55 protein-coding genes (2 of these 55 only partly in view) are annotated in these 56626 nt (G+C 71.3%); 31 read left to right on the forward strand and 24 right to left on the reverse strand.

Annotated elements, in window-relative coordinates; translation table 11 throughout:
• The 6 genes from I2501_RS10835 to I2501_RS10860 all read left to right on the forward strand — a co-directional run.
• Positions 1–98, forward strand: partial view of a DEAD/DEAH box helicase gene (locus I2501_RS10835; RefSeq protein WP_196193712.1) — the 3' portion only. Its footprint begins 2824 nt before the window's first position; 98 of the gene's 2922 nt are visible here — the last part of the coding sequence; its start codon lies beyond the left edge, outside the window; its stop codon occupies positions 96–98.
• The gene (locus tag I2501_RS10840; protein WP_328806312.1) at positions 95–796 is read left to right on the forward strand and encodes a lysozyme family protein; all 702 of its coding nucleotides are present in this window, start codon (positions 95–97) and stop codon (positions 794–796) included. The genes I2501_RS10835 and I2501_RS10840 overlap by 4 nt, the downstream gene beginning before the upstream one ends.
• 89 nt (positions 797–885) lie before the next feature.
• Positions 886–1557 carry a PadR family transcriptional regulator gene (locus tag I2501_RS10845; protein WP_328806313.1) on the forward strand — a complete coding sequence of 224 codons (672 nt, stop codon included), beginning with the start codon at positions 886–888 and terminating at the stop codon, positions 1555–1557.
• Between the two features lie 246 nt (positions 1558–1803).
• A complete protein-coding gene (locus I2501_RS10850) occupies positions 1804–2907 on the forward strand; it encodes an ATP-binding cassette domain-containing protein (protein WP_196193714.1) in 1104 nt (367 codons plus the stop codon).
• Positions 2904–3722 (forward strand): ABC transporter permease, encoded by an 819-nt coding sequence (locus I2501_RS10855; RefSeq protein ID WP_196193715.1) that lies wholly within the window; start codon positions 2904–2906, stop codon positions 3720–3722. The genes I2501_RS10850 and I2501_RS10855 overlap by 4 nt, the downstream gene beginning before the upstream one ends.
• 82 nt (positions 3723–3804) lie before the next feature.
• The gene (locus I2501_RS10860) at positions 3805–4434 is read left to right on the forward strand and encodes a TetR/AcrR family transcriptional regulator (protein ID WP_196193716.1); all 630 of its coding nucleotides are present in this window, start codon (positions 3805–3807) and stop codon (positions 4432–4434) included.
• Here the strand turns inward: I2501_RS10860 and I2501_RS10865 are convergent.
• Positions 4424–5689: a multidrug effflux MFS transporter gene (locus I2501_RS10865; protein ID WP_196193717.1), complete on the reverse strand. Its 1266-nt coding sequence runs from the start codon at positions 5687–5689 to the stop codon at positions 4424–4426. The genes I2501_RS10860 and I2501_RS10865 overlap by 11 nt on opposite strands.
• Positions 5690–5982: 293 nt before the next feature.
• Between I2501_RS10865 and I2501_RS10870 the strand changes: the two genes are divergently transcribed.
• Positions 5983–8043, forward strand: a complete 2061-nt coding sequence (locus I2501_RS10870; RefSeq protein WP_196193718.1) for a phosphocholine-specific phospholipase C — start codon at positions 5983–5985, stop codon at positions 8041–8043.
• 79 nt (positions 8044–8122) lie between these two features.
• Here I2501_RS10870 and I2501_RS10875 read toward each other — a convergent pair whose 3' ends face one another.
• Together I2501_RS10875 and I2501_RS10880 are read right to left on the reverse strand one after the other, a co-directional pair.
• Positions 8123–9640 (reverse strand): DHA2 family efflux MFS transporter permease subunit, encoded by a 1518-nt coding sequence (locus I2501_RS10875; protein WP_196193719.1) that lies wholly within the window; start codon positions 9638–9640, stop codon positions 8123–8125.
• Positions 9641–9768: 128 nt separating this feature from the next.
• Positions 9769–11826, reverse strand: a complete 2058-nt coding sequence (locus I2501_RS10880; protein WP_196193720.1) for a phosphocholine-specific phospholipase C — start codon at positions 11824–11826, stop codon at positions 9769–9771.
• Between the two features lie 493 nt (positions 11827–12319).
• On the opposite strand from I2501_RS10880, the gene I2501_RS10885 reads away from it, so the two are divergent.
• Together I2501_RS10885 and I2501_RS10890 are read left to right on the forward strand one after the other, a co-directional pair.
• On the forward strand, positions 12320–12733 hold the full coding sequence (locus I2501_RS10885) for a hypothetical protein (RefSeq protein WP_196193721.1): 414 nt from the start codon (positions 12320–12322) through the stop codon (positions 12731–12733).
• A gap of 221 nt (positions 12734–12954) precedes the next feature.
• Positions 12955–13752 carry a class F sortase gene (locus I2501_RS10890; protein ID WP_196193722.1) on the forward strand — a complete coding sequence of 266 codons (798 nt, stop codon included), beginning with the start codon at positions 12955–12957 and terminating at the stop codon, positions 13750–13752.
• 37 nt (positions 13753–13789) lie between these two features.
• Here I2501_RS10890 and I2501_RS10895 read toward each other — a convergent pair whose 3' ends face one another.
• Positions 13790–14737 carry a MerR family transcriptional regulator gene (locus I2501_RS10895; RefSeq protein ID WP_328806314.1) on the reverse strand — a complete coding sequence of 316 codons (948 nt, stop codon included), beginning with the start codon at positions 14735–14737 and terminating at the stop codon, positions 13790–13792.
• Between the two features lie 147 nt (positions 14738–14884).
• Here I2501_RS10895 and I2501_RS40565 point away from each other — a divergent pair, with 147 nt between their 5' ends.
• The 7 genes from I2501_RS40565 to I2501_RS10930 all read left to right on the forward strand — a co-directional run bounded on the left by I2501_RS40565 (position 14885) and on the right by I2501_RS10930 (position 19248).
• The gene (locus I2501_RS40565) at positions 14885–15097 is read left to right on the forward strand and encodes a hypothetical protein (RefSeq protein WP_328806315.1); all 213 of its coding nucleotides are present in this window, start codon (positions 14885–14887) and stop codon (positions 15095–15097) included.
• A gap of 1 nt (position 15098) precedes the next feature.
• On the forward strand, positions 15099–15623 hold the full coding sequence (locus tag I2501_RS10905) for a DUF6879 family protein (RefSeq protein WP_196193724.1): 525 nt from the start codon (positions 15099–15101) through the stop codon (positions 15621–15623).
• Positions 15620–16462: a helix-turn-helix domain-containing protein gene (locus tag I2501_RS10910; RefSeq protein WP_196193725.1), complete on the forward strand. Its 843-nt coding sequence runs from the start codon at positions 15620–15622 to the stop codon at positions 16460–16462. Before I2501_RS10905 ends, I2501_RS10910 begins: the two co-directional genes overlap by 4 nt.
• A gap of 319 nt (positions 16463–16781) precedes the next feature.
• Positions 16782–16934, forward strand: coding sequence for a hypothetical protein (locus I2501_RS10915; protein WP_196193726.1), 153 nt, complete (start codon positions 16782–16784; stop codon positions 16932–16934).
• Between the two features lie 38 nt (positions 16935–16972).
• Positions 16973–17197 carry a hypothetical protein gene (locus I2501_RS10920; RefSeq protein WP_196193727.1) on the forward strand — a complete coding sequence of 75 codons (225 nt, stop codon included), beginning with the start codon at positions 16973–16975 and terminating at the stop codon, positions 17195–17197.
• A 123-nt stretch (positions 17198–17320) separates the two neighbouring features.
• Positions 17321–18880 carry an alpha/beta fold hydrolase gene (locus I2501_RS10925; RefSeq protein ID WP_196193728.1) on the forward strand — a complete coding sequence of 520 codons (1560 nt, stop codon included), beginning with the start codon at positions 17321–17323 and terminating at the stop codon, positions 18878–18880.
• Positions 18881–18927: 47 nt separating this feature from the next.
• Positions 18928–19248, forward strand: coding sequence for a hypothetical protein (locus I2501_RS10930; protein WP_196193729.1), 321 nt, complete (start codon positions 18928–18930; stop codon positions 19246–19248).
• Between the two features lie 9 nt (positions 19249–19257).
• On the opposite strand, the gene I2501_RS10935 is transcribed toward I2501_RS10930, so the two are convergent.
• The 5 genes from I2501_RS10935 to I2501_RS10955 form a co-directional block, all read right to left on the reverse strand.
• Positions 19258–19512 (reverse strand): hypothetical protein, encoded by a 255-nt coding sequence (locus I2501_RS10935; RefSeq protein ID WP_196193730.1) that lies wholly within the window; start codon positions 19510–19512, stop codon positions 19258–19260.
• Complete coding sequence (locus tag I2501_RS10940) at positions 19509–19766, reverse strand: hypothetical protein (protein WP_196194180.1); 258 nt, start codon at positions 19764–19766, stop codon at positions 19509–19511. Before I2501_RS10940 ends, I2501_RS10935 begins: the two co-directional genes overlap by 4 nt.
• Before the next feature lie 91 nt (positions 19767–19857).
• On the reverse strand, positions 19858–20514 hold the full coding sequence (locus tag I2501_RS10945) for a cysteine dioxygenase family protein (protein WP_196193731.1): 657 nt from the start codon (positions 20512–20514) through the stop codon (positions 19858–19860).
• A 78-nt stretch (positions 20515–20592) separates the two neighbouring features.
• Positions 20593–21510 carry a LysR family transcriptional regulator gene (locus tag I2501_RS10950; protein WP_196193732.1) on the reverse strand — a complete coding sequence of 306 codons (918 nt, stop codon included), beginning with the start codon at positions 21508–21510 and terminating at the stop codon, positions 20593–20595.
• A gap of 130 nt (positions 21511–21640) precedes the next feature.
• Positions 21641–23791 (reverse strand): SpoIIE family protein phosphatase, encoded by a 2151-nt coding sequence (locus tag I2501_RS10955; protein ID WP_196193733.1) that lies wholly within the window; start codon positions 23789–23791, stop codon positions 21641–21643.
• Between the two features lie 158 nt (positions 23792–23949).
• Here I2501_RS10955 and I2501_RS10960 point away from each other — a divergent pair, with 158 nt between their 5' ends.
• From I2501_RS10960 to I2501_RS10975, 4 genes are all read left to right on the forward strand, one after another.
• A complete protein-coding gene (locus I2501_RS10960) occupies positions 23950–25413 on the forward strand; it encodes a DUF2252 domain-containing protein (RefSeq protein WP_196193734.1) in 1464 nt (487 codons plus the stop codon).
• Positions 25414–25713: 300 nt separating this feature from the next.
• A complete protein-coding gene (locus I2501_RS10965) occupies positions 25714–26109 on the forward strand; it encodes an SHOCT domain-containing protein (RefSeq protein ID WP_328806316.1) in 396 nt (131 codons plus the stop codon).
• Positions 26110–26172: 63 nt separating this feature from the next.
• The gene (locus I2501_RS10970) at positions 26173–26676 is read left to right on the forward strand and encodes a DUF7144 family membrane protein (protein WP_196193735.1); all 504 of its coding nucleotides are present in this window, start codon (positions 26173–26175) and stop codon (positions 26674–26676) included.
• Positions 26677–26726: 50 nt separating this feature from the next.
• Complete coding sequence (locus tag I2501_RS10975) at positions 26727–27011, forward strand: amphi-Trp domain-containing protein (RefSeq protein ID WP_196193736.1); 285 nt, start codon at positions 26727–26729, stop codon at positions 27009–27011.
• Between the two features lie 14 nt (positions 27012–27025).
• Here the strand turns inward: I2501_RS10975 and I2501_RS10980 are convergent, their stop codons facing one another.
• Positions 27026–28423, reverse strand: coding sequence for a hypothetical protein (locus I2501_RS10980; protein WP_215909511.1), 1398 nt, complete (start codon positions 28421–28423; stop codon positions 27026–27028).
• A 242-nt stretch (positions 28424–28665) separates the two neighbouring features.
• On the opposite strand from I2501_RS10980, the gene I2501_RS10985 reads away from it, so the two are divergent.
• Positions 28666–29196 carry a hypothetical protein gene (locus I2501_RS10985; protein WP_328806317.1) on the forward strand — a complete coding sequence of 177 codons (531 nt, stop codon included), beginning with the start codon at positions 28666–28668 and terminating at the stop codon, positions 29194–29196.
• Positions 29197–29207: 11 nt separating this feature from the next.
• On the opposite strand, the gene I2501_RS10990 is transcribed toward I2501_RS10985, so the two are convergent.
• The 3 genes from I2501_RS10990 to I2501_RS11000 form a co-directional block, all read right to left on the reverse strand.
• A complete protein-coding gene (locus I2501_RS10990; RefSeq protein WP_196193737.1) occupies positions 29208–30098 on the reverse strand; it encodes a YhjD/YihY/BrkB family envelope integrity protein in 891 nt (296 codons plus the stop codon).
• A gap of 107 nt (positions 30099–30205) precedes the next feature.
• Positions 30206–31957 (reverse strand): alpha/beta hydrolase, encoded by a 1752-nt coding sequence (locus tag I2501_RS10995; protein ID WP_328806318.1) that lies wholly within the window; start codon positions 31955–31957, stop codon positions 30206–30208.
• Positions 31958–32081: 124 nt separating this feature from the next.
• Positions 32082–32798, reverse strand: a complete 717-nt coding sequence (locus I2501_RS11000) for a CPBP family intramembrane glutamic endopeptidase (RefSeq protein ID WP_196193738.1) — start codon at positions 32796–32798, stop codon at positions 32082–32084.
• Between the two features lie 180 nt (positions 32799–32978).
• Between I2501_RS11000 and I2501_RS11005 the strand changes: the two genes are divergently transcribed.
• Genes I2501_RS11005 through I2501_RS11015 form a run of 3 tightly spaced genes read left to right on the forward strand, consistent with a single transcriptional unit; the run spans position 32979 to position 34009 of the window.
• On the forward strand, positions 32979–33443 hold the full coding sequence (locus I2501_RS11005) for a DUF6325 family protein (RefSeq protein WP_196193739.1): 465 nt from the start codon (positions 32979–32981) through the stop codon (positions 33441–33443).
• Positions 33444–33484: 41 nt separating this feature from the next.
• The gene (locus I2501_RS11010; protein WP_196193740.1) at positions 33485–33766 is read left to right on the forward strand and encodes an SHOCT domain-containing protein; all 282 of its coding nucleotides are present in this window, start codon (positions 33485–33487) and stop codon (positions 33764–33766) included.
• Positions 33767–33808: 42 nt separating this feature from the next.
• Entirely contained in the window at positions 33809–34009 is a 201-nt protein-coding gene (locus tag I2501_RS11015; RefSeq protein ID WP_196193741.1) for a hypothetical protein, read from the forward strand.
• 47 nt (positions 34010–34056) lie between these two features.
• On the opposite strand, the gene I2501_RS11020 is transcribed toward I2501_RS11015, so the two are convergent.
• The 4 genes from I2501_RS11020 to I2501_RS11035 form a co-directional block, all read right to left on the reverse strand.
• A complete protein-coding gene (locus I2501_RS11020) occupies positions 34057–36759 on the reverse strand; it encodes a LuxR C-terminal-related transcriptional regulator (RefSeq protein ID WP_196193742.1) in 2703 nt (900 codons plus the stop codon).
• A 185-nt stretch (positions 36760–36944) separates the two neighbouring features.
• Positions 36945–38780, reverse strand: coding sequence for a glycoside hydrolase family 15 protein (locus I2501_RS11025; RefSeq protein WP_196193743.1), 1836 nt, complete (start codon positions 38778–38780; stop codon positions 36945–36947).
• A 132-nt stretch (positions 38781–38912) separates the two neighbouring features.
• Complete coding sequence (locus I2501_RS11030; protein WP_196193744.1) at positions 38913–40346, reverse strand: MFS transporter; 1434 nt, start codon at positions 40344–40346, stop codon at positions 38913–38915.
• Positions 40347–40547: 201 nt separating this feature from the next.
• A complete protein-coding gene (locus I2501_RS11035) occupies positions 40548–41489 on the reverse strand; it encodes a 5'-3' exonuclease (RefSeq protein ID WP_196194119.1) in 942 nt (313 codons plus the stop codon).
• 162 nt (positions 41490–41651) lie between these two features.
• On the opposite strand from I2501_RS11035, the gene I2501_RS11040 reads away from it, so the two are divergent.
• Positions 41652–42569 carry an oxidoreductase gene (locus I2501_RS11040; RefSeq protein WP_328806319.1) on the forward strand — a complete coding sequence of 306 codons (918 nt, stop codon included), beginning with the start codon at positions 41652–41654 and terminating at the stop codon, positions 42567–42569.
• A gap of 16 nt (positions 42570–42585) precedes the next feature.
• On the opposite strand, the gene I2501_RS11045 is transcribed toward I2501_RS11040, so the two are convergent.
• From I2501_RS11045 to I2501_RS11055, 3 genes are all read right to left on the reverse strand, one after another.
• Positions 42586–44643, reverse strand: coding sequence for a S9 family peptidase (locus I2501_RS11045; protein ID WP_196193745.1), 2058 nt, complete (start codon positions 44641–44643; stop codon positions 42586–42588).
• Positions 44644–44723: 80 nt separating this feature from the next.
• Positions 44724–45440 carry a gamma-glutamyl-gamma-aminobutyrate hydrolase family protein gene (locus tag I2501_RS11050; RefSeq protein WP_196193746.1) on the reverse strand — a complete coding sequence of 239 codons (717 nt, stop codon included), beginning with the start codon at positions 45438–45440 and terminating at the stop codon, positions 44724–44726.
• A 111-nt stretch (positions 45441–45551) separates the two neighbouring features.
• Positions 45552–46337 (reverse strand): FadR/GntR family transcriptional regulator, encoded by a 786-nt coding sequence (locus tag I2501_RS11055; protein ID WP_196193747.1) that lies wholly within the window; start codon positions 46335–46337, stop codon positions 45552–45554.
• 90 nt (positions 46338–46427) lie between these two features.
• On the opposite strand from I2501_RS11055, the gene I2501_RS11060 reads away from it, so the two are divergent.
• The 3 genes from I2501_RS11060 to I2501_RS11070 are packed head-to-tail and all read left to right on the forward strand — an operon-like array spanning position 46428 to position 50032.
• Positions 46428–47798 (forward strand): glutamine synthetase family protein, encoded by a 1371-nt coding sequence (locus tag I2501_RS11060; protein ID WP_215909513.1) that lies wholly within the window; start codon positions 46428–46430, stop codon positions 47796–47798.
• A gap of 8 nt (positions 47799–47806) precedes the next feature.
• Positions 47807–49210 (forward strand): aldehyde dehydrogenase family protein, encoded by a 1404-nt coding sequence (locus I2501_RS11065; RefSeq protein ID WP_328806320.1) that lies wholly within the window; start codon positions 47807–47809, stop codon positions 49208–49210.
• Between the two features lie 15 nt (positions 49211–49225).
• Positions 49226–50032, forward strand: a complete 807-nt coding sequence (locus tag I2501_RS11070) for a 3-oxoacyl-ACP reductase (RefSeq protein ID WP_196193749.1) — start codon at positions 49226–49228, stop codon at positions 50030–50032.
• A 63-nt stretch (positions 50033–50095) separates the two neighbouring features.
• Here I2501_RS11070 and I2501_RS11075 read toward each other — a convergent pair whose 3' ends face one another.
• Positions 50096–50647 (reverse strand): hypothetical protein, encoded by a 552-nt coding sequence (locus tag I2501_RS11075; RefSeq protein ID WP_196193750.1) that lies wholly within the window; start codon positions 50645–50647, stop codon positions 50096–50098.
• Positions 50648–50819: 172 nt separating this feature from the next.
• Between I2501_RS11075 and I2501_RS11080 the strand changes: the two genes are divergently transcribed.
• Positions 50820–51821: a DUF2510 domain-containing protein gene (locus I2501_RS11080; RefSeq protein ID WP_196193751.1), complete on the forward strand. Its 1002-nt coding sequence runs from the start codon at positions 50820–50822 to the stop codon at positions 51819–51821.
• A gap of 120 nt (positions 51822–51941) precedes the next feature.
• Here I2501_RS11080 and I2501_RS11085 read toward each other — a convergent pair whose 3' ends face one another.
• Positions 51942–53156: an amino acid deaminase/aldolase gene (locus tag I2501_RS11085; protein WP_196193752.1), complete on the reverse strand. Its 1215-nt coding sequence runs from the start codon at positions 53154–53156 to the stop codon at positions 51942–51944.
• Between the two features lie 121 nt (positions 53157–53277).
• Positions 53278–54069: a serine hydrolase gene (locus I2501_RS11090; protein ID WP_328806321.1), complete on the reverse strand. Its 792-nt coding sequence runs from the start codon at positions 54067–54069 to the stop codon at positions 53278–53280.
• Positions 54070–54308: 239 nt separating this feature from the next.
• Here I2501_RS11090 and I2501_RS11095 point away from each other — a divergent pair, with 239 nt between their 5' ends.
• Positions 54309–55046, forward strand: coding sequence for an SseB family protein (locus I2501_RS11095; RefSeq protein ID WP_196193754.1), 738 nt, complete (start codon positions 54309–54311; stop codon positions 55044–55046).
• 171 nt (positions 55047–55217) lie between these two features.
• On the opposite strand, the gene I2501_RS11100 is transcribed toward I2501_RS11095, so the two are convergent.
• The gene (locus I2501_RS11100; RefSeq protein ID WP_196193755.1) at positions 55218–55565 is read right to left on the reverse strand and encodes a DUF1844 domain-containing protein; all 348 of its coding nucleotides are present in this window, start codon (positions 55563–55565) and stop codon (positions 55218–55220) included.
• 465 nt (positions 55566–56030) lie between these two features.
• On the opposite strand from I2501_RS11100, the gene infC reads away from it, so the two are divergent.
• On the forward strand, positions 56031–56626 hold the 5' portion of the coding sequence (gene infC, locus I2501_RS11105; protein WP_196194122.1) for a translation initiation factor IF-3. The gene runs 136 nt beyond the window's last position; only the first 596 of its 732 coding nucleotides appear in the window; its start codon is at positions 56031–56033; the stop codon falls past the right edge of the window.

Raw genomic sequence — 56626 nt, forward strand, 5'->3', positions numbered from 1 at the left:
CGAACGCGGCCCCGGACGACGGCGCGGTGCGCACGGCCGCGCGCAAGGCCGTCGACCAGATCCGGCGCGGCATCATCGCGTACTCGTCGGTGGGGTGAGCAGGGGCGTGGCCGGTGGGCGTTCGTCGCGGCTGTGGTGGATCGTGCTGCCGGTGGCGGCGCTGCTGCTCTGGGGGGTGACGCACGGTCAGAAGGGGGCGACCGATGCCTCGTCGACCCCCTCCGGCTCCGCGTCCGGGCACGGCGGGGGGTCGGGTGCGGGTGGCGCGTCGCCGAGTCCTTCGGGGACGGGCGGCAGCTGGTACACGGGCAGCTACGACCCGTCCCAGTTCGCCGCCCAGGTGCGGCAGCGGGCCAAGGAGGCGGGTGTCGACCCGCAGTTGGTGATGGCGATCCTCTACAACGAGGACTACAAGCCGCACGACCCGGCTTTCGAACGCGCCTGGCTGAAGATCAAGCCGACCGCCGCGCTCGGCATCGCCAACATGCACGAGGCCACCTACGACCAGGTCAAGCAGGGCCACTCCTTCGCCGACCGGCCGTGGACGAGCCTGCCGGACGACCCGGACCTCGCCATCGAGGCGGAGGCCTGGTGCCTGCACGACCTGGCCACCGACCTGCCCGCGCAGCGCACCGGCTCCCTGACCGAGGATCAGCTGCTGGCCCTCGGCTACAACACCGGTCCCGGCAACATGCTGGCTTTCGCGCACGGCGTCACGGTCGGGCCACAGGCGCAGCAGTATCTCGACACGCTGAACTCCAACTGGGCCAAGGCCGGGAAGGCTATCGCGATATAGCGTATTGACACGCGCTATACCCGTGCTCATATACTCGTAGACGAGTAAGTGAGCATCTCGGTGCTGCGCTGTCGATGGGAGGTGGCCCGGTGGCCAAGCGCAAGCTCAGCAACCCGCTCGCCCTGGCCGTGCTCTCGGCCTGTGCCGAGCAGCCGCGTCACCCCTATGAGATCGCCCAGGTGCTGAAGCAGCGTGGCAAGCACTTCAGCATCAAGATCAACTTCGGCTCGCTCTACACCGTGGTCCAGAACCTGGAGCGCCACGGCTTCATCGAGGCCGTGGGCAGCGAGCGCGACGGCCGCAGGCCCGAGCGCACGGTCTACGGCGTCACCGAGGCCGGCCGCGCCGAGTTGCGCGACTGGCTGTCGGAGCTGCTCAGCGTCCCGGCCAAGGAGTACCCGCAGTTCGAGGCGGGCCTGTCGCTTGCCGGCAGCCTGCCCCCGGACGAGGTCCTCGCGCTGCTGCGCAAGCGGCTCGACGCGCTGGACGAGGGCATCGCCGCGCAGGAGCAGATGTATGCCACCTGCGTGGCGCTGCTGCCCAGGATCTTCCTGGTCGAGGCCGAGTACGCGCTCGCGATGCGGCGCGCGGAGGCGGCCTGGCTGCGCGGCCTGGTGGCCGAGATGGAGGACGGCACGCTGAGCGGCATGGACGGCTGGCGCGAGTTCTACGCCACCGGACGCCCGCCGCAGCAGTGGATCGACGTCGAGGAGCGCGCCCGCGCGCTGTGGGAGGAGGATCCCGGCTTCGGCTCCGCCTGAACAGGCGTCAGCAGGACGCCGGGGGTCAGCGACCACCGACACCACCGAACAACCGACAGCACCGAACGACCACATGAAAGCGCCCCCGCACGGTGCGGCAACACCGGGCGGGGGCAGGGACCTCGCGACCGGCCTGCGGCAACAGGTGATCCGGACCATACGAGGAACACGCAGCTCCATCGTAGCCCGGATCCCCCGTCGTAGATCGGCAGCAGTCCGCCGTCACGACCGGAGGGAATCCCCGTCATGAACACCCAACCCCGGACGACGCTCGGCGTCGTCCCCGGGGCGGCCGCGGCAACGGCCGTCCCGGGCACCGGCAGCGCGGGCGGCGGTTACGCCGTCCACGCCACCGACCTCGTCAAGACCTACCACCCCAAGGGCCGCGGCAAGGCCGTGCCCGGGGGAGTACGCGCGCTCGACGGGCTCGGCATCAGCGTCGAGCCCGGCATCGTCTTCGGCCTGCTCGGGCCGAACGGCGCCGGAAAGTCCACCACCGTCAAGATCCTGACCACGCTGGCCTCCGCCGACTCCGGCAGCGCCGTCGTCGCCGGGTTCGACGTGGCCCGTGAGCCGGGCCGGGTGCGGCGCGCGATCGGCGTGGTCGCCCAGCGGTCCGGCGCCGACCCGGTCGCCACCGGCCGCGACAACCTGCTGCTCCAGGGACGCCTCTACGGCATGCGCGGCGTCGAGCTGACCCGCCGCGTCGACGAGCTGCTGACGCGCTTCGACCTGGTCGACGCCGCCAAGCGGCAGGTGAAGACCTACTCCGGCGGCATGCTGCGCCGCCTGGACGTGGCCATCGGGCTGGTCCACCGCCCGCAGGTGCTCTTCCTCGACGAGCCCACCACCGGCCTGGACCCCGAGGCGCGCACCGCGATGTGGGAGGAGGTCGAGCGGCTGGCCGGCTCCGAGGGCCTGACCATCCTGCTGACCACGCACTACCTGGAGGAGGCCGACAAGCTGGCCGCGCGCCTGGCCATCGTCGACCGCGGCCGGATCGTCGCCGAGGGCACGCCCGACGCGCTCAAGGGCGAACTGCGCGGCGACGCCGTCGTGGTGGAGCTGGCCGCCGCGGCGCAGGACCACCTGCCGGTGGTCGGCGCGATCGGCGCGGTGCCGGGTGTCCGGGACATCACCGTCGACGGCCGCCGGGTGGCAGCCCGCGCGGACGACGGAGCGGCTGCCGTGCCGGCCGTGCTCGCCGCGCTGGAGCGGATCGGCCTGCCGGTCGCCGCCGTGACCGTCTCCCGTCCCTCGCTGGACGACGTCTACCTCCGCTACGCGGGCCGCAGCTTCTCCTCCGCCGAGGCGGGCCACAGCTCGGTTCTGGAAGGAGCCTCCCGATGAGCGCCACCGCATCCTCGAGCCCCGCACCGGCCTTCGCCCCCTCGGCTGCCGTGCGCGAGACCTGGTTCATGACGCAGCGTCAGTTCATGGCGTTCGTGCGGCAGCCCGCATACCTGATCATCACGCTGATCCAGCCGGTGATCTGGCTCTTCCTCTTCGGCGCGCTCTTCCACAAGGTCGTCGAGCTGCCCGGCTTCGGCTCCGGCAGCTACCTCGACTACCTGGTCCCCGGCGTCATCGTGATGAGCGCCGTCTCCTCCAACATGTGGGCCGGGATGGGCACGCTGGAGGAGATCGAGCGCGGCACGCTCAACCGGTTCCTGATCACGCCGGTCCACCGCAGCGCGCTGATGAACGCCAATGTGGTGATGCAGGCGCTGACCACGGCCTTCCAGTCGGTGATCATCGTGCTGCTCGGCTGGCTGGGCGGCGCGCACTACCCGGGCGGCGCGCTCGGGCTGCTGGTGCTGATCGTCGCCGCCTCGGTGCTGGGGACGGTCTTCGGGGCCTTCTCCAACGCGCTCGGCATGCTGGTCCGCGAGCGGGAGTCGATCATCGGCATCAACACCTTCCTGCTGCTGCCGATGACCTTCCTCTCCTCGGCGTTCATGGCGGCGTCGCTGATGCCGCACTGGATGCAGGTGGTGGCCCGGTTCAACCCGGTCAACTGGGCGCTGGAGGCGGGCCGCGCGGCGATGGCGGAGCACCCGGACTGGTGGTCGGTGCTCAGCCACGGCGGCTGGCTGGTCCTGCTGGCGGCCGGCGCGGTCTGGCTGTCGATGCGGACCTTCCGCTCGTACCAGAAGTCGGTCTGACCCAGTCCTTCAGGCAGCGCGTCTTTCGGGCCGCGCTGCCGGACTTTGGCCATTCACGTGGCGCGGGCGGCAGAATCGGGGTGTGTCGCACACACCGCCTTCCGCCCGAGCCCGTTCCCGTTACCACCACGGCGACCTGGCCAACGCCCTGGCCCAGGAGGCCGTGGCGCTCGCCCGCGAGGGCGGCCCCGAGGCGGTGGTGCTGCGCGAGGCGGCCCGCCGCGTCGGGGTCTCCGCCCCCGCCGCCTACCGGCACTTCTCGTCCCACGAGGAGCTGGTGCGGGCCGCCAAGGAGCGCGGACTGGAGCTGCTGGCCGAGGCGCTGGACACCGCGCTGGCGTCGGTGCCCGACGACGCCGGTCCGCTGGCCCGGCTGCGCGCGCTCGGGGCGGCGTACGTCGGCTTCGCCCAGGCCGAACCCGGGCTGTTCCGCACCGCGTTCTGTCACGGCCTGAGCGAGCTGGACGTCCGGCCGGAGGCGCTCGCGGACTACCGGGCCTTCCGGATCGTGGGCGAGGCGCTCGACGCCGTCGCCGCGGCCGGGTTGATGCGGCCCGAGCGCCGGGCGGGCGCGGAGTTCCCCGCCTGGGCCGCCCTGCACGGGCTCGCGCTGCTCTGGATCGACGGCCCGCTCTCCGGGTGCGGCGCGGAGCAGTTCGAGCAGGTGCTGGGGTCGACCCTGGACGTGCTCGAACGCGGCCTCACCGGGTGAGCGTGTCCTCGGCGGGGTGGTCGGCGACGACACGCACCGGCGCGGCGGCGCGGTCGCGGCCGACCAGCGCCGCGTAGACCGCGACCGCGGCCAGCGCGAAGGTGCAGGCGACGATCGCCATGGGCAGCGCCGTCCCGCTGCCGCCGAGCCCGACCAGCGGCGCCGCGAAGCCCCCGACGCCGTACTGGAGCAGCCCGACCAGCGCCGACGCCGCGCCGATCTGCCCGGCATGGCCGTCCATGGCCCGGGCGGTGCCGTTGGGGCTGATCAGGCCGACGCTGGAGACCAGCGCGAACAGGCTGACCAGCACCCCGGGCAGCCCGAGCCCGGCCAGTACCGACACCAGCAGACCGATCCCGCCCGCGCCGCTCAGCACCAGCCCGGCCCGCAGCAGCGCCTCGACCGGGAACCTGCGCAGCAGGACGCCGTTGAGCTGCCCCAGCGCCACGATGCCGAGCGCGTTGCCGCCGAAGACGAGGCTGAACGTCTGCGCGTCCAGGCCATAGATGTTCTGGAGCACGAAGGACGAGCCGGATATGTAGGCGAACATCGCCGCGAGCGAGAAGCCGCCGGAGAGCGCGTAACCGACGAAGGCGCGGTCGCGCAGCAGCCCGCGCATCCCGTGCAGGGTCTCGCCCAGGCCGCCGCGACGTCGGCGCTCGGGCGGCAGGGTCTCGCGCAGACCGAAGGCAGCGGCGGCCAGCAGCACGCAGCCGATGACCGACAGCGTCACGAAGATCCCGCGCCAGTCGGTGAACCGCAGCAACTGCCCGCCCAGCAGCGGCGCGAGGATCGGCGCGGTCCCGTTGACCAGCATCAGCGTCGAGAAGAAGCGCGCCGCAGCGGTGCCCTCGTGCAGGTCGCGGACCACGGCGCGGGAGATGACGATGCCGACCCCGCCCGCCAGCCCCTGCACGATCCGCAGCGCGGTGAGCATCGCCACCGAGGGCGCCAGCGCGCACAGCACCGACGCGGCGGCGTAGGCGGCGAGCCCGATCAGCAGCGGTCGGCGTCGTCCCCAGCTGTCCGCGATGGGCCCGGCGATCAGCTGGCCGAGCGCCAGTCCGATCAGGCAGCTGGTCAGCGTGAGCTGCACCGCGCTGTCCGAGACCCGGAAGTCGGCCGCCAGCTGCGGGAGTCCGGGGAGGTACATGTCCAGGCTGAGCGGCCCGAAGGCGGAGAGCGCGCCGAGGATCAGCAGCAACCGCAGGCCTGCGGCGCGGCTGGTCGGGGCGGGTGCCTGTGTGGCGTCCACGGGTGCGGCTCCTCGGGGCGGGCTGTGGTCTGCTTACCCGACAAGAGTACCTTCCTTGGAAGGCATCTCCAGGCTGAGGGCGTCCGGGGGAGCGCTGCGCTCGGACGAGGAGCTGACGGTCGGTCAATGTGCCTGCCACCGCTCGGCAGTGTGTGCACAGAGATAACGGATCGGCAACGAGTCTGGGCCAGACGTAGGCTGCGCTTCATGCCCCTGTCACTTTGGACGGGGGCTCAGGTCACTCGCGCGCTCCATAGTCCCCACGTCGACCCCTCTCCCTCCGGAGGACTCACGTGGCTCCCGTAACTCGTCGAACCTTCCTCGGTTCCGCAGCCGCGCTCGGCGCGGTGCTCGGACTGGACGCCCTGCCAGGAGTCGCGCCGCGTGCGGCGGCGGCGACCACAGGCACGATCACCGACGTCAAGCACGTCGTCGTGCTGATGCAGGAGAACCGCAGCTTCGACCACTACTTCGGCACGCTCCAGGGCGTGCGTGGCTTCGGCGACAAGGCCACCATCCAGCTGTCCGGCGGCCACAGCGTCTTCAGCCAGCCCAACGGCAGTGCGCGGCAGTACCCGTGGCAGATGAGCACCACGGCTGCGGCCGACGGCAAGACCCCTGAGCAACTGGCGCAGTGCGACGGCTCGTTGGACCACTCGTGGTCGACGCAGCACTCCGCGTGGAACAACGGCAAGATGGACTCGTGGGTCTCCGCCAAGGGCACCGACCGCACGCTGGGCTACCTGTCCCGCTCGGACATCCCGTTCCACTACGCGCTGGCGGACAACTACACCATCTGCGACGCGTACCACTGCTCGATCCTGTCGGCGACGGGCCCGAACCGCACCTACCTGTGGTCCGGCATGATCGACCCCTCCGGTTCGGCCGGGGGCCCGGCGTACGACGGCGGCTCCGAGTCGGGCCTGTCGTGGCAGACCTACGCCGAGGCGCTGGAGAACGCGGGCGTCAGCTGGAAGGTCTACCAGAACGCCAACGACAACTACGGCGACAACGGCCTGGCGTACTTCAAGCAGTTCGCCAACGCCTCGACCGGCAGCGACCTCTACACCAAGGGCATGGCCTCGGTCCCGTCCGTCACCGGCTCGACGCCGGACGACATCGCCGCCGCCATCAAGGCCGACGCCCAGGCCGGGACGCTGCCGCAGGTGAGCTGGGTCGTCGCCAACCAGGCCTTCTCCGAGCACCCCGACTGCCCGCCCAACGACGGCGCGCACTTCCTCAACCTGGTGATCCAGGCGCTGGCCGCCGACGAGACCACCTTCGACTCGACCGTTCTCTTCCTCAACTACGACGAGAACGACGGCTTCTTCGACCACGTCCCGCCGCCCGCCGCGCCGTCGGGCACCTCCGGCGAGTTCTACTCCGGCACCAACATCGGCCTCGGCTTCCGCGTCCCGATGCTGATCGTCTCCCCGTGGACCCGCGGCGGCTGGGTCGACTCGCAGGTCTACGACCACACCAGCGTCATCCAGTTCCTGGAGACCTGGACGGCGGCGCTGGGCACCCCCGCCACCTGCTCCAACATCTCCGCCTGGCGCCGCCAGGTCTGCGGCGACCTCACCGGCGCCTTCGACTTCGCCAACCCCGTCTACGGCGCGCCGTCGCTGCCCAGCACCAGCGCGGTCTTCGGCCAGGCTAACTGCGACCCGCTGCCCAACCCGGCCCCGACCAACAACGCGCTGCCGGCGCAGGAGTCCGGCACCCGGTCCGCCCGCGCGCTGCCCTACCAGCCGAACGCTTGGGTCGACCACATCGAGTTCGACTCGGGCGGCAAGACGCTGGTCTGGATCCGGATGGCCAACCAGGGCGCGCAGGCCACCAGTTACGCGCACTACTCCATCTACGCCAACGCCTACCGCACCGGCGGACCGTGGCAGTACACCGTCGCGCCCTACGCCAACGGCACCGACGGCACGACGATCGACTACTTCAACGTCGGCACCAACTACGGCAGCGGCAAGTACGACCTCACCTGCGTCGGCCCCAACCGCTTCCTGCGCCGCTTCACCGGCAACACCACCGCCGCGGGCAAGAGCTGCGAGGCCACGACGACCTACGCGACCGCGCCGGACACCGGCAAGGAGGCGCTCTACGTCCACATGAGCAACACCGGGACGAGCGCCGTCACCTTCACCGTCACGTCGAACAACTACCGCACCGACGGCCCGTGGACCTACCAGGTCGCGGCCGGGCAGACCACGTCGGACTACTTCAACGCGGTCGCCAACCAGGGCGGCTGGTACGACTTCACGGTCACCGTCAGCAGCGACTCCAGCTGGAGCCGCCGCGTCACCGGCCACATCGAGACCGGCGCGGCCAGCGTCACCGGCTGATCCGACGGCCGACCGGGTGGCTGATCCGACGGCCGACCGGGTGGCTGACCCGACGGTGGATCCACGGGCCGATCCACCGTCAGGTCCCGTGCCGGGGCGGGGCGTCCAGGCCGCAGCTGTGCTGCGGCTCGGGCTGCTCCGCCCCGGTGGCGGCGCGGGCCGGGTTGCGGATCATCGCGGCGGCCAGCACGCCGCTCAGCACGCACAGCGAGGCCGAGACCAGCGAGGCCTTGTGGAAGCCGGACGAGAACGTGGCCGGGTGCAGATAGGCGTCGCCGGTGATCCCGGCGACGGCCGGCAGCACCGCGACCGCGACCAGTGACGCGGCGCGCGCCACGTCGTTGTTGACCGCCGACGCCATGCCCGCGTGCTGCGCGGGCGCGGAGGAGAGCGCGGTCGACGTCAGCGGCGCCACCACCGTCGCCAGGCCGAAGCCGAGGACCAGCACGGCCGGCAGCACCTCGGCCCAGTACGTCCCCGAGCCCGTGATGCGGACCATCATCGCGATGCCCACGCCGACCAGGCACGGTCCCACGCTCATCTGCAGTCGTGGCCCGATCCGCCCGGCCAGCGCGCCCGAGCGGGCCGAGAGCGTCAGCATGATCAGCGTCAGCGGCAGCAGCGAGACCCCGGCCTCCAGCGCCGTGTAGCCGGAGACCTGCTGCAACTGGATCGGCAGCAGGAAGAGCACGCCGCCGAGCGCCCCGTACATCACGAAGGTCACCACGTTGGTCGCGGTGAACTGGCGCGAGGAGAAGAGCGAGAGCGGCAGCATCGGCGCGGGCGTGCGGCCCTCCCACCAGATGAACGCCGCCAGCAGCAGCACCCCGCCGAACAGCGAGGTGAGCACGGCCGGGCTCCCGAAGCCGCTGGACGGCCCCTCGATCAGCCCGTAGGTGACGCCGACCAGGCCGAGCGTGATCAGCGCCCCGCCGGTCACGTCGATCCGCGAGCCGCGCGTCGCCGGGTCGCGGGACTCCGGGACATGGCGCAGCGCCACCGCCACCACGGCGACGGCGAGCGGCAGGTTGATCGCGAAGATCAGCCGCCAGGACACCGCCTGCACCAGCCAGCCGCCGAGGAAAGGTCCGATGGCGGTGGCGACCCCGCTCAGCCCGGACCACGCGCCGATGGCCCGGCCCCGGTCCTCGGGGACGAACGAGGCCTCGATGATCGCCAGACTGCCGGGCGTCAGCAGCGCCGCGCCGACGCCCTGCAGCGCGCGCGAGGCGATCAGCACCGACACGTTCGGGGCCAGTCCGCAGAGCAGCGAGGCGCAGGCGAACCAGATCACGCCGATCACGAAGAACCGCTTGCGCCCGTAGCGGTCGCCGAGCGAGCCGGCGACCAGCAACAGGCCTGCCAGGGTGAGGGTGTAGGCCGTGACCACCCACTGGAGCCCGGCCAAGCCGACGCCGAAGTCCCGCCCGATCGCGGGCAGGGCGATGCCGACTACGGTGGCGTCGATGGACGCCAGCGCGGAGCCCATCACGGTGGCCGCCAGCACCCACCGGCCGGGGCCGGTGGAGAACCGCAGCGCGGGTGCGGCGTTGTCAGCGGGTTGCGCCGGCGGCGATGCCGGGGAAGGCGTGCCCATGATCGCAGCGTAGCCCGCCGGGCCCGTCGGACCCGGCGGATTCCGCGAGTTTCGCGCTGGAGGTATAGCGCTTCGGCTCAGCCGGTGGTGCCGGCCGAGCCTCGGCTCAGCCGGCGGCGGCAGCCGCGTCAGCCGGTGATGCTGGCCGCGCCGGTCTCGATGTGGCCCATGGCCCGGCGGCTCCAACTGGAGTCGGCGTCGACCGTGACCGTGAAGTCGTACCAGCCGTTGGCGATCGTCTCGGCGTTGAAGAAGTCCGAGACCGTCGCGCCCGGCGCGACCTGGTAGGTCCAGGTGCCGCCGCGGTAGTAGTTCGAGGTGATGGTGTAGGTGACCGTGCTGCTGCCGGTGTTGGTCATGTCGAACCAGACGGCGGCCTTGCCGGTGTCCGGCGCCGCGGCGTAGCGGGTCGTCGCCTCGCAACCCTTGGCCGCGCCGTTGGCGTTGCCGGTGAAGCGGCGCAGGAAGCGGTTCGGGCCGACGCAGGACAGGTCGTAGTCGCCGTTGCCGTAGTTGGCGCCGACGTTGTAGAAGTCCCGGGTGCTGCCGTCGGCGCCGTTGGCGTAGGGCGCGACGGTGTACTGCCACGGTCCGCCGCTGCGGAAGGCGTTGGCGTAGACCGCGTAGTGGGCGTACGCGGTGGCCTCCTGGCCCTGGTTGGCCATGGTGATCCAGACCTGGACCTGGCCGTTGGCGCCGTAGGTGACGCTGTCGATCCACGCGTTGGGCTGGTAGGGCAGCGCGCGGGCGGGGCGGGTGCCGGACTCCTGCGTGGGCATGGAGTTGGTGCCGGGAGCCGGGTTGATCTGCAGGTTGGCCGTGGCCTGGCTGATGGTGGCGCTGGTGTCGGGCAGGGAGGGCAGGCCGTAGACGGGGTTGGCGAAGTCGAAGGCGCCGGTGAGGTCGCCGCAGACCTGGCGGCGCCAGGCAGAGATGTTGGAGCAGGTGGCGGGGGTGCCGAGCGCTGCGGTCCAGGTCTCCAGGAACTGGATGACGCTGGTGTGGTCGTAGACCTGGGAGTCGACCCAGCCGCCGCGGGTCCACGGGGAGACGATGACCATCGGGACGCGGAAGCCGAGGCCGATGTTGGTGCCGGAGTAGAACTCGCCGGAGGTACCGGAGGGTGCGGCGGGCGGCGGGACGTGGTCGAAGAAGCCGTCGTTCTCGTCGTAGTTGAGGAAGAGAACGGTCGAGTTGAAGGTGTCCTGGTCGGCGGCGAGCGCCTGGATCACCAGGTTCACGAAGTGCGCGCCGTTCTCCGGCGGACCGTCCGGGTGCTCGGAGAAGAGCTGGTTGGAGACCACCCAGGAGACCTGCGGCAGGGTGCCCGCGAGCGCGTCGGCCTTGATGGCGGCGGCGATGTCGTCCGGCGTCGATCCGGTGCTCGGCACCGAGCCCATGCCCTGCGTGGCCAGCGGGCTCGAACTCGGTGCGCTGGTGAACTGCTTGAAGTAGGCGAGGGCGTTGTCGCCGAAGTTGTCACTGGCGTTCTGGTAGACCTTCCAGCTGACGCCCGCGTTCTGAAGCGCCTCGGCGTAGGTCTGCCAGGACAGGCCGGACTCGGAGCCGCCGTCGTAGGCCGGGCCGCCCGCGGTGCCGGAGGGGTCGATCATGCCGGACCACAGGTAGGTCCGGTTCGGGCCCGTCGCCGACAGGATCGAGCAGTGGTAGGCGTCGCAGATGGTGTAGTTGTCCGCCAGCGCGTAGTGGAACGGGATGTCGGACCGGGTCATGAAGCCCATGGTCCGGTTGGAGCCCTTGGCCGAGATCCAGGAGTCCATCTTGCCGTTGTTCCAGGCGGAGTGCTGCGTCGACCAGGAGTGGTCCAACGAGCCGTCGCACTGGGCGAGTTGCTCCTTGCTCACGCCCCACCACCAGGTGGAGGTGTCGCTCAGCTGCCACGGGTACTGCCGGCCGCTGCCGTTGGGCTGGTTGAAGACGCTGTTGCCGCCGGAGATCTGGATGGCCGAGCGGTCGTCGAAGCCGCGCACGCCCTGCAGGGTGCCGAAGTAGTGGTCGAAGCTGCGGTTCTCCTGCATCAGCACGACGACGTGCTTGACGTCGGTGATGGTGCCTGTGGTCGCGGCTTCCGCGCGGGACGCGGTGCCGGGCAGGGCGTCCAGCCCCAGCACCGCGCCGAGCGCGGCTGCGGATCCGAGGAACGTACGACGGGTGACGGGCGCCACGGGAGGCCTCCGGAACGAGAGATGCAAACCGACGCCGAGGAGGATCCAGCGCTCGGATGTCAACTGGCGGGTAACAAAGTGGCAGGCCGGTGAATCAAAGCGAACGGTTGGACCAGACTCGTTACCGAACAGTGATGAACCTGCGCGCAGGCGCTCGGATCGGGCCGTGCGAGGGGCCTCGGGCGACTGCGTTGCGTGACCTCGGACGGCCCGGAACCGGATCCGACACCCTTTCAGCAGACAATCAGCCTTCGTTCAGACTTTTTTGAGGCGGCCAGCGAATCCCCAGGTCGGAGGGGCTGACGATGGGTCTGTTCCGGGTTCTGCTGCGTCCGAAAGCGGGACCTTGATCGTCCATCACGGTGACGGACCAGTCGCTCAGCGCGACATTCGACGAACCATCAGATTTTCTGATTATGCGGCGCGGGTCTTCCGGCCCGTTCGCACGGTGCACAGTGCACCGTGGCCGCACCGTCTCGGAGGTCCATCAAAAATGCGTTCTGTTCGCGTTCTCGCCGCGGCCGGTCTGACGGCCGGTCTGGTCGCGCTGCCCGTCTCCTCTGCCTTCGCCGCCACCACCACGGCGCCGGCGCACCACCACCCCGCCGCGGCCTGCATCAAGGCCGTCAAGGAGCTCGACAAGGCGAAGGACGACCTGAAGAAGGCCCTCAAGTCCGACAAGGACTGGGCCATTGCCAAGGCCAAGCGGGAGGTCGCCCGCGCCTGGGACCGCGTCGAGGACGCCTGCTGCCTGGGCCACCGCGACCACCGCGGTCACGTCGAGGCCGGTCTCGGTGGCACCCAGAGTGGCACCGACAACGGTGCCCTGGCGGGCGGCGCCGCTGCCGTGGCCGCGGCCGGCGTGGGTGGCACGGCGCTGCTGCGCCGTCGCAACCTCGGCCGCTGAAGTCACTGCGATAGCAGTTCCTGAAGGTGCAGTTTGCTTGCCGCCGCGCGCACGGACCTCGGACACGACGTCTGACGTGCGCGTGGCGGCAAAACTGCGTGACACAGGCATCGACTGATCGACTCATCGACAGACCGACTGATCGAAGACTCGACGGGTCGAAGGGTCGACTGCCTGACCGCTTGATTGCTCGACATGCTTGCTGAAGTCCGGAGACCACCATGGCTCACCCGCGCAGCGGAATCTCTCCTCGTAGCCAACGGATCGGCTGGACGCTGGTTGCCGCGTCCGCCGTGCTCGGCGGCGTCATGCTCGCCGCTGCCGCCCCCGGTTCCGCGCCGCCTGCGCAACCCTCCGCGGCCGACGCGCTCCCGTCCACCTCCTCGTCCGGCACCGCCGCCGAAGAAGCGGCGCTGGGCTTCCCCGACATGGGCGACTCGGCCCCGACGCGGATCCGCATCCCGGAGATCGCCGTCGACGCGCCGCTGATGTCGCTCACCACCGACTCCACCGGGCAGAGCCTGGCCGTCCCGCCGGACGACAACCGCAATCTGGCTGGCTGGGACAGCCAGGGCGTCACCCCGGGCAGCATCGGCACGGCGGTCATCGTCGGCCACGTCGACACCAAGACCGGCCCCGCCGTCTTCTACGGCCTGAGCGTGCTGCACAAGGGCGAGGTCATCGACGTCCTGCGAGCGGACCGGCACACCGCCGAGTTCACCATCGACGGGATCAACGTCTACGCGAAGAGCAACTTCCCGAGCACCGTCTACGACAACACGCTCCGCCCGGAGCTCCGGCTGATCACCTGCGGTGGCTCGTACAGCAGCGCCGGCGGCTACAACGGCAACGTCGTCGTCTTCGCCCACCTGACGAAGGACATCCCGCCGGCCGGCACGGGGTCGACGACCTCGTCCGTCGGTGCGTCGGCGGGTGCGACGGTCCGTGCGTCCGTCAGTTCTTCCCCCGGCGCAGCCGTCAGCGCGGCTCCTGGTTCGTCCCCGCGAGTGTCGCCATGACGGCGAGAGTCGCGTAGCGGGCGCGGGGACGCGGGCGTCAGCTCGCGTACGCGTCCGCGTCCGCGAGCTCGGCATCGAGCGCGGACTGCAGCCAGGCGTAGGCGGCTCCCAGCGTCGGCGCCGTCGACAGCTCGTCCGCCAGCTGCCAGTACCGGTCCATCACCGGCTCCGCGCCGGCGGCGAGCGCGCGGCCGAGCGTGCGGCGGAAGGCCGGGGTGTCGCGCGCGTCCTGTGCGCGGGCGTGCGCGTCGACGAAGCAGTCCAGTGCCGCGCCGGAGTGGGGTGCGCGCTGGGCGAGCAGTGGGTCGAGGGCCAGCAGGTAGGCCTCGAACAGGCCGTCGTAGAGCACGTCGGCGCGCGGCACGACCGGCCGGTGCGCGGCCAGGCACGCGTCGGAGGCGGAGCCGGTCAGCGCGTGCAGTCGGGCGAAGGCCAGCACCTGCGCCGGGGTGGGCGCTTCGGGGAGCTGCGGCACGGCCATGTCGGTGATCGAGGCCACCAGCCGGGCCGCGAGCGGGTAGGGCAGCAACCGTCGCCAGTACCGGACCACGCCGTCCGTGTCCGGCGGTGAGGCGAGCCCGCCGACCAGCCGCAACCGCTCGGCCCGCTGTTCGGGCGCGGACTCGTGCAGCAACCGCAGCCCCGCCTCCCGCCAGCGCAGCGCGGTCAGTTGACCACCGAGCTCGTCCAGCTGCCGCTCGACGACGTCCGCGAGTGCGGAGTCGTCCACGGGTCCGTCTGCGGCGTCGCCGGCCTCGTCGCGGTCCAGCACCCGGCTGACGTCCGGCAGCGGCACGCCCAGTCCGCGCAGCGAGCGGATCAGCTGCAACCGCTCGACGGCCTCCGGCCCGTACCGGCGGTGCCCGCCGCTGCTCCGGTCCGCCTCGGGCAGCAACCCCCGGTCGGACCAGAAGCGCACCGTCTTCACGCTCACCCCGGCGCGCGCGGCGAGTTCGCCGATGGTCAGCAACTCGGCTGGTGGCACGACTTGAACCTCCATCAGGGGAGCTCGGGCAGGGCAGAGCCTAGACGGGACGTTACCCGCTCACACGCCCTACCCCCGCGTGCGTGATTCTCGCTACGGTGCGCATCAGCCCGGTGACAGCACCGGGACGAGCGAAGGGTGATCGCTGTGCAGAAGATCGAGAAGCTCACGTTCATCGGATCGACGTCGGAGGACGGGGATTGCCCGTCGGTGTACGAAACCGAGACCGGCGACCTGGTGATCCAGGGCGACCTGGTCACCGACCCCGACGTCGTCGGCCAGGCGCGGCACGTCAAGGCGCAGGAGGGGTTCGTGCTCGTACCGCGCGAACTGCTCGTCCGCTTCGCCCCGAGGGCGTGACATGCTCGTTCCGTTCGCCGAGATCAGCAACCGGTTCACCGACTTCGAGCACACCGCGTGGCGTCTCGAAAGCCGGAAGCAGTACGCCACCGACCTGGAATCGCCGAGGTTCGCGGCGTTCCGGGAGACCGGCCGACTCCCTGACCAGCCGGGCCACCACGCGTGGGTTGCGAACGTGCTCCGCCAGCTCGACCAGGGCAAGACCTTCGGCCGCGTGCGGATCCTGGACGAGCCGCTGACCGACAACCAGCGGTTCCTCCTGGCCAGCTCCCTGGAAAGCCCCGAGGACATCCGCGTCCTGACCAGGTCCAAGGCCAAGGGCCTGGAGCTGCCGGACGAGGACGTGTGGATCTTCGACTCGAAGACCATCGCCCGCCTGGTCTTCGATGATCAGGACCGAACCCTGGGTGTTGAGATCACCGAGAACGCGGCCGAAGTGCTGCGGGTGTGCCAGATCCGTGATGCCGCCCGGCACTTCGCAGTGCCTGCGCGGGAGTTCGCAGCGGCGCTACCGTCGGAGGCGTGACCACCGACTTCCAGCGTGCGAGGACCGCCCTCGGTACCCGGCTCCAGGAGCTGCGCACCGAGGGCGGCCTGACGGGGAGGCAGTTGGCTGCCCGGCTCGGCTGGACCCAGAGCAAGATCAGCAAGCTGGAATCCGGGAAGCAGACGGCCACGGTCGAGGATCTCCAGGCGTGGGCCGAAGGCGTCGGCAAGCCCGGCGCGGCCCCTGAGCTGAAGGCCCGTCTGCTGGGCGCGGAGAGCTCGTACCGCTCCTGGCGCAGGCAACTTGCCGCAGGGCACCGGCCTCGCCAGGACGAGGGCATCGAGCAGTCCCGGAAGACCTCCCTGACCAGGGCCTTCGAGTCGGCCCGTATTCCCGGACTGCTCCAGACGCCCGACTACGCCAGGGCGCTGCTCGCCATGGCCGCGGACTTCGCCGAGATCCCCAAAGACACGGACGAGGCCGTGCGCGCCCGCATGCGCCGCCAGGAAGTCCTCTACGAGCCCGGCAAGACCTTCGAGTTCCTCATCTGGGAAGGCGCACTTCACACCCGCGTGGCATCTCCGCCGGTCATGGCCGCCCAGCTCGACCGCCTGACCGGACTGATCGGACTCGACTCCATCCGGATCGGCGTGATCCCGCTGTCCGCGCCTCTCCGCCGGACCCCGGCCCACGCATTCTGGATCTACGACACGGCCAAGGTGGTTGTAGAGATGATCCATGCGGAGCTCTGGCTGGACGACCCGGCTGACATCGCCCGGTACGAGAAGGCCTTCGCGTGGCTGCGTGAGACCGCCGTCTTCGATCACCGGGCGCAACGGATCTTCGCGGAAGTGCGGGCCACCCTCGGCCGGAGATGACTCCCGGCGCATCCTCGCGCATCTCCTGGTGACCTTGGAGAATCACGGAGAATCACCGCCCAGAACGGGAATCGCGGCTCCCTACGGTCAGTCACATGGCCGTCACAGCTTCCACCGCCGCGGGCGCTGCACCCGCTCCGTCTGCCTCTCTCGGGCCGCTTCCACGGGCCTACCTGACTCCGCCGTGCAAGGTCGGCGGTACCCGCTGGCCCGACCTGCACCAGCAGTGCCACGCGCCCGGGTATCAGCATCGCTCCCTCGGGTGGGTACCCGTGGCCTGCGCCTGCTCCTGTCACCAGGGCACGGGAGGTGACGCCCAGTGAGCCGGAGCGTGGAGTTCGACGCCCGCAGCGGCCTGTACCGGGTCGCTGAAGACGGCGAGCCGCTCACCGATCCCGACGGGCGTCCGCTCGGGTTCGAGGACCACCAGCGTGCCGCCGAAGTCGCAGGTCACGGGGGTGACGACGCATGAGCCGGCGATCTGCCCAAACGGACGGGAAAGGGCCGGTCGTGCCGCGTCCGGCATACCCCGAGACGAAGGTCCCGTTCGTGTGGCCGACGGTCGGCGTGCGCACCTGGACGGCTCCGGAGCGGTCGTACTTCGGCACGTGCAACGCGGCGGGGATGGCTGACGACCATGTCTGCCCCGTCGGCGTCTACCGCATCAACGGACGGGTGCTCGGCTGCGACTGCCGGTGCCACGCCCGTCGGCGGGCACGGCTGTCCGGCCGGTAGACGCGTGTGTGACCTCTGACCTGACCTGACCTGCTGTGCAGCCAATCCGCCTCTGGGGCTTGAACCTCCATCAGGGGGAGTTCCTACCGTACGGCTACGGACAAGAGACGTGGAGGTCTCACTATGACGGCATTCATCCTTGCCTCCGGCCCGTTCACCGGTGCTGCGGTGTGGGACGAGGTGGCCGCCCGGCTGCGGGCGGCCGGTGCGCGGGTGCTGCCCGCTGCGCTGACCGTGGCGGCGGGTGACCTGGACGCGCACATCGAGGAGGTGGTCCGGCTGATCGACTCGCTCGACGCGGCTGACGCTCCCGACGCGTCGCCCGTGGTGCTGGTCGGCCACGACTACGGCATCCACCCCGTGGTCGGCGCGGTGGCGCGGCGGGCGGGGCGGGTGGCCCGGATCGTGTACCTGGACACGGGTGTCCCGCAGGACGGTGACGCACCGCTCGCGTCGGTGCCCGATCCGGGCGTCCACGCGCTGCTGAGTGAGCAGCCCGACGCGCTGGTCCCCGCGCCCGAGGGGGAGGGGTGGCAGCGCTGGGGCAGCATCGCCGGACTCTCCGCAGAGCAGCTGGACCGCCTCACCGCGCTCGCCGCGCCGCTGCCCGGCCGCGTGCTGACCCAGCCGCTGCGGCTGACCGGCAGCATCGACGCGGTGCCGAGCAGCGGGATTCTCTGTACGGCGGGCGGCACCACCATCGCGGCGTTGCAGAACCTCGTCTCCTACGGCCCGCCGCAGTTCCGGCGCTTCGCGGGCCCGCAGATCGGCTTCTTCGAGCTGGCGACCGGCCACTGGCCGATGCTCTCCGAACCCGAGGCGCTCGCCGACGTGCTGCTCCGCGCCGCCGCGGGGGAGGGGCAGCGGCTGGACCCGCCGAAGAAGGCGTCCGGCGGTGTGGTGGACGGCGCGGCGGACCGCCCCGAGGGGTTCCTGCTGGACGTCCCGGAGTGCCCGCGCGAGCGCATCGGCCGGCTGGACCTGCATCTGCCGGAGACGGGCGCGGCGGGCGCGCCGGACGGGCCGGTCACGCCGGACGGGCCGCGTCCCGCGATCGTCTTCGTCCACGGCGGTCCGGTGCCCCGCGACCTGGAGCCGGGGATGCGTGACACGCCGCTCTACCTCGGCTACGCCCGTCTCGCCGCGAGCTTTGGCGCGGTCGGCGCGGTGGTCGCCCACCGCCTGCACGCCCTGACGGACTTCCCGACCGCCGCTGCGGACGTCGCCGAGGCGGTGGAGGCCGTCCGCAACGACCCGCGCGTCGACGCCGACCGCGTCGCGCTCTGGTTCTTCTCCGGCGGTGGCCTGCTCACCACCGACTGGCTTGCCGCGCCGCCGAGTTGGCTCCGCTGCCTGGCCGTCAGCTATCCCGTGCTCGCCCCGCTTCCGCACTGGCGCGTGGTCGACCCACACTTCCGTCCGGCGGACGCCCTCACGGGTGCCACCGAGCTGCCGATCGTGCTGACCCGCGCCGGTCTGGAGGGCGCCGACATCGCCGCCACCGTCGCCGACTTCCTCACGGCGGCGAAGGACGCGGGCGTCGGGGTCGACATCGTCGAGGTCCCCAACGGTCACCACGCCTTCGAGCACGCCGACCGGACGGACGAGTCCCGCGCGGCCGTCCTCGACGGGATGCGCGCGGTCCTCTCGCACCTCGATGGGTCTTACCAATCCGGCGAGTAAGTGATATCACTTTATTGAGAGGGCGGATCGGCAGCAAGGAGAAGGACATGGCCACGACGCTGCAGCTGGAGCGTTCGATGCCAGGGGCGACGATGTCGGTGCAGGACCGCCATGCCAGCTGGGCGATCCTGCTCGACGGCCAGGAGGTCGGGCACATCGCCTCGGACCAGGTCTTCGAGGCGCAGCTGTCACCCGGCTCGCACACGCTCCAGCTGACCTCGACCGGCAAGCGCCGCAGCGCCGTCCGGACGTTCAGCGCGCCGGACGAGTCCACGGTCGAGTTCCGCTGCCACTCCCAGCCGATCTGGCCGCTCATGCTGATGGCCCTGGTGCTGCCCGAGCGGTGGATCGTCCTGAAGCAGCGCTAGCGTGGTGGGTCACGGCTCCGGTTCGCGGGGGCTGCCTTCCGCCCAGACCTGCTCGACGGCGGCCCACCACTCCCAGCACTCCGGGCAGCGGCACTCGGGGTCGATCGCCTCGACGTCCGCGATCGGCCGGGTGTCGGCCACCGGATCGATCCGGTAGCCGCACATCGCCACGAACGCGCCGTGGCGCAGGATGTGCCAGCGGGTGGTGCTCCGGCCGACCGGATCGGCGGGCTCGTGCTGCGCGCGCAGCTCGTAGGCGGTCACTCCCACACCCCGGCGTCGCCGCCCTGCCACTCGATCAGCCCGGGCGCGTCGGCGGCGTCCTCGTCCAGGCCCGCGCGGCGCAGGAACTCCAGCACGTCCCCGAGCCCGTAGGCCTTGCCGACGTGGGCGGTGAGGATGTCGACCCGCCGGAACGGACCGGTCGACGGATCCGTTTCGACGGGGTGCACGACGACGTGCGTGGCGTGTCCGGTGTCCGTGATGTCCCCGGCGCCCTCGGCGTGTGGCTCGCTCATGCCGTCCAGCGTGCGGAGAGCGGGCAGTGATCGCACTCGGGTTCGGCACACTGCCACTCGAACGAATGACGGGGCCGCGCATACCGAGCCATCACGATTCGCCGTGCGGTTCCGGCGTCGTGGTCGTGGTCGTGGTCGTGGTTGTTGCGGCCGCGGTCGGGTCCGGGTAGACGCGGCGGATGCTGGAGCCGAGCCGGGAGAGGTCCGCCCCGTAGATGTGGAGCGAGATCGCCTTGCCGGGACCGGTGTTGCCCACGCGGTGGATGTCGCCGGGCGGCGCGAGTGCGGAGAGCGCGCCCGTCGGGTTCACCACGCTCCGGTCCGGGATCAACCGGCCGGGCTGCACAGTTTGCCCGGCTTGCCCCGCCTGGCCCGTCCCGGCGCCGGGCATCGGCCGGAAGGTCTGCTCGGTCTCCACGCCCTGGTGGACGCCCGCGACGCACCAGCAGACGTGGTCGTGGACGGCGGTGTGCTGGCCCGGCAGCCAGACCAGCGCGACGATCGAGAACCCACTGTCAGGGCAGGCGTGCAGCAGGTGCTGACGGTAGGACCGGGGATCGCCCGCCTCCTGCTCGGCGGTGAGCAGACCCGGACGGCCGAGCAACGGCCCGAGCAGGTCGGCCACGTGGCGCGCGGTGGTGAGCGGCGGGAGGTCGCGTCGGAGCACGCGCCGGATGCCGGAGGCCAGGTCGTCGATCCACGGCAGCGTTGCGACGGCGACTGTGTCACGTGCGGTGGAGGAAGTCATGCGCCTCACGGTGCAGGGCGCGACGGATGGCGTCCAAGAACGGATTGTTGGGTGTCGAACAGCGTTGCTTATCGACCGTCAACAATCGTTGTGGACGTCGTTGTGGGCCGAGGCGACCTGCTTGAGCACGTCGAGCACCAGGCCGATCGCCGGGACGTGCGCGTGGTCGCGCAGCACGTACGCCGCGATCCGTCGCCGGGAGTGCGGTTCCACCGGGCGCGCCGTCACCCGGTCGTGGCGGAGGAAGCCCAGTACCAGCGCGGGCACCAACGCGACTCCGGCCCCGACGGAGACGAGGTTCTGCACCGCCAGGTTGTCGTCGGTCGCGAAGACGATGTCCGGGGCGAATCCCTGCTCGGCGCAGGTGTGCAGCAGATGCGCCTGGCAGCGCGGACAGCCCGCGATCCAGCGCTCCGAGGCCAGGTCGGACAGCCGGACCAGGTGCCGCCGCGCGGTCGGATGGCCCACCGGCAGCAGCGCGGTCACCGGGTCCTCCATCAGCGGGTACTCGACCAGCTCGGACGAGTCGGTCATCCCGAACTCCGGGTAGCTGAACGCGAGTGCGACGTCGCAGGTGCCCTGCGGCACGCGCCGCAGCGACCCTGGCGGCTCGTCCTCCTGCAACTCGATCCGGACGCCCGGATGTTCGGCCAGCAGGCGCGCGATCGCCTCCGGCACCAGCGTGGCGTTCGCGCTGGGGAAGGAGCAGATCCGCACCCGTCCGCCGTGCAGCCTGGCCAGCGCGTCGAGCTGCTGCTCCGCGGCCGACAGCTGCCCGAGGATCAGGCCGGTGTGCCGGGCGAGCGTCTCACCCGCCTCGGTCAGCCGCAGCCGCCTCCCGGCCCGGACGAAGAGCGGCATCCCGACGCTGCGCTCCAGCGCCTTCATCTGCTGCGTGATCGCCGGCTGCGTGCACCCCATGGTCCGCGCCGCCGCGGACAGCGTGCCCGCCCGGACGACCTCGTGGAAGGTGGCGAGATGACGTGAGTCCAGCACTCTTGGAAGCATAAGCAGAAATTGACGTCTCGGCAGGTACATGACTGAGCTGCCGTCCACCGGCACACCGGGTGGACGGCACACCGGGTGGACGTCCCGCCGTTCCGGCCCCGCCCGGCCCGGCCCGCACTCAGGCGAGCGTGTGGAGCAGGAGGACCGCGATGTCGTCCGTGCGCGGTCCGGTCGGTGGAACAGCTCTCAGCAGGGCGTCGATCAGCGCGTCGAGATCCGTGGGCTGCCCGGGGTCGTTCCGGTCGAGTTGGCGGGCGTGCGACGCGAGTGCCTGGTCCAGGTCGGTGTCAGGGGACTCGACGAGTCCGTCGGTGTAGAGGGCCAGCAACGTGCCGGCATCCAGCGGGAAGTGGGTCATGGGGTAGTCGGCGCCCGGGTCCACCCCGAGGAGAGGGCCCGGTGCGATGTCGAGTGGCTGTGCGGGCTGCCCGGGGAACCCGAGCAGTGGGGGCAGGTGCCCCGCACTGGCCAGCCTCGCCTGCCGCCGGTCCAGGTCGAGCTCGACGTACATGCAGCTGGCGATCAGGTCGGAGTCGAGATCGAGGAGCAGACGGTTCGTGCGACTGAGGACCTCCGCGGGGCTGGTCGTCGCGGTCGCGTGGGCCCGGATGGCGGTGCGGATCTGTCCCATGAGGGCGGCCGCCGCCACGTTGTGGCCCTGGACGTCGCCGATGACCGCCGCGGCCGAGCCGCAGGAGAGCCGGATCAGATCGTAGAAGTCGCCGCCGATCTCCATCCCGCTGGTGCCCGGCAGGTACGACGCCGCGGTCTCCAGGCCGGGGAGGTCGGGGAGGGCGTCGGGCAACAGCGCTTGCTGGAGCCCGTGGGCGAGCTCGTACTGGACGTCGTAGAGGCGGGCGCGTTCCAGGGCCTGGGCGATCAGTCCTGCGAGCGACGTGAGCACGGCCCGTTCGTCCGCGTCGAAGGCATGGGGCCGCTCGTAGGCCATGACACAGCAGCCGACCGGCTCGTGATGGGTGGTCAGGGGGAGGACGGCCCAGGCCTGCTGCCCGGCGGGCCGCACGACCCCGGGGTAGAGCATGTCGAACTCGGCGCGGGAACCGAGGAAGAGCGGTGCGCCGGTGGTGGTGGCCTGGGCGGAGGGGGCCAGGCCGGTGTTGAGCGGAGAGCCGTCCAACCTGGCCAGGGCCTCGGCCGGGTAGCCCCGGTGACCGGCGACGCGGAGGCGGCCTGCCTCGACCAGGTAGAGGACCAGTGCGTGGGCGTCGAAGGCGGGCACGATCTGGTCGGCGACCAGGTCCACGACATCGCGCACCGACGCGGCCTCGGTCAGCGCCGTGGCCAGGTGCATGAGCTGGTACAGCCGTCCGACCCGCGCCGGAACCGGCGAAAGGCGGTCCCGCTGGACGGACCCGGAGCCGTCGGCTTCCCCGGCCGGTCGGACCAGGACGCTGATGCCGCTGGAATCGGGGTAGAGCCGGAAATGCAGGGACGCGTTCGGCGGGCGCAGCGCCGCGAAGGCGACGGGCTGCCGGGTGAACACCGCGGCCCGGTACCGGTCCTCGTAGACCGGATCGTCGAGCCAGGGGAGCGACTGCCAGGGCAGGGTGCCCGCCAGATCGTCTTCGGAGCGGCCCAGCAGCTCCGCCGCCAGGGGACTGACGTAGGTCACGCGCCCTTGCAGGTCGAGCGCGAGTGCGCCGTCGGGCAGCCGTGCCGCGAAGTCGGCGGCAGCCGGCCCCTGTGGGGCCGCCGCCGGGCGCAGCGTGACGGACGACAGTACGCGAGGCGCCGGGGGAGGCACGTAGCGCCGCGTGCGGGTGTGCTCGTCGACCAGTCGCGCCAGTCGGGCGCAGGTGGACATGACGTTCCTGCGCTCCCGACGGGTGGCCCGTTCGGAGTGCGTCGGAGGCCACAGGAGCAGCAGCGCCCCCCAGCGACGCGTGCCGGAGATCGGGGCTGCGGCCAGGACGAACGGATACGGCACGGCGACGGCCACGCCGGGGTAGGCGTCCACCATCTGCTGCTGATTGCCCACCCACACCAGCTGCTGCTGACGGATGGCGTCGGTCCCGGGAGTCGGTGTGGCGAGCGGGACCCGGAGCCACGGGGTGAAGAAGTCGACCGGCGCGCCGATGAGGAGGGCCAGCCGGAACATCTCCGGTTCGAGATCGCAGAGGTAGATCGCCCCCACGTTGGCGCCGAGCTCGCGGACGCACCGAGCCAGCGGCTCGTCGAGGTACGCGGTTCCCGAGTCGTCCGCGTCCCCGGGCCCTGGCCTGCGGAGGGTCGGCCCGTCACCGCTCATGATTCGACGGTACGTCCGGGCCGCCGGTGCCGCAGGGGTGCGGTCGACGGGGGCTCGCGCCCGCAGCCACGCGCGCGCTTACTGGAAAGAGGCGTGCAGCCGGCTGCGGCGCACGACCGGCCGACGGCACGCGTGGCCCCGGCCCGAAGGGAGCGGTCATGACCGAGCGGAAAGAGGGCCTGGCGGAGGGAGCGGGGGAGGAGGCGCAGCCGGTGAGCTGTGCGGCGCTGAGCCGTGCGGAGCTGAGCCGTGCGGAGCGGGTCGCGCTGGGCAAGGAAGCCCGTAAGGCCGCGCCGTTGGAGGCGCACGGCGAGTTCCGGCCGGACAGCGGGCGGGACCCGGTCGGGCTGCTGCTGAGCCAGGCGGGTTCGCGGGTGCCCGAGCTGGTGCCGGTACGGCACGGACGCATGCTGGTGTCACCGTTCACGTACTACCGCGGCGCCGCACTGCCGATGGCGGCGGACCTCGCGGCCACGCCCACCTCGGGACTCCGGGTGCAGCTGTGCGGAGACGCGCACCTGTCCAACTTCGGTGCGTTCGCCTCGCCGGAGCGGCGGCTGGTGTTCGACGTCAACGACTTCGACGAGACACTGCCCGGGCCGTTCGAATGGGATGTCAAGCGGCTGGCAGCGAGCCTCGCGGTGGCGGGGCGTGACAACGGCTTCTCCGACAAGGCCCGCCGCGCGGTGATCCTGGCCGCGGTCAAGGCATATCGCAAGGCGACGCGGCGCTTCGCGAAGCAGTCCGTCCTGGCTGTCTGGTACGCCCACCTGGACATCGAGGAGGCCATCGGGGAGTTCAGGTCCCAGGTCAAGGCGAAGGGGTTCAGGGCGGCTGAGGCGCTGCTGGCCAAGGCCCGCACCCGGGACAGCACGCAGGCACTGGGCAAGCTCACCTCCCTGGTCGACGGTCGGCGGCAGATCGTCAGCGTGCCCCCGACGATCGTCCCCGTCGAGGAGCTCTACAGCGACATGCAGGCCGACGCGATCTACGAGCTCATCCGCACCGTGCTGACGACCTACCGGGACACGCTGCAGTCCGACCGGCGACACCTGCTCGACCAGTTCACCCTGGTCCAGATGGCGCGCAAGGTCGTCGGGGTCGGCAGCGTCGGCACCCGCGCCTGGATCGTGCTGATGGACGCCGAGGAAGGCGTCGACCCGTTGTTCCTGCAGGCCAAGGAGGCCCAGCCGTCGGTCTTGGCGGAGTACGCGGGGCGCAGCCGGTTCGGCAACGAGGGTGAGCGCGTCGTCGCCGGTCAGCACCTCATGCAGGCCCAGAGCGACATCTTCCTCGGCTGGACCCGCGCCGCCGCCCCGGACGGGGTCGACCGCGACTTCTACGTGCGCCAGTTGCGCGACTGGAAGTTCTCCGCGCCCATCGAGATGATGATCCCGTCGGGCATGAAGGTGTACGGCACGTTGTGCGGGTGGACCTTGGCCCGCGCGCACGCCCGATCCGGCGATCGCGTCGCGCTCGCTGCCTACCTGGGTGGCTCGGACCGGTTCGACCAAGCCGTCGCGGACTTCGCCGAGGTCTACGCCGACCAGAACGAGGACGACTTCGCGGCTCTCCAGGCCGCCGTGAAGGGTGGCAAGACCAAAGCGCTCGCCGGGATCTGACAGGTTTGCCGAGACGCCGAGACGCCGAGATGCCGAGCTGCCGACAGCAGTGACGTGAGCCGGCCCGCCGCACGGAATTCACCTCCTGGGGGTGATGCGGCCCGCGGACCGGGTCGCCGGTCGGACGTCACCCGGCAGCCGCCGTTGGGCGGCCGTCGCAGAGCGGCCGCGCCGAATCACCCGGGACGGGTGGTGCGGGCGTGATTCCGGGGCTGCTACTCATGGTGATGAGTCCGCGGCTCCGCTTGCCGGGCGTACCGTCCTGGCCGGGCCTGCGGAAGGCGCGGGAAGGTGAGCGCGGTGAACTACCCTCTGCTCGACATTTTCTTCACCACGATGTGGTTCTTCCTTTGGGTTCTGTGGATCTTCCTGCTGGTGCGGGTGTTCATGGACCTGTTCCGCGACAAGACCGTCAGCGGCTGGGGGAAGGCCGGCTGGTCGGTGTTCCTGATCGTGCTGCCCTTCCTCGGTGTCTTCGTCTATCTGATCGCCCGGGGCAGAGGCATGGCGGACCGCCAGGCCGAGGAGGCCGCGGCGGCGGACTCCCGGTTCCGTGCCTACGTGCAGGACGCGGCGAAGGAGAGCCCTGCGCCCGGCACGAGCGAGCAGCTCGCCCGGCTGGTGGAGCTGAAGGACCACGGCGATCTGACCGACGAGGAGTACCAGCAGGCCAAGTCGAAGGTCCTGGCCGCCTGACCCTGGCCGGCCGTGCCCGCGTCGACGGCGCGGCCGCCCTACGCACGAGACTTGGAGGCAACCGTGAGTACCGCTGCCCGACACCAATCCGAGTGGGCGGCAGGCCGATCGCCACGCACCGGCCTCGCCACCCCCGGCCTGGTGACCTTCGCGGGCGTGCTGCTGGCCCTGCTGGGATTCCTCAACGGCCTGGACGGGATCGCCGCCATCGCCCGCTCGCACGTCTTCTTCGGCAACGCCCACTACGTCTTCGGCGACCTGCGCGCCTGGGGTTGGGTGATGCTGGTCCTTGCCGTCGTCCAGTTGGCCGCCGCCTACGGCGTCCTGGTCGCCCGCGCGGAGTGGGCCCGCTGGACCGGAGTCGTCGTGCTCGGGCTCAACGTGTTCGCCCAGATGGCGTTCATCCCCTCGTACCCGTTCTGGTCGCTGACCATCATCGCGATCGACGTGCTCGGCATCTACGGCCTGACCGCCTACGGCAGCCTCGACCGCGGGGTCACACCGTCAGGCGGCGGCGAAGCGGCTCCGGCCGATGTCCCACAGGCCCCCCGGCCGAAGGCCGCCTGAGCGACTGTCCGTACGGCGCCGCACCCAAGGAGCACCCAAGGGAAGAGACCATGGAGGACCTGAAATTCGAGCAGAAGCGCACGCTCTCCCGCGCTGAGGCAGCCGCACTGGTGAAGGCGCTCGCCACGGCGCTTGAAGGTGGCGAAAAGGTGGAGCTGGAGCTGGGCCCAGGCGTGCTGACCATGCAGGTGCCCGACACCGTCAGGAGCGAGGTCGAGGTGGAGGTCGAGGACGGAGAGATCGAGCTGGAGATCGAGCTGTCCTGGGCCACGGCTTCGGCCCGGGCAACCGCGTCCCAGCCCGAACCGTCCGAACCGTCCGAACCGGACGAGTGACGCGCCGGCGGGGGTCAGGCGCCGTCGGCCGTTGCAGGCGTTCCGGGCGGCGTCCCGCCCGGGCCGCCGGGCCCCTGCGGGGCTGTGCCGCGGAGTTCGGCGAGGCCGGGGCCGGGCGCCAGGAACTCGCGGATGCCGAAGGCGGCGAGGACCACCAGGGCGAACCAGAAGACGACCAGGCCGGTGGGGTGGTCCCAGAAGACGAAGACGACTGCGGTGATCAGCAGGATCGCGATCCCGATCCAGCGCTTCCACCGGCGCACGAAGGGCTCGACCGGTCCCGCGCGGAATCCGATCTGGTCCGCCGCCTGCCGCACGCCGCCGATCCCCGTGCTGCACGCGGCGCGGATGAACGTCGCGGTCCGGGAGGGGCCGATGAAGAACGCGCCCAGGGCCACCAGGACCGCCAGGGCTCCGACCGCCCGCACCGTGACCCGCAGGAAGTGGATCAGCGCGTCGTAGACCGAGCCCGCCGCACCGGCGTTGACGCCCGGTGGGAGCTGGTCGAGGAAGTAGCTGCGGAAGACGGCCAGCGTGACGCCCAGCAGCAGCATGGCCGCCGCGACCCCGATCGCCGCCCCGATCAGCGCCCGTCTGCGGTCCCGCGCCAGGTACACGCCCGCAGCGGCGACCAGCACGGCGATCACCGGCATCCAGTTGCCGAGGATCTGCAGCAGCCGGAGATAGGACTTGAGCTTCCCGATGGACTTCGAGGAGTAGACGGTGAAGGTCGCGTGCACGGTCGGGATCTTGGACGCCAGCCCGAGCCCGGCGCCCACCAGCTGCGTCTTGACCTGCTCGATGATCGGCGCGAGGTCGATGGTGACCTGGTTGTTGGCCAGTGAGACAGCACCGCCGCCCTGACCGGTCAGCGCCTTGACCATGGAGGCGTGCGCGGTACGCATCGCATTCGTCCAGACCGTCGCGAAGGCGGGACTGGTGACGACCTTGTTGACGACGTTGCCGACCAGGCTGGTGATGCCGCTGCCGATCGGCCCGCTCAGCGAGCCGATCAGGTTGGCCGCCTTCGGCGGGACGCCCTTCTGCGAGGCGGCCTGGGAGAGCTGGCCGACCAGGGAGGGCACGTTGATCTGCTGCACCACCACGTTGGTCACCCGGGTGGTGAGCGCGTCCTGCACCTGCGGGTCGCTCGCCAGCGGGGCCATTGTCGCGACGAACCGGTTCGTGTCGGTCACCTGGTCGTTCGCCCAGACGGAGATCACCGCCAGCAGCGAGAGCACCGCGGCCACCACGATCAGCACCGCCGACCCCGTGGCCCGCACCCGGTGGTGTTCGCGCTGCCCGGCGGCGCCACCTGCCTCCAACTGGGCGATCCGCCGCCGCAGATCCTCCAGCTCGCGTGAGTCGGAGGGTCCCGGCTCAGGCTCGGTCCCGTTGTCCGTCGACGACATGTGGTGCTCCGTCCTGGCCGATGCGGCCGCTGGTCCCAGGAAAGCCGTCATATGACAGGAGCGCGAAAGGTACTGGACCGGCCGGGTGCAGCACTCGTCCCATCGGGCGACGCGTGGCGTCGGGCGGTTCACCCGGTCCGGGTGAGTCGGCGACGCGCGGACGCGGGACAGCATGGCCGTGACGGGCCCGGTCGACCGGAGCTCGTCGGTGGAGCGCCGGAAGCTGGTGGAGAAGGAGCACCGTGACTGTCCCTGGACCCTCGTCGACCCGTTCGCCCGACCCGTCGGATGCCGGTCCCGTCGGCCGCGCCGGCCGAACGGACTACGCGGGCGCGGTCTACGGCTCACTGCTGGCAGCATCGGTGATCGCGGCATTCGACCCGCACGGGGCGCACCCGAAGTTCTCCCTGATCGTGCTGCTCGTCGTCACGGGAGTCGTCTTCTGGATCGCGCACGCCTACGCCCACCTGGCCGGGGAGCGGGAGGCCGGGAAGACGGTCACCTGGCAGGAGACGCGACGCGTCGGCCGACACGAGTGGCCCATCGTCGAGGCCGCGATGATCCCCGCGCTCGCGGTGGTGATCAGTCCCCTGCCCGAAGCGGGTGAGAACGCCTGGCTGGCGATCGGCGTCGCCGTCGGTCAGCAGGTGTTCTGGACCGCCCTCGGGGCGGTGCGGTCCGGGGCGTCGAGGAAGCAGGCGGCTCTGGAGGCTGCGGTCAGCCTCGCCCTGGGCCTGATCATCGTGGCAGCCAAGGTCGTCGTGGGCCACTGAACCGAGGTCCTTCAGTCCGTACCGGGTCCTTCCGTACCGGGCTCTTCGAGCCGCCGCCGTCGTGCGTCGGAGAGCATCCGGCCCACCAGCGCACCGCCGAAGAAGATGAACCCGACGCCGATCAGCCAGCTCTCCACCACGACCACGATGCCGACCGCGCCGTAGGCCTCGGCGTTGCTCACGACCATCGGGTCGAACACCAGCCAGGAGAAGACCCGCAGGCCGCCCAGGCCGATGATGGTCGCGATCCCTCCCGGCAGCAGGGCGAGCCACCCGACCCGCCCACCGAGCAGGAAGTGCTGGCCCCACCAGAAGAACAGCAGGCCGGAGACCCCCAACAGGGCGATCCGCTCGACGGAGTCCCCCAGACCGTGCCGGAGCAGGGCGCCGGATTCCACGGAGAGTCCGACATAGGCGGTCAGGGCCGCCAGCCAGACGGTCTGGCGCCACAGCGCTCGCCAGGACGGAGCGGGCAGCCGCCAGATCTTCTCGAAGCCCGACTGCACGTCCGCCACGAAGCTCAGGCCGAACAGGGCCAGCAGGGCGAGACTGACGGCGCCGCCCGCACGGGCCGCCTCACGCTCGGTCGCGAAGAGCCGGACCACCGGCATCGACTCGCGCGGGGGCAGGCTCATGCCGTCGGTCACCCACTGCGCGAACCCGTTCTCGTGGAAGGGGTCGATCGCCGCCACCACGATCAGCAGCGGCGCCAGCGTGACCAACCCCTGGGTCGCGAAGCCCATGGACCGGCGCATCAGGTCGAGCTCCGCCGCCTGCCGCCAGGCGCGTCCCGGGGCGCTCGCACGCCAGCGCTGTCCCCATGACGTTCCGCCACTTCTGTGAACGCCGTCGGAGGGCTGCTGCTCGCCCGGACGGTCCGGACCCTCGGGGTCACCACCCATGCGTTCCTCCCGAGTACGCGCCGGGCCGACGCCCGCGTCCTCACGGTGGCAGAGGCACGGCGCGCAGCCAGGAAGAACACGCCGAGGACGGCGGCGCCAGCGTGGGGTCAGGCGTCCTTCGCGATGATCTGCCGCAGGTGGTCCAGGTCCTGGGGGGAGAAGCCGGACGGCCGCAGGACCGTGTTCCAGGCGTCCACGTACTCGGCGGTGTACTTGTGGCCGTGCCCGGCCGGTACCCCGGTGGAGAACGGCAGATCCGCGGTGACCTGCCAGAACGTCACGAACGGGATCCAGACGGTGCCCTTGAGGACGTCCTGTCCGGGCGTCTCGGCGATCCAGTCGGGTTCGCTGAAGACGAGGTGCGGGCTCCACCAGACGATCGGATCGGACGGATGCATCAGGTACAGGACCCGGGTGCCGTTCCAGGGTTGGCCCGAGGGCGGGATCGCGGCACTCGGGTCGCTGGCGAAGCGGACGATCCGCCCGTCCCGGTAGACCGGCTGGATCTCCGGGCTGCCCGGGTCGCGGTGGTCGCTGAACTCGCGGAACAGCGTGTTGAAGTTGGGCGGCCCCACGAACAGCGTGCCGGACGTGCGGTTGGCCAGGTCGTTCTCGCCGCTGAACGCCGTCTCACCGCCGAAGGAGCCGAGGCTCTCTCCGGCCACGTAGAGCTTGGGCCGGCTCGCCTGGGGCAGCTGCGACCAGACGCCGTAGACCGCGTCGAAGAGGTCGCGGCCAGCCTCCCTCGCCTTGGACTGGTCCACCAGGTAGGAGATCCACGACGGCAGGTAGGAGTACTGGATCGCCACGGTCGCGTCGTCCCCGCCGGACAGGTAGTCGAACGAGTCCACAGAGGCCGGGTCCACCCAGCCGCTTCCGGTCGTGGTCACCACCAGCAGGTTCTTGCGATGGAAGCCGCCGGCCCGTTCCAGGTCCTGGACCGCGAGGGCCGCGCGGGACTCGGTGTCGTCCGCCGATCCCAGCCCGGCGTAGGTGCGGATCGGCTCCATCGCCGGGCGGTGGGAGAGCGTGGCGATGTTCGCCTGGGACGGGCCGCTGCCGACGAAGCCGCGCCCCTGCCGGCCCAGCGTGTCCCACGGCACGAGCGAGCCGGGTCCGCCTGACCGCAGGGCGGTGGTCGGCTGGTGCACGCCCTCGGGGGTCGCGCCGTCGCGGACCGAGAAGATGTCGTTGGCCAGGCCGACAAGACCCTGCAGCAGCAGGCCGGTGATGACCAGGTAGGTCACGCCGGCCACCAGGATCCAGCCGACTGTCCTCGCCGCGCGCCGTCCGATCCTGCGGCCGAGCCGCTCCGCCGTCCAGCGGAACACACCCCGGATCCCGCGGCCGATCAGCAGCAGGATCCAGAACACCGCTGCCGCGATCAGCGGCGAGAGCACGACCAGCCAGACGTCGTACTCGCTGACGCCCATCATGTGGCGGATCAGGTACTGCCAGTACTGCCCGAGACCGAAGAAGACGACGAGGAGCACGGCCGCGCTGATCAGGAAGGCGCGCCAGGCCCACGACCTGGGCGGGCGCGGGTCCCGGTCGGCGAAGGCCCGCCAGATCGACGCCAGCAGCACCCCTACGCCGTAGCCGATGACCGCGCTGATGCCCCAGACCACGCCCTGGATCACGCCACCGCGTGGCAGCAGTGACGGTGTGAAGGACAGGCACGAGGCGACGAGCGCGCCCCAGCAGCCGGGAAGGGTCAGCGAGTTGAGCTTCCGGTGCTCTCTCCAGCGCCGTGCCGGCTTCGACGGCCCGGGCTGCTCCGGCTCCTCCGGCTTCTCGGGCTTCTTCGGCCCGTCGGGCCCTTCGTCCGGGTCCTGGGCCTCGTCCAGCGGGTTCACCACGGCGACCCATCAGGTAGAGGGACGTGAGGCTGCGAGCGGCAGGGCGGGCGGTCTCGGCGGCGACCGGTTTCGGTGCTCCTTCATCCTCACCCGCGCGCCTACGCGGTGCCAGCCGACCCGGGTGTTACCGCGTCCGCGCCAGGGAGAACGCGGTCAGGTAGCCCAGCGCGTTCGTCGCCCAGTGGAGTCCGATCGGGGCGAGCAGGCTGTCGCTGCGGCGGCGCAGCTCGCAGAAGAGCACGCCGGCGGCCGAGGTGAAGAGCACCGCGCCGAGATCGGCGACGACGGCGCCGACCGGGGTGTGACCGAAGACCGCGGTGAGCGCGGGCTTCTGGGTGGCCAGGTGCAGGGAGGGCAGCACGTGCCAGAGCCCGAACAGGCCGGAGGAGACCGCGGTGGCGGCCACGGTGCCGCGATAACGCCGGACTAGCCCGTACAGCACGCCACGGAAGGCGTACTCCTCCAGCAGCACGGTGCCCAGCGGCACCGTCACGAACACCCGAAGCGCCACCTCGCCGCCGCTGAGGTGCTCGGTGCGCGTGTCGGAGAAGAGCTCCCTGGTGAACGGCAGCAACGCCCCGACCAGGTACACCGACGCGACCAGGCCGATCAGCGCCAGCGCCCACCCGGCCCCGCGGCGCAGCGTGCCCGCGCCCAGGCCCACGTCGTCCCGGGTGCCACCGGCCCACCACACGACGGCGGTGAGCAGCGCGATCGCCAGGACGGGGTCGGCCGGACCGAGGGCGGGGAGGCGCCCGTTCTCGGCAAGGTTGGCCAGGACCAGCACCGCCAGCACTGACGGCAGCACGATCCTCGGCGACGCCGGGCGGCTGATACGCATCAGAACCTCAGGTTAGGCCCGGAGCGGTCCGCCCGGCACGGAACGACGGCTGACCGGCACGCCCAGGCTGCGTATCACCCGGTGCAGGTGATCTGCGACCGGGACGGTGCTCGTAACGTCGGACTTGCGCCCGGCCGTGTCGCGTCGCGCGCCCACCGCCGCGTGTGAAAGGAGCGGGGCATGGCTGAAGATGCGTTGATCGAGAGCGGCCCCATCGACTACCTGGTGGTCGAGTTCCCCGGCAACCGGATGACCGGGGAGGGCCTGCCCCTGCTGGTCGACCTGGTGGATCGCGGCATCATCCGCATCCTGGACTTCGCGTTCGTGCGCAAGGACGCCGACGGGGTGGTCACAGCCATGGAACTCGCCGACTTCGACGGTGACGGAACGCTGGACCTGGCGGTCTTCGAGGGCGTCTCCTCCGGACTGCTGGGCGCGGACGACCTGGGCGAGGCGGCCGGGGTGCTGGAGCCAGGGAACTCCGCCGGCGTGCTCATCTACGAGAACACCTGGGCGGGTCCGTTCGCCGCCGCGCTGCGCAGAGGTGGGGCCCAGGTGGTCGCCAGCGGCCGGGTGCCGGTGCAGGACCTGGTGCGCTCCCTGGAAGAGCTGGAAGAGCTGGAAGGACTGGAAGAGCTGGGCTAGCGCGCCGGCTGGAACCGCCGAACGTCGAGAGAGGAACCGACATGCCTGGACTGCTGCGCGGGGTCGCGCGCACCGCCGTCGTCGCGGGCACGGCCACGGCCGTGTCCAACCGTGTCTCCCGCCGCCAGGCGGGCCGTTGGGCGGAGCAGGAAGCCCCCGCGCCCGCACCCGCCCCGGCACCGGTGGCCCCGGCCCCGGCTGCCGCGGCCCCGACCATGGACGACAAGATCTCCCAGCTGCAGCGGTTGGGCCAGCTCAGGGACCAGGGGGTGCTCACCGAGGCGGAGTTCGCCGCGCAGAAGCAGAACATCCTCGGAGGCTGAGTCCCAGGACGCCGCCTTCGGGAGGAGAAGGGGAGCGGCCCAGTGCGCTACGAGATCCGTGTCGCCGGTGTGCTTCAGGAGACGACGCGCCGAGAGGGCTTTCCGGAGCTGCAGAGCGTGGTCGTGTCCGGGCAGACCTTGATGTTCGGGGACGTCGTCGACGAGGCCCACCTGTACGGACTGCTGAACCGTCTCCACGCGCTCGGACTGACGGTGACCGACGTGCGCCAGATGCCCGACTGAGCACCCGCCGGTCCGTCGGTCCGCAGTACGCGGGTCCGCGGGTCCGGTCAGCCCGGGTCCAGCAGGTGCAGCCGGTCGGCCCGTTGCGCCGCTTCGCGGCGGCTGGTCGTGCCCAGTTTCCGGTTGATGCTCTTCAGATGCGTCTTGACGGTGTTCGGCGACACGAAGAGGTCCTCGGCGATCTCCTCGGTCGACATCATCCGGCAGACACGGGCGAGCACCGCACGTTCGCGCCTGGTCAGCGGCTTGGTGAGCGGAGCGGCGCCGCCGGCGTCGGAGCACGGGGATTCGGGTGGGCACAGGTCGCTGGGGAGCCACGGATGGGCCTGGGCCAGCTGGGGATGCATCCGCAGCTGACGGCGCACCCATCCGGCCGACTCACAGAACGGGCGTCGCAGTCGCTCGCCCTTCGCCGTGGCGAGGGCCTGGACCAGCAGGCGTTCGCAGGAGGCGTCGCTGCGGGACGAGCCGGCCTGGCCCAGAAGCAGCAGGGCACGCGTGCGGGTGGCGCTGCCGAGGCAGGGATCGCGGCGCAGGGCCTGGAGCTGCGCCATCGCCCGCTCGTCGTCCGGGTCCACGGCGAGACGAGCGCGCGCCTCGGCCATCATGGAGTCGGGCGCGTTCCGGGGCACCTCGGTGAGGGCGGCCATGGCCGCCTCAGGTCGCCCGGCCGCGAGGTGCGCCGCAGAGGCGGTGACGGCAAGGCGCTCCCGGCCCCAGTCCGAAGGGTGGTCGGCGAGATCGTCGCGGCGGGCCTGCGCGAGTTCCTCCAACGCCACGTCGGGGTTGCCCTGTGCCACATGCAGGGCGGCGCGGATGGCACTGGTGCCCAGCGCGACCACGGGGTCGGGTCCGGGCGAGTCGGGCGCAGAGGCTCTGGCGAGCGCTGCCTGGACCGCCCCCACTTCGTCGCGTTCCAAGGCGGTGGCGGCCAGGACCAGGTCGCGCACCTGGGTCCTTGTCTCCGGTGGGACGCTGAAGTGCTCCGCCTCCTCGTCGGCGTGGTGGATCCGCCGCTCCGCGCGTCCCGGCCACCCGCGGAGGTAGTCGATCAGCGCCAGTCGGCACTGGGACTCGTGGCGCAGCTGGGCGGTCGTCGGTGTGAGCGGCGCCTGGGCTGCGGCCTCCAGAGCCCGCCCGGCGTCGCTCAGCCGGCCCTGCCACAGCAGCACGGAGCCGAGTTCGGCGTCCACCTGGGTGAGCAGTTCCGGGTGCTGGGCGAGGGGTTCGGCGAGGGCGGCGTGTTCCAGGCTGTGGGCCTGGCGGGCAGCGGTGGCGGCGATCGACACCGAGCCGAGCAGTCGGCCGGCCCCCGCGCGCAGGAAGGCGGACGCCATGCGCAGACAGGCGTCCGGGGTCTCCGGGGTCGGTGACCGGTCTTCTTCGACGCGATCGAGGACCTGCAGCGCGGCGTCGACGTCGTCCCGCGCCAGGTGCATCGCGGCTCGGACCAGTTCGGCCTCAGGGGACACCACGGACGGCGGCATCCGCGAGAACTGTGCCTGCAGCCGAGCGGCGTCCCGGCCGGTGAGCAACTGCCCGATCGCGAACTGGCTGACCAGAAGCTGCGCGGCCAGTCCCCAGGCACCGGCTTCGACGGCGTGGTCGCGCGCGGCGCGGAACTGGTCGTGGTCTGCGAGCCACTTCGCGGCGCGCAGGTGCAGATCCTCCACCTGGTCGGTGGTGGTGGCCTGCAGATGCAGGCGAAGGATGCCGGCGAACATCGGGTGCAGCCGGTACCAGCCGTCCGGCAGCGCTTCGGTGAAGGTGTTCGCCCGGTGGAGCTCGGCCAGCATCGGGTGGCCGTCCCGCCGCCCTGTGAGTGCGTCGGCCAGTTCGGGATGGATGCGGGTCAGGATGCTGCAGCGCAGCAGCAGGTCCTGTCTGGCGGCGGGTTGGGAGTGCAGGACCTCGGTGAGCAGGAAGTCCGACAGGGCGGACTGTTCGACGTCGATCTGCTTGAGGTAGGCGTCGGCGTCGTCCGCGTCCTGCGCGGCGATGGCCAGCAGCCGCAGTCCTGCGGTCCAGCCGGAGAGCCGGTGGTGGACGGCTTCGACGGCGGACCTGCTCAGGTGCAGCCCCTGAAGGTCCAGCATGTGCGCGGTCTCGGAAAGCCGCATGGCCAGGTCGGTCGCGCGGATCTCCGCGAGTTGGCCGGCGAGGCGGTAGCGGTGCAGCGGCAGGAGCGGCTCGTCCCGGCTGATCAGGACGAGCCGCAGCTGTCCGGCGGTGTGCCGGACCAGGTCGTGCAGTTGTCCGGCCACGACCAGCTCGTCGCTGTGTTCGAACTCGTCCAGCACCAGCACGACCGGCTCGGGCTGGCGGTTGATCCACGCGGCGAGCCGTACCAGTACGGACGGTTCGATGTGCTCGGCCTTGGCCGGTACACCGATGTCCGCCGGCATTCCGGGCAGGACGCGACGCAGGGTCTCGCGGACGTAGGCCCAGAAGTTGCCGGGCAGGTTGTCTCCGGCTTCCAACGTCAGCCAGCCGACGGGGCCCGGATGCCTGCCGCGCCGGAGCCAGTCGGCCACCAGCAGCGTCTTCCCGGCTCCCGCAGGACCGTTCACCAAGGTCACCGGGAGGTGGACGGCGTCGTCGAGCTGCCGCACGAGCCGGTCGCGAGGCAGAAACGCCTCCGGGGCCTCGGGCGGCTGCAAGCGCGTGGCGAGCACCGGGTCGCCGTTCGGCAGGTCGTCCGTCGGCGCGACGGCATCGAGTGCCTTCGCTCTCCTGCGTGGATCGGGCATCAGACACCGCCTGAGGCTGGCCATGACCCGTGGCGGACGTGTCTCGCAGAGCACCTCGGAGACTCGACCGTCCGTGCTCCTTGGGCGGGCGCCCGGCGAGCTCCGCCGCTGGCATCTCCAGGATCGGCTTCCGCGAGCGCAAAAGGAAGGACCGACCGGCCCACCCTCCCGGACGATGTCCCGGGTCAACCGGTGGCAAGGTGGTCGAGTTCGTCGTCCAGCGCGAGTGCCGCGTCGATCAGGGCGAGGTGGGTGAACGCCTGCGGGAAGTTGCCCAGTTGCTCACCGGAGGGTCCGATCTCCTCGGCGAACAGGCCGACATGGTTGGAGTAGGTGAGCATCTTGTCGAACGCGTACCGTGCCTGCTGCAGTCGACCCGCCCGGGCGAGCGCCTCCACGTAGAAGAAACTGCAGAGGTTGAAGGTGCCCTCGGAGCCGCGCAGCCCGTCGGGGGAGGCGGCCGGGTCGTAGCGGTAGACCAGGCTGTCGCTGACGAGTTCCTCGTCCATCGCGTCCAGGGTGGAGAGCCAGGCCGGGTCGGTGGGGGACAGGAAGCCGACCTTGGGCATCAGCAGCAGCGAGGCGTCGAGCACGTCGGTCGCGTAGTGCTGGGTGAAGGCCTCCCGCTTCTGGCTCCAGCCACGGCGCACGATCTGCCGGAGGATGTCGTCGCGGACGTCCTCCCAGCGGTCGAGGTCCGCGGGGCGGGCGAAGGCACGGGCGATGCGGACCGCGCGGTCGAAGGCGACCCAGCACATCAGCCGGCTGTAGGTGAAGTCCTGGCGTCCCCCACGGGTCTCCCAGATCCCCTCGTCGGGGCGATCCCAGTGGCCCGCGAGCCAGTCGATCATGTCGCTGAAGGCCCGCCAGCCGGCCAGCGTGCCGATGTCACCGCCACCGGTGGCGAACGCGTACGCGGCCTCACCGTAGATGTCGAGCTGGAGCTGGTCGGCGGCGGCGTTGCCGGCGCGCACCGGTGCGGAGCGGAGGTAGCCCTCCCAGTGGGGCAGCACCTCCTCGGTCAGGAGGGAGTCGCCGTCGATCCGGTACATGATCTGCAGCGGCTCGCTCTGGTCGTCGTCATCGGCGGCCTGGATGCGGTCGCGCACCCAGTGCCGGAAGGCCAGAGCCTCCTCCTCGAAGCCGAGGCCCATCAGGGCGTGCACCGAGAGCGACCCGTCGCGGATCCAGGTGTAGCGGTAGTCCCAGTTGCGCTCTCCGCCGATCTGCTCGGGCAGGCCCATGGTGGCCGCGGCGATCGGCGCACCGCTGGGGTGGTAGGTGAGGAGCTTGAGGGTGATCGCCGATCGATGCACGATCTGCTGCCAGCGGCCGGCGTAGGTGGAGACGGCGAGCCATCGGTACCAGAAGTCGCGGCAGGCGTCGAAGTCGGCGCGGGTGTCCTGGTCCCGGAGCGGGGCGGGGCGGGTGCCGCCGCTGGACTGCGAGGTCAGGACCACCGTGGCCAGCTCGCCCGCGTCCAGGGTGAACCGCGCGGTGATGTCCTGGTCCGACGGTCGCAGCTCCACCGGACCGGTGGCCTGCAGGTACAGCTCCTGTGTGGGCCCCTGGAACAGCGCCGAGCGCTCGTCCAGCAGGGTCACGTGGTGGGCGGCCCGGCCGTAGTCGAAGCGCGGCCGACACTCCAGGACGAAGGGCACCCTGCCGCGCACGACCCGGGCCGCCCGAAAGATCCGATGCGTGTCGGCAGCGGAAGCGGAGACGTCCGGGAGCATGAAGTCGATGACCTCGGCCACGCCGTCAGGGGCCAGGAAGCGGGTCATCAGGATGGCGGTGTCGGGCAGGTAGAGCTGCTTGATCTGGACGCCGGGGACGGCGTCGGCGTCGACGGCAAGCCGACAGTTGCCGCCCTTGTCGTGGTCCAGGAGGGAGGCGAACAGGCTGGGCGAGTCGAATCGGGGAGCGCACCACCAGTCGATGTCACCACCGGTGGAGACGAGTGCGGCGGTCTGCAGGTCGCCGACGATGCCATGCTCCGCGATCGGAGGGTACGGGTCCATGGGGTGCTCCGTGGGAGGCGAGGAACTGCCTGCGCCCACAGCGTAGAAACGCCGGTCGCGTGGTCGGATCACCCAGCGTGGGTGACTTTCGCGAGCGGGCGGGGGCCGGTCGCAGGGCGGAATCCGCCGGACTCACCCGCCCGGTGGTGCGGCCGCATCCGGGACCGTCGACCCGTGTTGGGCGGGCTCCTGGCTCCTGGGCAGACGCATGGCCGTGAGCAGTCCGCCGATGCTGACGACCGCCAGCACGGCCATGGCGGCGGCGTACGAGCCTCGGGTGAGATCGGCGACCAGGATGGTGCCGGCGATGGCGGTACCGAAGGAGGAACCGAGGTTGGACACGCTCCGGGACAGGCCGGAGATCTCGCCCTGCCGTGCTTCGGGGAACGCGGACTGCACGAGGTTGACCGACGGCGTGAGCATCAGCCCGACGCCTGTCCCGATCAGGAGCAGTCCCGGTGCGAAGGCCCAAGGTGTCGGGGAGCCGCCGACCAGGGCGATCAGCAGACCGATACCGACGGCGGTGATGGCGAACCCGGCCATGATGAGCCGGCGTTGCGGCCAGCGCCGGGACAGGGGCTCGGCGCGGAGCGATGCGGCCAGCAGGCCGACCGTGGCGGCGGTAAAGATCACACCGGTCTGGACCGCGTCGTAGCCGCGCACCACCTGCAGGTAGGCGGCCACGGTGAAGGAGGTGCCCATGAGGATCAGCCACTGGAGGTTCTGCGTGACCAGGCCGAGGTTGGAGGCGCGGACGTGGAAGAGGGAGCTGGAGATCAGCGGCTCCTTGCCGGCTCTCTCCTGGGCGCGCACCCGCAGGAAGAACCAGGCCAGGACGAGCGCTCCGGCCAGCATGAGGCCGAGGGTCAGCCACAGGTTGGTGCTGGCGGCCAGGATGCCCATGACGACGAGGAGCAGCCCGACCGCGGAGATCGCCGCGCCGCCGATGTCGAAGGAACGGCTCGGGTCGGGCTTGATCGGGTCGGTCAACCGCAGGCTCAGCAGCAGGATGACGGTGACGACCAGGGCCTGGAAACCGAAGGCCGCCCGCCAGCTCAGCACCGAGGTGATGAGCCCACCGATCAGCGGCCCGGCCGCCGCACCGACGCCACCCATGGCCATGACGACCCCGAAGGCGCGGGCGCGGGCCGTGAGGTCGGGGAAGAGCAGCGTCGTCAGGATGTAGACGGGAGGGATGAGCAGTGCCGTGCCGATTCCTTCAAGGATCGAGTTGCCCACGATGAGTACCCCGAGGTTCGGGGAGACCGCGGCGATCACCGCGCCGACCCCGTAGATCGCCAGCCCCGTGGTGAAGCACCGCTTGCGGCCGTACCGGTCGGTCAGCTTGCCGCCGGGGATCATGAGCGCGGCCATCACCAGCAGAAAGACGGTGATCGAGATCTGCACGCCGTGGACGGTGGTGTGCAGATCCTTGCTGATGTCGTTGATCATGACGTTCATGTTCGAGCCCGCGAAACTGCAGATGAACTGCGCCAGGGCGAGCGGCGCGAGAACCGTGCGCGAGGCCCCTGACGATCGCCCCGCGGTGGGTGCTGAAGTCACCATCACGGTTCCTCTCATGCAACGACGGCGCGGACGAGCGCGTCCCTGGCGGCTGCTCGGAACTCGTCACCTGCGCGGGCGCTTGCCCATACCCTCAACCTTCCTGAACAGGCCGGAGGGCCGGTTCACCCACCGCGGGTGATCCAGGGCCTGTCGTCCCGCTCCTCGCGGTTCGTCGCGCACGCATGCAGCGGAGGCGATGCGTCAGGCGTTCTTGCCGTTCTTGCCGTTCTGCGCGAGGGCGTCGAGGACGCGGGTGAGGGAGCTGCCGAGGCCCCAGCGGGCGGCGAGGTCGTGCAGGGCCTGGGGGTCGCGGGGTTCGCGGGGGAGGGTGGGGTCGAGGTCGGCGGGGATGGGGACGTCGGTGGCGACCTGGACGACCTTGGGAGCGACGGCGAGGTAGCCGGTGGCGTCGGCGATGCGCTTGCGCTGGGTGGGGGTGAGCTTGGCGGAGGGGTCGAGGGCTGCGGCCTGGATGGCGGCGAGGTCGCCGAACTGGGTGATCAGCTTGGCGGCGGTCTTCTCGCCGATGCCGGGGACGCCGGGGAGGCCGTCGCTCGGGTCGCCGCGGAGGGCGGCCATGTCGGCGTACTGGGCGCCGGTGACGGCGTACTTCTCCATCAGCAGGGCGTCGTCGGTGAGTTGGAGGGTGCCGACGCCCTTGATCGGGTAGAGCACGCGGACGCCCCGGGCGTCGTCGACGAGCTGGAAGAGGTCCCGGTCGCCCGTCACCACGTCGACGGGGCCGGTGGCGCGCGTCGTGAGGGTGCCGATGACGTCGTCGGCCTCGTAGTCGGGGACGCCGAGCCGGGCGATGCCGAGGGCGTCGAGGACGGCGGTGATGACCGGGACCTGCGGGGAGAGCGTGTCCGGGATCTCCTCCTCGCCCGGGGCCGGGGTGGTGTCCTCCGTCGGCTGGGCGAGGCGGTGGGTCTTGTAGCTCGGGATCAGGTCGACGCGCCACTGCGGACGCCAGTCGGCGTCCATGCAGGCGACCAGCTCTTCCGGGGCGTGGTCCGCGACCAGGCGGGCGATGAAGTCGAGCAGCCCGCGCACCGCGTTGACGGGCTCGCCCTGCGGGGACCGCACGGAGTCGGGCACGCCGAAGTAGGCGCGGAAGTAGAGGCTCGCGGAGTCCAGCAGCATCAGCCGGGGGGCGGTTCGACTCATGCGCTCATCTTGCCGTACGGCACCGACAGCTGTGGTCGGACACCACGACCCGGCGCTTGACAGCCCCTGTGCTGGAGGCGGACGATCGGGTCGAGATCATTGTTTACAGCGTTCACTTCTTGGATTCGGAGGGCCGTCGTGGCCTGGAGCGCAGCCGACGTACCCGATCAGAGCGGCCGGGTGGCCGTCGTCACCGGCGCCAACAGCGGCCTGGGGCTGGAGACCGCGAAGGTCCTCGCCGCGCGCGGCGCGACCGTCGTGATGGCCTGCCGCGATCCGCGGCGCGCCGAGCAGGCCGCGGCCGAGGTCGGGCGGCAGGGCGACGGCAAGGCCGAGGTGCTCCGGCTGGACCTGGCGTCGCTGGACTCCGTCCGTTCGGCGGCCGAGGAGCTGCGCGGACGACACCCGCGCGTCGACCTGCTGGTCAACAACGCCGGGGTGATGTTCACCCCGTACGGCCGGACCGCCGACGGCTTCGAGATGCAGCTCGGCACCAACCACCTCGGGCACTTCGCCTTCACCGGGCTCGTGCTCGACCTGCTGCGCGAGGTGCCCGACTCGCGGATCGTGGTCGTGGCCAGCCTGGCCCACCAGTTCGCCCGACGCGGCGTCAACTTCGACGACCTGCAGTCCGAGCGCGGCTACAAGCGGGTGGCGGCCTACGGGCAGTCCAAGCTGGCCAACCTGCTCTTCGCCTACGAGTTGCAGCGCCGTCTGGCCGCCGCCGAGGACGTCCGGACCGTCGCGCTGGCCGCCCACCCCGGCTACTCCAGCACCGAGCTGACGCGTCATCTGCCGCAGTTCCTGCAGCCCGCCAACCGGGTGCTGGTCGAGCCGCTGCTGGCCCAGCCCGCTGTGGCCGGTGCGCTGCCCTCGCTGCTCGCCGCGACCGACCCGCAGGCGCGGGGCGGCGAGTACTACGGCCCCGACGGCTTCCAGGAGCTGCGCGGCGCGCCGAAGCGGGTCAACTCCACCCGGGCCTCCCACGACACCGACGCACAGCGACGGCTGTGGTCGGTGTCGGAGGAGCTGACCGGGGTCACCTACTCGATCTGATCAGGCTGATCAGGCCTCAGACGTGGTCGGGACGGCGCCACTCCTCGCCCAGCACGTGGTGGGCGAGGAACGCCAGCACGGTGGTGTACCAGAGCTTGGCGTTGTTGGGCTTGGTCACCCAGTGGCCCTCGTCCGGGAAGTAGAGGAACTTGGCCGGGACCTCGAACCGGGCCAGGTCCGACCAGAGGGCCAGCGCCTCGCCGATCGGGACGCGGTAGTCCTTGTCGCCGTGGACCACCAGCATCGGGGTGCGGATGGACGGCGCGTGGAAGTGCGGGGAGGAGGCGTCCAGCCGCTCCGGCCGGGTCAGCGGGTCGCCGAAGTGCTTGCGCCACCAGGCGGTGGCGTCGGTGGTGCCGTTGAACGAGTACAGGTTCCAGAGGGCGGCGTGGGTGACGATGGCCTTGAACCGGTCGGTGTGGCCCGCGATCCAGTTGGCCATGTAGCCGCCGAACGAGCCGCCCATCATGGCGGTCCGCTCCGCGTCGAGGTCGTCGCGCTCCAGTGCGGCGTCGGTGAGGGCGAGCACGTCCGTGAACGGGTTGCCGCCCCAGTCGCCCCAGCCGCGGGCGTGCATCTCCTGGCCGTAGCCGGTGGAGAGCGCCGGGTCGGGGAGCAGCACGGCGTAGCCGGCCGCGGCCGCGATCCACGGATTCCAGCGCCAGGTCCAGGAGTTCCAGCTCATCTGCGGCCCGCCGTGCACCCAGAGCAGCAGCGGCGCCGGACGCTCCGCCGACGCGCCCTCCGGCAGGACCAGCCAGGCGCGCAGCGCGGTGCCGTCCTCGGCGGTGGTGCTGACCTCGGTCAGCGAGCCCGGCACCGAGGCGATCCGGCCGGGCGCGGGCAGGACCGTCGGATCGTCCTGGTCGGCGCGGCGTGCGTCCAGGCGGACGGCGGTCGGCGGGCTGTCGACCGCGGCGCGCAGCGCGTACAGCGCCGTGCCGTCCGGGGAGACGGTCAGGTTGGTGTAGGCGCCCGACAGGGTCAGGCGGGTCAGGGTTCCGTCGCCGGTGTCGAGCCGGTAGACCGGCGAACGGCCCTCCGTGTCGGCGGCGAAGAAGACGACGGGCGCTCCGTCCGGTCCGGGGACCGGGGAGACGGCGAGGTTGCTCGGCCAGTGCGGGAAGTCGGGGAGCAGGTCGCGGCCCGCGTCGAGCGGGTCGGTGGCGTCGGGGAAGAACCACAGGGTGGAGTCGTGGCTCTTCTCCCAGGTGGAGTTGACGGAGCGTCGGCAGACCAGCCCGCGCGAGTCGGGGGTGAAGAACGCCGACCCGAAGGAGACGTTGTCGAGCTGGATCCGCCGCAGCTCCTTGCCGGTCACCGCGTCGGAGACGACGATCACCTCGGTCGTGGTGTCCGGGTGGCCGGCGCTGAGTGCGGCCCAGGCGACGAGCGAGCCGTCGGGGGACATCACCACGTTGGGCTCGAAGGCGTTCGAGGGTCCGCAGTCCACCGACGCGTCGGCGGGGGCGGCGTCCGAGGCCGTGATGACATGCGGACGGCCGGGGCCGAGGTCGTGGTCCCAGTAGCGGACGATCGCGTCCTCGTGCAGCACCGCGCTGACCTTCGCCTCGTCACGCGCCTTGCGCAGCGCGGCGTCCGACTCGGCGTCGACCGCACCGGGGAGCCGGGGGGAGAGGTAGGCGATCCGACCGCCCGACCGCGCCACCGCGAACGAGTCGACCCCGGCGGCCGGATGCAGGATCCGCTCGGCCTCGCCGCCGTCGGCCGGAAGCGCCCACAGCGTGGCCGCCTTGGACTCCGGCTCGCCCTTCGGCGCGTCGGGCTGCGGGCGGCCGGAGAGGAACAGCAGCGCGCCGTCCGCCCGGAACGCGGGCGCGGACTCACCCTTGTCGGACCGGGTCAGCCGCCTGGCGGGCCGTTCGCCCTCCGGGTCGAGCTCCCACAGCGCGGTGATGAACCTGGTCCGGTCGGAGGAGAGCTCCGACACGGTCGTGACCAGGCGCGATCCGTCGGGTGAGAGTGCGAGCCCGCCGATGCGCGGGATCGCGAGGAACGCGTCGAGGTCATGGAACGGCGTTGCGCCCTCGGGCTGCTGCGGGTTCGTCGGCATGCGGACAGTCTTGTCGGGGGCGAGCCTTTCGGCCAGGGGTTCGTGCCATCAGATCGCCACATCGGCGCGCCGACGGACCGTCAGCTCGCCGCGTGGACGAGGGCGGAGGTGAGGCGGGCGTCGTCGCCCTGCTCCGGATGCCACTGGACGGCGAGGAGGAAGGACGGGCCGTCGCCCTCCACCGCCTCGACCGTGCCGTCGTCGGCGTGGGCCGAGGGACGGAGGCCGCGCCCGAGGGCGGCGACGGCCTGGTGGTGGTAGGTGGGCACGGACAGCATGTCGGTGCCGAGGATGGCCGCGGTGCGGGTGCCGTCGACGGCGCTGACACTGTGCCGGGCGTAGTGGCCGGGAGTGGGGGAGTGCTCCAGGCTGCCGCCGATCAGGTCCGGCAGATGCTGCGTCAGATCCCCGCCGAGGGCGACGTTGAGCAACTGCATGCCGCGGCAGATGCCCAGCAGCGGCCGCTCGCGGTCGAGGGCCGCGTGGATCAGGGCGAGTTCCCAGGCGTCCCGGGCAAGGGAGTCGGGGGTGGGGGTCTGCGTGTGCGGGTCGGCGACGGCGCCGTAGCGGGCGGGGGCGACGTCGGGCCCACCGGCGATGATCAGGCCGTCCAGCCGGGCGACCGCCTCGGCTGCCGCGTCCGGGTGGTCGTCGGGCGGAAGCATGGCCACCAGGCCGCCGCCTGCCTGGATGAACTCGGCGTAGCGCCGGGGCAGCAGATCGGCGGGGGTGTCCCGCCAGACTCCCCAACTGGCGGAGTTCAGATAGGTGGAGATGCCGATCAGCGGGCGGGGCACGGAAACCTCCGGGTGGGGCGCAGGGACGGAAGCTGAACGGGACAGAGCTGAACGGGACAGAGCTGAACGAACGGAAGGTGGAAGGGCCGGACGAGCAGGCAGCGCAGCGGGTCAGGCCAGGAAGCCGCGCAGCAGCGCGGCCGTGCCGGCGAGGTGTTCGCGCATCGCGGCACGCGCACCGTCCTGGTCGCCCGCCAGGATCGCCTCGACCAGCTGCTCGTGCTGGCGTTGGGAGTGGTCCAGGTTGGGCGGCAGCAGCGGTATGCAGTCGAGCAGCTCGTTGACGGTGGCGCGCACTGTCGCGTAGTGCGCGGCCACCGAGGGCGAGCCGCTGAGCTCGGCGACGGCCAGGTGCAGCCGGGTGTCGATCCGCCGGTACTCGTCGAGTGAGGCCGCGCCGGTGGCGGTGAGCAGCTCGCGCAGCAGCTCGGCCTCGGCGCCGGTGGGGCGGCGTGCGGCGCACAGCTCGGCCGCGCCGACCTCCAGGACCTCGCGGAAGAGCAGGGTGTCCTCCAGCTGGTCGCCCAACTCCTCCGCACGGCGGCGCAGTTGCTCGCCGTCGCCCTCGGCGGCGGACGCGGCGACCGGCTGGCGGACGAACGCGCCCCCGTACCGGCCGCGGCGGACCTCGAGCACGCCCGCGTCCTGCAGCACCTTGAGCGCCTCGCGCAGCGTCACCCGGCTGATCTGGAGCCGTTCCGCGAGCTCACGCTCGGGCGGCAGCCGCTCACCGACCGGCACCAGGCCCAACCGGACCAGCTGCAACACCTTCTGGACCGTCTCCTCAAAGGTGTTGCCGGAGCGAACCGGACGCAGCACGGCCGCGTAGGCGTCGACGACGGATGCGCCGGCAGCGCTCCCGACGGCGGCGTCGGCGGACACGTCATTTTCGATCATGGCACCCCCTTCCCTTTCAATGGTACAAGGCCATACCTTTAAAGCGCCCGACCCGGTCCACATGTCCCCATGCACCCGGAGGCACCACCCATGACTTCTCAGGCGCCCCTGCAAGCGCCCCTGACGCTTGAGGCACTGCGCGGCCTCGTCGCGTCAGGCGAGATCCACACCGTAGCCCTGGCCTTCACCGACATGCAGGGCAGGCTTCAGGGCAAGCGCTTCGCGGCCGGCCACTTCCTGGACGAGGTGGTCGCCCACGGCAGCGAGGGCTGCGCCTACCTGCTCGCCGTGGACGTCGAGCTCAACACCGTGCCCGGGTACACCATGGCCTCCTGGGAGACCGGCTACGGCGACTTCGTCTTCCGTCCCGACCTGGACACGCTGCGCCGGGTGCCCTGGCAGCCGGGGACCGCGTTGGTCACCGCCGACCTGGCCTGGGAGGACGGCACGCCCGTCGCCGCCTCACCCCGGCAGATCCTCAAGCGGCAGCTGGACCGCCTCGCCGAGCGCGGCCTGACCGCCTGGGCGGGCACCGAGCTCGAGTTCATCGTCTTCCGCGACACCTACGAGCAGGCCTGGGAGCGCGGCTACCGCACGCTGACCCCGGCCAACCAGTACAACGCCGACTACTCCCTCCTCGCCACCGCCCGGATCGAGCCGCTGCTGGCCCGGATCCGCAACGAGATGGGCGCCGCGGGGCTCGTCGTCGAATCCGCCAAGGGCGAGTGCAACCTTGGGCAGCACGAGATCGCCTTCCGGTACGACCGCGCGCTGACCACCTGTGACCAGCACAGCGTCTACAAGACCGGCGCCAAGGAGATCGCCTCCCAGGAGGGCATGGCGCTCACCTTCATGGCCAAGTACGACGAGCGCGAGGGCAACAGCTGCCACATCCACCTCTCGCTGCGCGACGCCGACGGCAGCCCCGCCTTCGCCGACGACAACGGGCACATGTCCTCGCTGATGCGGCACTTCCTCGCCGGTCAGCTGGCGGCCATGCGCGAGCTGACCCTCCTCTACGCACCCAACATCAACTCGTACAAGCGGTACCGGCCGGGCTCCTTCGCGCCGACCGCCGTGGCGTGGGGCCCCGACAACCGCACCTGTTCGCTCCGCGTCGTCGGTCACGGGCCCTCGCTGCGCTTCGAGAACCGCGCGCCCGGCGGCGACGTCAACCCCTATCTCGCCATCGCGGGCATGATCGCAGCCGGACTGCACGGCATCGAACAGCGCCTGGAACTGCCCGAACCCTGCACCGGCAACGCCTACTCCGCCGACTACGCCCACCTGCCGACGACCCTGCGCGAGGCCGCCGAGCTCTGGGCCGGAAGCGAACTCGCCAAGGCCGCCTTCGGCCCTGACGTCGTCCAGCACTACCTGACCATGGCCCAGGTCGAGCAGGACGCCTTCGACACCGCCGTCACCGACTGGGAGCGTTACCGCTCCTTCGAGCGCATGTGAGCCGCCCCGTGACCACGTCTCCCCGTGACTTCGAAACTACTTCTCTCCCCGAATCCCTGACGGTATTGAACCCCGCGACCGAAGAGGTTGTCGCGGAGATCCCGACCGTTTCACCCGAACAGGTGGCCGTCGCCGTCGAACGCGCGGCGAAGGCCCAGCAGGCGTGGGCCGCGCTCGCCCCCGGCGACCGCGCGCGCCTGCTGCGCCGCTTCGCCGACGGCGTCGACGCGCGGATCGACGAGCTGGCCGACCTGGAGGTCACCGAGGCCGGGCACACCCTCGGCAACGCCCGCTGGGAGGCGGGCAACGCCCGTGACCTGTTGGAATACGCGGCAGGCGGCGTGGAGCGGCTGATAGGGCGTCAGATCCCGGTCGCCGGCGGCCTCGACGTCACCTTCCACGAGCCGCTGGGCGTCGTCGGCGTGATCGCGCCGTGGAACTTCCCGATGCCCATCGCCGCCTGGGGCTTCGCGCCCGCGCTGGCGGCCGGGAACGCGGTGCTGCTCAAGCCCGCCGAGACCACCCCGCTCACCGCGCTGCTGCTGCAGGACATCGCGCTGGCGGCCGGTCTGCCCGAAGGGCTGTTCCAGGTGCTGCCCGGCCACGGGCGGATCACGGGGCAGGCGATCGTCGACCACCCGGGCGTGCGGAAGATCGTCTTCACCGGCTCCACGCCGGTCGGCAAGGAGATCATGTCCCGCTGCGCCTCGGGCCTGAAGCGGGTCACCCTCGAACTCGGCGGCAAGAGCCCCAACATCGTCTTCGCCGACGCCGACCTGCAGCGCGCCGCCGCCTCCGCGCCCATGGCGTTCCTCGACAACAGCGGCCAGGACTGCTGCGCCCGCACCCGGATCCTGGTCCAGCGCGAGGTCTACGACGACTTCCTCGCGCTGGTCGCGCCCGCGATCGAGGCGGTCCGCGTCGGCGACCCGCGCGACGCGGCGACCGAGATGGGCCCGCTGATCTCCGCCGTCCAGCGCGACCGGGTCCGCTCCTACCTCACCGACGACGTCCCGGTGCTGGCCCGTGGCAAGGCCCCGGAGGGCCCCGGCTTCTGGCAGGCGCCGATGCTGCTCGCGCCCGAGGACGCGGGCTGCCGCGCCGCCACCGAGGAGATCTTCGGCCCCGTCGCCGTCGTGCTCCCCTTCGACGACGAGGCCGACGCGCTGCGGCTGGCCAACGCCACCCGCTACGGCCTCTCCGGCTCGCTCTGGACCCGCGACATCGGCCGCGCGGTGCGGATGGCGCGCGGCGTCAACGCGGGCAATCTGTCCGTCAACTCGCACAGCTCGGTCCGCTACTGGACGCCTTTCGGCGGCTTCGGCGAGTCCGGTCTCGGCCGCGAGCTCGGCCCGGACGCGCTGGCGCACTTCACCGAGACCAAGAACGTCTTCATCAGCACCGAGGATTAAGAGGACAGGAGAGAAGTGACCACCACTCAGCACGAGGAGCAGCAGGCCGCCCCGGTCTGCCGTCGTCTGGTCGGCCGGACCGCCGTCGTCACCGGCGCGGGCTCCGGGATCGGCCTGGCCACCGCCCGCCGACTGGCGTCCGAGGGCGCGAACGTCGTCTGCGCGGACATCGACGAGACGGCCGGAAAGGCCGCCGCCGAGGAGGTCGGCGGACTCTTCGTCAAGGTCGACGTCACCGACGCCGAGCAGGTCGAGGCGCTGTTCAAGGCCGCCTTCGACACCTACGGCAGCGTCGACGTCGCCTTCAACAACGCGGGCATCTCGCCGCCCGACGACGACTCCATCCTCACCACCGGCATCGACGCCTGGCGCCGGGTCCAGGAGGTCAACCTGACCTCCGTCTACCTGTGCTGCAAGGCGGCCCTGCCGTACATGCAGCGGCAGGGCAAGGGCTCGATCATCAACACGGCCAGCTTCGTGGCCAAGATGGGCGCGGCGACCTCGCAGATCTCCTACACCGCCTCCAAGGGCGGGGTGTTGGCGATGTCCCGCGAGTTGGGCGTCCAGTTCGCCCGCGAGGGGATCCGCGTCAACGCGCTCTGCCCGGGGCCGGTGAACACGCCGCTGCTGCAGGAGCTGTTCGCCAGTGACCCGGAGCGCGCCGCGCGCCGCCTGGTCCACATCCCGGTCGGACGGTTCGCGCACGCCGAGGAGATCGCCGCCGCGGTCGCCTTCCTCGCCAGCGACGACTCCACCTTCATCACCGCCAGTGAGTTCCTGGTCGACGGCGGGATCTCCGGCGCGTACGTCACTCCGCTCTAGCCACGCGGGAGCGCTGCGGAGTCACGCTCAGCCGGCACGGCCGGCACGGCCGGCACAGTCGGCTCAGCCGCGCTCGGTCAGCACCTCGAAGGGTTCGAGGGTGAGCTCGACCACCGGCTCGTCCCGCTGCGCGGGGATCGTCGGCGCGGGAGCCGTCTGTGCGGGGACCGTCGCGAGGACGCTCGCACCACGGTCCCCGCGACGGCTCTCGCGCAGCAGCCACCAGCCCGCGAGCAGGCCCGGCAGCATCTCCTTGGCCCGGTCGCTGACGCCGAGCAGCGCGTCGAGCGCCGACGCGTCGGCGAAGCCGAACTCGTGCCACTCCACCGCCGCGCAGACCAGCGCGAAGGCCAAGGCCAGCACGGGCAGTGAGCCGTACGGGAGCCGGGCCCGTGGCACCCGTGCCACCAGCGGACGCAGCGCCAGCACCACGAGGACGGCGACCACCTCGACGACGACCAGCTCCTCCTGTGCCCGCGCCATGGGCGTCCCGAACCCGCCGTCCTGTGAGGCGAACTCGAAGATCGGAAGTCCCGCGCCGAGGAACACGCCGACGCTCACGCCCAGCAGGACGCGACCCCAGCGCCCGATCCGATCCGATCCGGTTCCGTTCACGGTGCTGCCCCTCCCACGACGCGAATCCCATGACTCGAACGTTCGCGCCACAATGTGCGGGCGATGTCCGCGCACGTCAAGACCCGTCCCACGGTTCCGGCCCGGGAGAGCCCGGGCGGCCGGACAGGCGGAGCTGATCGGATGCTTATCGGCGGCACGGTACGTTGCCCACGTGAGTGATACGACGCCCCCACCAGCCGGCTGGTACCCGGACCCCAAGCCGGCCGATCCCGACCACATCGGCGAACGATGGTGGAACGGTTCCGAATGGACCGTCAGTACCCGCAGCGACGAGACCACGGTGTTCATCTCGGGTGAGCCCCCGGCCGCGCCCACGCGCGGACGTCGGCGCCCGTTGGTGATCGTCGGCGTCGCGGCAGCGCTGGTCGGCGCGGGCCTCGGCACGCTCAGCACGTACCTGGTGATGCACAACGACGGCACGTCGACCACCGCGTCGAGCAGCCCGTTCGCCCAGGGCGGCAACGGTGGCGGCGGTGGTAACGGTGGCGGAAACGGCGGGCTCGGTGGCCAGAACCCGTTCGGCAACGGCGGTGGCTCCGGTGGCGCTTCGGGCAGCACGGGCGGTTCGGGCGGTACCGGCGGCTCCGGCGGGGGCAGCGGTTCGAACACGGCGGTCGACGTCGTCGACGGCATCAGCTTCCCGGTTCCGAGCGGCTGGACCGGTGGTACGACGCAGGACGGCCACGCCTCGGCGTACTTCGGCAGCTACACCTGTTCGGGGTCGAGCAACTCCTGCTCCCTCGCGGGCGTCGACAGTGTGACCCTGACCACTCCCGTCAGCAGCGGCGTGCAGGCCGCTGCCCAGACGGACATCGCCGCCGCGGCCAAGGAGTCCTACGGCGCCATCACCGGCCACCAGGTCCTGGAGCAGAAGGCCGTCACCGTCGCGGGCCGCTCCGGCTACCTGGTCCGCTGGCAGGTGGACGCCAAGGTCGGCAACAACGGGACGGTGGAGACCGTCGTCTTCCCGGACACGGCGGGGGACAAGCTCGTCGCTGTGCGGATGGGCTTCGACATCGCGAGCAAGGCCCCCAACGTCTCCCAGATGGACCAGATCGTCTCCGGCATCGCCGACTTCTCCGGCGGCTCGCTCACCGGCGGCGGCAGCGCGGGCTCGTCCGGGTCGTCGAGCGGCGCGCCGGGCAGCAGCTGACCCAGCGCGTACTGCGCGTTTGGTCTCGTACTGCTCATACGAAACGGTGGCCACGATCGAATCATCGATCGTGGCCACCGTCCGTTGATCAAGTGAATCAAGTGATCAGTTGACCGGTCGTCAGAGGAAAGTCTTTCCCTCGCCTCGGTAGGTCGGTACGGATTCGATCACTCGATCACCCTCGACCAGGTGCAGCGTGGCGAAGCGCTCGCACAGTTCGCCCGCCTTGGCGTGCCGGAACCAGACCCGGTCGCCGATCCGCAGGTCGTCGGCGGGGGAGCCGAGCAGCGGCGTCTGCACCTCGCCCGCGCCCTCCTGCGGGTCGTAGCGCAGGCCCTCCGGAAGATAGGGGACCGGCGAACGGTCCGCGCCCGCCGCGCCGGAGGCGGGGTAGCCGCCGCCGAGGACCGTCACCACGCCCACGCCGGGACGGCGCACGACGGGCTGGGCGAAGAGCGCGGCCGGTCGGCCGCTGAAGGCGCGGTAGTTGTCGAAGAGGCGCGGGACGTACAGCCCGGAGCCGGCAGCCACCTCGGTCACGCAGCTCTCGGCGACCGTGCTCTCCACACTGCCGGTGCCGCCGCCGTTGACGAACTCCAGGTCGGCGACCTCGCGGACGGCCCGGACCACGGCGTCGCGTCGCACCGCCAGCTCCTGCCGCGCGGTCCGCTGCATCAGCTGGACCGCCCGGGACCGGAACGGCCGCCCGGGGATGCTGTCGCCCACCCCGGCCACATGGCCCTCGTAGGCCATCAGCCCGACCACCCGGAATCCCGGCCGACGGCCGATCAGGTCCGCCAGCCCGCGCAGCGCTTCAGGTGTACGCAGCGGCGAGCGGCGCGCGCCGACCCGGATGCGCCCGCCCAGCAGGTGCAGCGCGGTGTCCAGCTCCAGACAGACCCGGATCTCCTCCGCACCGCCTTCGCGCGCCGCGTCGATCAGGTCCAGCTGGGCCGGGTCGTCGACCAGGACGCTGATCGCCCCGGCCAGCTTCGGGTCGGCCGCGAGCTCGCCGAACCGGGCGCGGTCGGCCGAGGGGTAGGCGAGCAGGATGTCGTCGAAGCCCTCGCGGGCCAGCCAGATCGACTCCTCCAGGGTGAAGCTCATGATCCCCTGGAAGCCGTCCTTGGCCAGCACCCGTTCCAGCAGGGTCCGGCAGCGCACCGACTTGCTCGCCACCCGGATCGGCTTGCCGCTCGCGCGGCGCACCAGGTCGGCGGCGTTGGCGTCGAACGCCTCCAGGTCGACGATCGCCAACGGGGCGTCGAGATGCGCGGTGGCACGGTCGTAACGTGCGCGGTCGGCAGCGAGGGAACCAGCGGAACGGGGCACCATGGGCGAAGCCTGCCACACGGAATTACCTGCGGGTAGGGGTCGGCGCGACTCGTCCGGACCGCGCCGATCCCGACGCGGGCCGATCCCCACGCGGGCCGATCCTCACCCGGGCCAGGCCGCGTCAGTCGAAGGCGGATCCGACGGCCGAGGCGACGCGCTGGACCAGGCTGACGCCGCCGTCCATGCTCGGGTTGTCGTCGGAGAGCGCGGCGATCAGCAGCGTGTGGCCGTCCCGCCGCACCTCGCCGATGCTGTTGATCACCCACAGACCGGTGGCGGAGCGCGGCAGCCACCCGTTCTTCAGCGCGTACGAGCCGCCGTCCGCCGCCGCGCTGACGCCCCAGGTCTGGTCCGGCTCGACGGAGGACATCAGCGAGTCCAGATACTCCCTGGAGTCGCTGTCCAGGTGCGAGTGCGAGGTGAACACCTGTCGCAGCAACGTCAGTTGGTCGCGTGCGGTGGTCGTGGTGAGACCCCAGTAGCCGCCGGTCCCCGCGCTGGTGTCGGTGAGGCCGAAGCGCTGGTTGGCCGCGTCCACGCCGGACGCGCCGCCCACCGCGTCGAAGAGGCTTGTCGCCGCGTCGTTGTCGCTGTTCTCGATCATCTGCTGGGCGAGCGCGCGCTCGTCAGAGTCGAGCGAGGTGCCGTTGTCCTGGTGCTGGAGCAACAGGGTGGCCAGGATGTCGACCTTGACGATGCTCGCGGTGACGAACGCGTGCCCGGTGTCGCCGCGATCGAGCGCGAGGCCGGTGCTCAGGTCGACAGCCGCGACGGCCGCATGGCCGTCCGCGCTCGCGAGCGCGGCGTCGACGCCGTCGGCGCGGAGGGTCGGAGTCGGCGTGGGAGTCGGAGTCGGTGAAGGTGTAGGAGTGGGACGGGGTGTCGGGGTCGCGGAGGGGGAGTGACGAGGCACAGGTAACGATCTCACCCTCCTCGCCCGGATCCGGGACGGAGCGGCCGAGGGCCTCGCCTCCGGTCGCCGTGCGGCCGATGCGTGCAGCAGAACCGCACACAGAACGACGGCTGTGAGCACCGTCCCCACCCCGAGGAGCACACGCCATGCACCAAGACGGACCATCCTGTCGACGGTAGAGAACGAGCCTGGCCGGGGCCTGGGATTCCGCTGGCGGCGGACTGGACTACGCTCGCGGGGTGGAGCGCAAGAACATCCCTGACCCGGGGTTCTCGGGTGACGACGGTTCAGCAGACCCCGAGTTGGCGGCGGCGTTCGCCGCGTACGCGGCCGATCCCGGCCCCGAGACGGAGACGCGGGTCCTCGCCCTGCTCGCCAAGGCCCGGCTGATGGTGCCGATCGTGGCGATCCTCGGCGAGGTCGAGACGGACGAGCACGGTCACCGCCACGAGAAGACCAGCGACATGGCCGTCCCCACCCTCCAGGCCCCCGACGGCCGCAAGGGCCTGCCGGCCTTCACCTCCCTCGACGCCCTGGCCCGCTGGCGCGCCGACGCCCGCCCGGCGCCGGTGCCGGCTCCGCAGGCGGTGCAGGCGGCGTGGAGTGAGCAGGCGGACGCCCTGCTGATCGACCTGGCCGGTCCGGTCCCCTACGAGCTGTCCGGAGCGGCGCTCCGGGCTGTCGCCGAGGGCCGCGCGCATCGTCGTCCGCTGGACGATCCGGAGATCGCGGACGAACTCCGCGCGCTCCTGGCGAAGCATCCCGCCGTTCTGCGCGCGCACCTGCTCGCAAGCGAGCAGACGGACGCCCAACTCGTCCTCATCGCCGAGCCGGGCGCTCCGGCGGAGGCGTTCCAGGCGGTGGCCACGGACCTGGCGGACAGTCAGCTTCTGCGCATCCGCCTGGACCGTGGACTCGACCTCGCGGTCCTCGCCCCCAGCCCCTCGGAGCCGAAGGCTCCGCTGTATCAGCGGTGAGTCAGTTGCACCACTTGGGGGCGCGAGGAACTGCGCGAGAAACCACTGACATGCGGATGGCCCTGAACGATCGGGGCTCCACCTCGCAGGGTGGCTTGTCGCGCAGTTCCCCGCGCCCCTGAGTAGTGCAACGTGCCCTTGGTGCAGAAGTCCCGCTGCCCAAAGTTCAGGTCAGCTGTACACCGGCCCGGTGAACTTCTCGCCCGGGCCCGTGCCCGGGGCGTCCGGGACGAGGGAGGCTTCGCGGAAGGCCAGCTGGAGGGACTTCAGGCCGTCCCGCAGCGGCGCCGCGTGAAAGTTGCTGATCTCGGGCGCCCCCGCCGTCACCAGCCCGGCCAGGGCGGTGATCAGCTTGCGGGCCTCGTCGAGGTCCTTGTGGCCCTCGCCGCCTTCCGCGAGGCCGAGGTTGACCGCCGCCGCGCTCATGAGGTGGACCGCGACGGTCGTGATGACCTCCACGGCAGGGACGTCCGCGATGTCACGGGTCAGGTCGTCGAATTCGGGAGTCTCGCCGCTCATGGCTCAGGTCTCACTTCGTCTACGCTGGTCGGTGTCTCAGGTGCTTCAGGTGTCGCACCCGCAGTCTGCCGGAATCACCCGCATGAGCGGGAATTCTGCGGTATCGACGGACGCTGCTATGCTTGCAGACTGAGACCGGCCAGGTACCGCTATGCCATTACGGCTCCAGCAGTCCCGGCCCGCAAGTGGAGGCTCCAGGCTCCCACCCGCACCGACCTCCGGGTCGTCGGGTCAACGGTCCGACGAGGCGTTCCGCGCCGCCATGCCGTCAGTGGCGTGTTACCCGCGGTGCGTGATCGTCGTTGTGCCTCGGAGCCCCGCCTGCGCGTCATGCGGGGCTTTTTTCGTGCCCGCGGTGCATGTGAGTGCAGACACCGCGGATGCGAATGAAGCTCTGCGTGGCGGTACCAAGCCAGCTGTCGTGACTGCCGCCCGGCAGTCGCGAGACGCAACCGAGGAGGATCCATCAGCACCGAGCCCCGCATCAACGACCGGATTCGCGTCCCAGAGGTGCGACTCGTCGGTCCCAGCGGCGAGCAGGTAGGCATTGTTCCGCTTGCCAAGGCCCTCGAGCTCGCGCAGGAATACGACCTCGATCTGGTCGAGGTCGCCGCGACCGCGCGTCCGCCCGTGTGCAAGCTCATGGACTACGGCAAGTTCAAGTACGAGTCCGCCATGAAGGCTCGTGAGGCGCGCAAGAACCAGGCGCACACGGTCATCAAGGAAATGAAGCTCCGGCCGAAGATCGATCCGCACGACTATGACACCAAGAAGGGTCACGTCGTTCGGTTCCTCAAGCAGGGCGACAAGGTCAAGATCACGATCATGTTCCGTGGCCGTGAGCAGTCCCGCCCCGAGCTGGGCTTCCGACTGCTGCAGCGTCTGGCGGAGGACGTCCAGGACCTCGGGTTCGTCGAGTCGAACCCGAAGCAGGACGGCCGCAACATGATCATGGTCCTCGGTCCGCACAAGAAGAAGACCGAGGCCATGGCCGAGGCCCGTGAGGCTCAGGCCGCCCGCAAGGCGGCGCTGGGCGGGCGGGTTGGTCGCACTGCGACCGA

This window comes from Streptacidiphilus fuscans, from assembly GCF_015690355.1.
GTDB classification, from domain to species: domain Bacteria; phylum Actinomycetota; class Actinomycetes; order Streptomycetales; family Streptomycetaceae; genus Streptacidiphilus; species Streptacidiphilus fuscans.

Excerpts from the sequence above, each read along its gene's own strand:
- I2501_RS11030 (WP_196193744.1), bottom strand. The coding sequence starts at position 40,346 with ATGGTGACTTCAGCACCCACCGCGGGGCGATCGTCAGGGGCCTCGCGC.
- I2501_RS10875 (WP_196193719.1), bottom strand. The coding sequence starts at position 9,640 with ATGGGCACGCCTTCCCCGGCATCGCCGCCGGCGCAACCCGCTGACAAC.
- I2501_RS10990 (WP_196193737.1), bottom strand. The coding sequence starts at position 30,098 with ATGGGTGGTGACCCCGAGGGTCCGGACCGTCCGGGCGAGCAGCAGCCC.
- I2501_RS11060 (WP_215909513.1), top strand. The coding sequence starts at position 46,428 with ATGACTTCTCAGGCGCCCCTGCAAGCGCCCCTGACGCTTGAGGCACTG.
- I2501_RS11025 (WP_196193743.1), bottom strand. The coding sequence starts at position 38,780 with ATGGACCCGTACCCTCCGATCGCGGAGCATGGCATCGTCGGCGACCTG.
- I2501_RS10855 (WP_196193715.1), top strand. The coding sequence starts at position 2,904 with ATGAGCGCCACCGCATCCTCGAGCCCCGCACCGGCCTTCGCCCCCTCG.
- I2501_RS10930 (WP_196193729.1), top strand. The coding sequence starts at position 18,928 with ATGGCCACGACGCTGCAGCTGGAGCGTTCGATGCCAGGGGCGACGATG.
- I2501_RS10850 (WP_196193714.1), top strand. The coding sequence starts at position 1,804 with ATGAACACCCAACCCCGGACGACGCTCGGCGTCGTCCCCGGGGCGGCC.
- I2501_RS10890 (WP_196193722.1), top strand. The coding sequence starts at position 12,955 with ATGGCTCACCCGCGCAGCGGAATCTCTCCTCGTAGCCAACGGATCGGC.
- I2501_RS11000 (WP_196193738.1), bottom strand. The coding sequence starts at position 32,798 with ATGCGTATCAGCCGCCCGGCGTCGCCGAGGATCGTGCTGCCGTCAGTG.
- I2501_RS11005 (WP_196193739.1), top strand. The coding sequence starts at position 32,979 with ATGGCTGAAGATGCGTTGATCGAGAGCGGCCCCATCGACTACCTGGTG.
- I2501_RS10975 (WP_196193736.1), top strand. The coding sequence starts at position 26,727 with ATGGAGGACCTGAAATTCGAGCAGAAGCGCACGCTCTCCCGCGCTGAG.
- I2501_RS11055 (WP_196193747.1), bottom strand. The coding sequence starts at position 46,337 with ATGATCGAAAATGACGTGTCCGCCGACGCCGCCGTCGGGAGCGCTGCC.
- I2501_RS11010 (WP_196193740.1), top strand. The coding sequence starts at position 33,485 with ATGCCTGGACTGCTGCGCGGGGTCGCGCGCACCGCCGTCGTCGCGGGC.
- I2501_RS10955 (WP_196193733.1), bottom strand. The coding sequence starts at position 23,791 with ATGAGCGGTGACGGGCCGACCCTCCGCAGGCCAGGGCCCGGGGACGCG.
- I2501_RS10885 (WP_196193721.1), top strand. The coding sequence starts at position 12,320 with ATGCGTTCTGTTCGCGTTCTCGCCGCGGCCGGTCTGACGGCCGGTCTG.
- I2501_RS10940 (WP_196194180.1), bottom strand. The coding sequence starts at position 19,766 with ATGAGCGAGCCACACGCCGAGGGCGCCGGGGACATCACGGACACCGGA.
- I2501_RS11045 (WP_196193745.1), bottom strand. The coding sequence starts at position 44,643 with ATGCCGACGAACCCGCAGCAGCCCGAGGGCGCAACGCCGTTCCATGAC.
- I2501_RS11085 (WP_196193752.1), bottom strand. The coding sequence starts at position 53,156 with ATGGTGCCCCGTTCCGCTGGTTCCCTCGCTGCCGACCGCGCACGTTAC.
- I2501_RS10980 (WP_215909511.1), bottom strand. The coding sequence starts at position 28,423 with ATGTCGTCGACGGACAACGGGACCGAGCCTGAGCCGGGACCCTCCGAC.
- I2501_RS11020 (WP_196193742.1), bottom strand. The coding sequence starts at position 36,759 with ATGCCCGATCCACGCAGGAGAGCGAAGGCACTCGATGCCGTCGCGCCG.
- I2501_RS10925 (WP_196193728.1), top strand. The coding sequence starts at position 17,321 with ATGACGGCATTCATCCTTGCCTCCGGCCCGTTCACCGGTGCTGCGGTG.
- I2501_RS10905 (WP_196193724.1), top strand. The coding sequence starts at position 15,099 with ATGCTCGTTCCGTTCGCCGAGATCAGCAACCGGTTCACCGACTTCGAG.
- I2501_RS10945 (WP_196193731.1), bottom strand. The coding sequence starts at position 20,514 with ATGACTTCCTCCACCGCACGTGACACAGTCGCCGTCGCAACGCTGCCG.
- I2501_RS11100 (WP_196193755.1), bottom strand. The coding sequence starts at position 55,565 with ATGAGCGGCGAGACTCCCGAATTCGACGACCTGACCCGTGACATCGCG.
- I2501_RS11035 (WP_196194119.1), bottom strand. The coding sequence starts at position 41,489 with ATGCTGCTGGACTCCGCGAGCCTCTACTTCCGCGCCTACTTCGGCGTG.
- I2501_RS10960 (WP_196193734.1), top strand. The coding sequence starts at position 23,950 with ATGACCGAGCGGAAAGAGGGCCTGGCGGAGGGAGCGGGGGAGGAGGCG.